Raw genomic sequence first — 57,671 nt, 5'->3', positions numbered from 1 at the left:
GCTGTTGCAAAGGAAATTGTAGAATTGCATAACGGTTCTATTCTAGTAACAAGCCAATTAGGAGCGGGAACAAACTTCATAATCAAGCTACCTTTTGAATAATATGCGTGTGAAAACACCAGTAGTAGTAAACACTACTGGTGTTATTTTGTTCATAAAAACAGCTCATATAAGCTAAGCTTTTGAAATTATTCTTATTTCAATATAAAATAAAGGTACATTTGCAAAGATTTGGAGGGTGATATAATTGGATATCCATGTATTAACAAAAGACGAAGCAGAAATTTACTTAGAACTTCGCGTAGAAGGATTAAAGCAAAACCCTGAAGCATTCAGCTCTTCTTATGAAGATATTATTAATAAAGAGTGTGCGATTGAATATAAAGCACAAAAATTAGCACAAGATGAAAACTATACGCTAGGTGCATTTAAAGATGGAAAATTAATCGGGGTTGCAACACTGGAAACGAAACCATATGTAAAACAAGAACATAAAGCTAAAATCGGTTCTGTATATGTATCTCCAAAAGCACGCGGACTTGGAGCAGGAAAAGCACTTATTAAAGAATGTCTTGAGCTTGCTAAATCTTTAGAAGTAGAACAAGTTATGCTTGATGTTGTTGTTGGCAACGATGGAGCGAAAAAACTTTATGAATCATTAGGTTTTAAAACATTCGGTGTACAAGAACGTTCATTAAAATATAACGGACAATATTGGGACGAAGAGCATATGGTCTTATTCTTAGATGAAAATAAATAATAAAAAACATCCTCATGTTTGGAGGATGTTTTTTACTTTCTTGTAAACCATGCCGTTTGTAATAATTGAATCGCTTTCGCAATCTCTTCCTCTGATAATATCGCAAACCCAAGTAAAACTACACTCTCAGGCGCCGTACCGTCTTTATAGTACGTAGACACAGGATATATTTTAATACTATATTTCGCAGCTTCTTGAATTAATTCTTCTTCCCGCATTCCATTATGCACTTTTAATAAAATGTGTAGTCCGGAATCTTCTCCTATCACTTCAACACGATTAGAGAAATACTTCTCTATTTCAAAAACAAGTCTATCTCTCTTCTTTCGGTAGACAACACGCATTTTATGAATATGTTTTTCCCAATATCCTTCATTTAAAAATCTTCTAATCACTTCTTGATCTATTCTTGAAACACTTTGTGTATAAAATAAATATTGCTGTTGATACTTTTTAATTAATTTCTTCGGCAACACCATATAGCTCATCCGTAGCGATGGCAATAATGCTTTAGATAGCGTCCCCATATAAATAACTTTCCCCTCTGTATCTAACCCTTGCAGCGCCGGTATAGGCTTTCCAGAATAACGAAATTCACTATCGTAATCATCTTCAATAATATACCTGCTCTCTTCTTTCTTTGCCCATTGTAAAAGCTGCATCCTTCTCGTAATAGGCATAATCATTCCAGATGGAAACTGATGGGAAGGTGTAACAAATACAACATTCGCATTGCTATTTTCTAAATCTGCAATACAAATTCCATCTCTATCTAAAGATAACATTTTGACTCTTGCTTCTCCCTGTTCAAAAACAACCATCTTCCTATGATACCCTGGGTTTTCAACTGCATAATTGCTTTCCTTTAACAATTGAAACAATAGTTTCACTAATATTTGTGTTCCCGCTCCTAATACAATTTGACTAGCTGAACAACGCACACCTCTAGATTCATACAAATAATTCGTAATCTCTTCTCTTAAGCTTGCTTCCCCTTGAGGGTGTCCTAGAAAGAGAAGTTCGTTATTATGCGGTTGCCATACTTCATTTACAATTTTCCGATACATATTAAATGGAAAAGCATTTGTATCAATTCCTGTTTGTGTAAAGTCAAATTTATAACTCTTCTCCTGAAACGGTACTTCTTCTATTCTATCTCCGCTATCCTCTATATGAACCATTTGCTCAATCTTGCATACAAAATAACCTTTTCTCGATATCGACTCAATATAACCTTCTGCAAGTAATTGTTCGTACGCTGCCTCTACTGTATTTTTACTTACTTGTAAATGTATCGCTAACTTTCGCTTAGCCGGTAATTTCGTAAAAGGGACAATCGATCCATCTTTAATTTCTTTTTTTATATACTCATACAATTGCACATACAATGCCTTTTTACTATTCATATTTAAATTAGGCGTTAATTCTAACATAATATCTGACCCCTTAATAAAACTAAAATCTGATACTTTTTACAGTACCAGAAGTTATATATAATTCCTTTTATCATGTCACACATCAAAAATCAAATACCGGAGAGGAGAAACATGATAATGAACAATGGTAGACGTATCGGACTCATTATGATTATTACAGGGGCTACATTATGGGGATTATCTGGTCCAATGATTCAGTGGCTATTTCAGCATACTAATGTATCCTCAATTGATTTTTTAACAATTCGATTGTTACTTGCAGGAATATTTATTTTGTCTTTCTTACTTATAAAGAAACAAAACATATTTCAAATTTGGAAACACTCTAGATATTCTATACAACTTATTATTTTCTCTATTCTCGGCATGCTTGGTGCGCAATACGCCTTTATCGAAACGGTTCATATTAGTAACGCGGTCACAGCAACGCTATTTCAATTTCTAGGTCCTGTTCTTATTACCATGTATGTTGCATTTGAACAAAGAAAATTCCCTGCTTCCATGCAACTATTCGCAATTATAGCCGCGCTAATAGGAACATACTTTATTATTACAAATGGCTCAATTGAAAATGTTGTTTTATCTAAAGAAGCTATTATTTTTGGACTATTAACAGCAATTGGATTTGCATTTTATACCCTTCATCCGGCTTCTCTCATTAAAGAATGCGGGACAACTGTAGTAATTGGTTGGGGGATGTTAATCGGAGGAATTGCACTACTTATTTATAATCGTTCATTCGGGTGGAATCACTTTTCACAAACCCTTACACTAAAAACTTTTTCTATGCTTATTCTTATCATTATTAGTGGTACCCTTTCTTTCCTTCTATATATCGGTAGTCTTAAATATTTAGCAGCAACAGAAACAAGCATTTTATCTAGCATTGAACCCCTTGTAGCTGCCATCGTCTCAATTACTTGGCTAAATGAATCTTTTGGAACATATCAATTATTAGGCGGCGTATGTATCGTTCTGTCCGTTATTTTTTTGACGATGCCTCAAAAAGAAACCGAACCAACCTATACAACGGAACAAATATAAAGTGAAACTTTAATTAGTGGGGCTATCTCCCACTGATTATTAACCTACACCAATCGGGCTTTTACGGGATAAAAAATGTCAAAAGAGGTCGTACAAAACTTACGACCTCTTTTTATACTTTAAAGGAATTGTCCCGCCTTCTAGCAAATACAATTACACTAACAATAAAAACTAGGAGTGTGGCACCATGAAAAAAATCGGAACTATGCTACTTCTCTCCTTCCTCATCACTGGATGCACACCAGCACAACCTGATTCAAAAGCATCTAAAACTGAAGCTGTCGCAACGTCATCCAATCAAGTGAACGCACCTTCCTTCTTTCATCTTAGTGTTTTAAAAGATGTAAATTGGGAAGAAGCCCCCTCATTCATAGACGGAAAAATACCTTTAAAAGGCATCGAAGGAAAAATCGCAATGGCTGATAGTCCTATTATCGCGAATGAACAAAATGAAATAATGTGGTACTTTCTAGATTCTGAAATACCAACTGGAAAATTGTCTATTATTGCGCTAAAACAAGGATCTGTAACTCCGACACCAGTACTCTTTCAAAAAGAAACTTCCAAACAAACTTGGACCACTTCAAATACAATCGATTCTACTGCAAACGAACTCCCTCTCACTATGTCACTACCTTCATCTGGATTATGGTTATTAAATATATATGTGAATGAAAAATATTATGATCAGTTTGTAATCACCGCTGAGTAAAGTGACAAAAATAAACCACTTTCTTACAACAATGTAATTTCTACGGCATGTACTTCGATAGTTGAATTATCTCTCTTCTCTTATACTTAAAGTAAGAAATGAAACGAGGAGAGATGAGAGATGAAAAAAATGATAGAAGTAATCGTAGCAGTAACTGAGGTTTTAGTGAATGGTAAACAAGTTGCAATGGAATTAAATAAATAGTGAAGAAACATAAATAATTCTACACTTCTTCATTATTTTGATTTCTTATCTCAAAAAAGCAGTGCCTTTTAGGCACTGCTTTTAGCTATTAATAACGTGGTATTTTCGTAATTTGTGCCACGCCTGAATCAATAGCTGCTTTCGCTACTGCTTCCGCAACACTTGGAACAACTCTTTTATCTAATGGATTCGGGATTACATAATTCGCATTACGTTCTTCATCAGTAATGATGTTAGCGATCCCATATGCTGCCGCTAATTTCATCTCTTCTGTAATATCAGTTGCGCGCACATCTAACGCACCGCGGAATATTCCAGGAAACGCCAATACATTATTTACTTGATTCGCATAATCCGAGCGCCCAGTTCCTACTACAGCTGCCCCAGACTCTAATGCATCCTCAGGGAAGATTTCTGGAATTGGATTCGCCATTGCAAACACAATTGCTTTCTCATTCATCGTCTGTACAAGTTCTTTCGTTAATACGTTAGGAGCAGATACGCCAATAAAAATATCAGCTTGGTTAATCGCTTCTTTTAACGTTCCACGCACATGTTCACGATTTGTCTTTTTTGAAACTTCAATTTGTGCTTCGTTCATCCATGTTTCACCTTCACAAACAATACCTTCTAGGCTAACTAGCGTAATGTGCTTTGCACCAGCCTTTAATAATAATTTTCCAATTGCAATTCCTGCCGAACCCGCACCGTTAATAACGATTTTCACATTATCCATTTGTTTGCTAACAACTTTTAATGCATTAATAACAGCTGCTAAAACGACAATAGCTGTTCCATGTTGATCATCATGGAATACAGGAATATTCGTTTCTTCTTTTAATCGTTTTTCAATTTCAAAACAACGCGGTGCTGCAATATCTTCTAAATTAATCCCTGCAAATGTAGGCTCTAAATTTTTCACAAGGGTAACGATTTCATCTACATCCGTTGTGCCTAAACATAATGGGAAAGCATCTACATTCGCAAACTTCTTAAACAAAATACTTTTTCCTTCCATAACAGGCATAGCCGCTTTCGGTCCAATGTTTCCTAAACCGAGTACCGCTGTTCCATCTGAGACAACTGCCACCATATTACCACGTGCTGTATAGTCATACACCGTTTCTTCATTTGCCGCAATTGCTTTGCAAGACTCCGCTACACCTGGTGTATACGTCAGGCTTAAATCATCCGCTGAATTTACTTCTACTTTACTTGTAATTTCAATTTTCCCTACTAATTCTTTATGCAATAACAATGATCTTTCATTAATTTGATTTGCTAACATACTTATAATCTCCCCTTAATTTGACAAGCTAGCTATATGAATATAGCTAGCTTGTTTGATCATGAAAACATCTTTAATAATATTGTCGCCGTTACAACCATTGCCGCCCCGCCTAAACGAGTCGAAATTTGCGCGAACGGCATTAATTCCATACGATTTGAAGCCGATAAAATAGCAACATCTCCAGTTCCACCTAAACCGCTATGACATCCAGTTACAATCGCCGATTCAACTGGATACATCTTCATCACTTTCCCTACAAGAAAACCTGATGCTACCATTGTAAGAACAACCGATGCGCACACAACAACATATCCTACTGAAAGAACTGCTGCTACGTCTTTTAACGGAATATATAGCAATCCTAATCCAACCATTAAAGGCCAAGTTAAATTCTTCGAAATAAATTTATATAAATGGAATGCTCCTTGCTCCATTTTTGCTGGCATTAATTTAAAGTATTTCACAAGCGCTGCTGAGAAAATCATAATGATTGCCCCAGGAATACCGATGAACTTAGAAGCAAATCCTCCGAAGATGAAGAACGTACACGCAATTAATAAACCTGCTCCCATTAATGAGAAGTCAATTGGCTTCTCTGTATTTTGTTCTTTTAATAATTCTGCTTGATTGTCTGTTTTCACTAATACACCGTTACCACTAAGCTCCGGTTTCTTCTCACCTAAACGCTTCATATACCCTGCACTTACAATTGCGAACATATTTCCAATAATAGCTGCTGGAATAAGCTGTGATACAAACGTTGCTGATGATTCATTTAAAATATCACTATAAGCTAGCGACAATGGTAAAATCCCTTCCCCGATACCACCACTCACAATTGGTACGATGATAAAGAAGAATGTGTGCTTCATTTCAAATCCAAATAATGAACCCACCAATAATCCTACTGCTACAGAAGCTAACGTCCCTACTACTAAAGGAATAAACATGCGAACGAAACCTTGTACTAACACTTTACGGTTCATTCCTAAAATACTTCCGACTACTAAACAAGAAATATATAAATATAAAAAGTTCGATTTTTTCATTAACATAGTCGCAGCTTCCATTGAAGCTGGATTCATCCAGTTAAAAAATACAAGTAATGATGGAATAAATAACGAAAGTATTGCTGGACCGCCGATATTTTTTAAAATTGGAATTCTCATCCCAATATCGCCTAAGAAAATCCCCATGATCATAATAACTGCAAATCCACCAATCATATCTGCTGGCAATTTATTATATACAGATGCCCCATAAATAATAGCAGCCAATACTACATATAATGGTAAAGGTATAACACCGATTTTTACATTCATAATTTTAGAAGCGAAAGATTCTCTTTGTACTTCATTTCCTTCAGAAAATGATACCGCTTCCACATTCTTTTGAATTCCCATATGGCACCCCCTCGTTTTCTTAATAACAATATTAAAACGCTTTCAATAGTAAAAATAGTTTTTGTAAGTTTTGTAATTGATTTTGTAATTAAAAAAAGTATAAGCGACTTATATTAAGTCGCTTATACGTAAAACTCTATTTTCTTTTGATCAACACATCTTAATTTACTTACAGGTCTTCCCACATGTTGGTACATCATTTCGTTTTCTAACACCCCAATGTCAGTCAGAAACATTACATATTTTCGAATAGAAACTCTTGAAATTCCAACTAATTGTGCCATTTCATCTGTTGTAAATACTCTTCCATTCAGAGACTCAATCTTCTGCCAAATTAATTGCAATGTTTGCTTCGTTAAACCTTTCGGAAGCTCTTTAGTGACAGTAGGCTCTCTTTTTTCTTTTTGTAAAATTAACGAATCTAATTCCGATTGACTAATTTTTTGTTGTTCTTTCATGAAAGTAAATTTTTCTCGATATATAGTTAATGCCTCTTTAAATCGTTCAAATGTAAATGGTTTAATTAAATAATCTACAACTCCATATTGTAATGCTTTTTTAATACTCCCCATATCATGTACAGCTGAAATCATCATTATATCGATTTCTTTTTCTTGGTTCCGGATATACATTAAAAGCTCAAACCCAGTCTCTTCAGGCATAAAAATATCAAGTAATACTAAATCTACTCGTGATTTCTCTAATACTTCTATCGCTGACTTTACTGAGTTAACTGCTTGAACAAGTTCAAACCCTCCTACTTGTTCTAAATAATGCGTATTTAACATTGCTACCATCGGGTCATCTTCTACAATTAAAACTTTAATCATATTTGCCTCTCATCCCTACCTTTAGGTATTTCAATTGTTATCGTTGTTCCCTTTCCTACTAATGAATGCATATGAATTTCCCCATTTATTCGCTGTATACTTTCTTTTACAAGATACAAACCATAACCGCGGTTATCTCCCTTTGTGGAATAACCTTTCGTAAATAATTCCTCTATTTCTTTTTCTTGTATACCTTTTCCCGTATCTTGTACTGTAATAGTTAGTATATCCCCATGTTGTATCTCAACTTCAACTTGCTTCTTTTCACAATTCGTCACTGCTTCTAATGCATTATCAATTAAATTTCCGACAATCGTAATAAGTTCATGAGTAATACTTTCATCATCTATTTCCGGCATATAAGAATCTTCACTTATAATTAATTTTATATTTTTCTCTCTAGCATAGCTGAGCTTACCTAGTAAAAAACCAGCAAATACTGGACTTTTTATTCTTTTCATAACTCCACCAATTTCATATTGATGCTCTGATACCATGCCGCTTATATACTTCTGTAATTCTTCATACTGTTTCATATGTGTAAGCCCTAATACGACATGCATCTTATTCATAAACTCATGAGATTGTGCCCGTAATGCTTCTGCATATAGTCTAATACCAGTTAGTTCCTCTGCTAGTTTTCTAATCTCTGTTTTATCACGAAATGTTGCAATTGCACCAACTATTTCTCCTTTTACATATAAAGGAACTCGATTCGTCACAATCGTAATTCCATAAATATTTTGTTCTTCGTTTAATTGTACTTCTCCCGTTTGCAATACTTCTTTTATACGTGAATTTGGCATATACAACTCAACATCTTTACCGATAAAATCTTCTTCAAGTCCGCTTTTTTTAAATAGACGTTTCGCTTCATTATTAATTAACGTTACTCTAGCCTCTTTATCTACAGCAATAATACCTTCCTTTACAGATTGTAGCATCGTATTTCTTTCTTCAAGAATTTTTGCTATCCTGTGCGGCTCAAGACCGAATAAACTTTTCTTTATATGTCTAGCTAGCAATATTGCTCCTATAATTCCGACTAATACACCCACTCCGACACCAATATAAATGATATGTCTACTTTCCTTAACTCTCTCTTTTACATTATCTGCTGAAATACCAACAGCCACTGCTCCAAGTTGTTCACCTGTTTCAGAAAATATTGGTACAAACACTCGCATGGAAATACCTAAAGTTCCTTCTGCTAACGATACATGTTCTTTTCCTTTCAATGCAGGCCCTTCATCTCCCCCAATAAAATGATGCCCTATTTTTTGAGGATTTGGATGTGACTTTCTTATTCCATTCATGTCCATAACTACAATAAATTGAACACCTGTGTTTTGTAATATTCTATTTGTATACGTTTGGATTGCAGAGGTATCTGCTTTCCCAACCAAACCATCGATTACAATCGAATCATTCGCCACAATGTGTGCAATTGTTTTTGCTTTCTCTGCTTGGCTATCCTCCGTCGTCCGTTCTACATTATGACTAATTAATATATCTGTCACAAGTAAAGAAAAAATTACAACTGTACAAACTAACAATGTAATCGTTTTCCATAAATTCCATAGTCTTTTTCTTTTTTTCATCCTGTTAATGACTCCCCTAATTGCTGAATAGAAAAATAAGTAAGGTGATATTATTTTCACCTTACTTATCTGCTGTTATTATACTTTAAATTTACTAGTCATCGCTTGTAGTTCTTCTGCCATCTCAGCTAAGTTTTGCGAAGCTGAACTAATTTCCTCCATGGAATTAACCTGTTCTTCTGTTGAAGCTGCAACACTTTGCATACTAGCTGTATTTTCTTCTGCAGCAGCTGCAATTTCATCAATAGCATTTGTCACTTCATTTGCATCTCCAGCAATTCTCTTCGTTGTTTCTACCATTTGATTAACTTGAGAAACAATATGTGTAGTAGAACTTAAAATTTCCGTAAAACTTACTTTCGTTTTTGTTACAACATCAAGGCCTTGTTGAACTTCTCCATTCACATTATCCATCGCCTTAACAGTATGTTCAATATCCGCCTTAATTTCTGCAATTAAATTTGCAATCTCTCCAGATGACTCTCCTGATTGCTCTGCTAATTTTCTAACCTCATCTGCTACAATAGCAAATCCTCGTCCCTGTTCACCTGCTCTTGCTGCTTCAATAGCCGCATTTAAAGCTAATAAGTTTGTTTGAGTTGCAATGTTTTGAATTGCTTCAGAAATAGTTCCTACTTGCTTTGATTTCTCATCAAGAAGTTTAATAATAGCATCTGACTCGGATACCGACCTAGAAATAGACTGCATTTGTTTTGCGGTTTGTTCAACTAAATCTTCTCCCTCTTCAGCTCTTTCACGGGCATGTAATGAGGAAATAGAAATTGACTCTGCGCTTCCGGTTACATCTTGAATTGCTGTATTTACTTGTTGTAATGTAGCAGCACCTTCTTCAACACCTTGACTTTGTGACTCAGCCCCACCTGATACTTGTTCCATCGCAATTGTAATTTGATCTGTCGCATCATTTGCTTGCTGTACGCTCGCTGTTAACTCTTCAGCCGATGCTGCAACATGTTCTGCTGAAAAGCTAATTTGGGTAATAACATCTTGTAAAGACGTAGACATTTCATTAAATAAATTCCCTAATTTCCCTATGTCATCCTTGGAATGGATTGTAATTTTCTCTGTTAAATCTCCCTTACTAATTTTATATGCCGATTCAGCTATTTTTCGTAATGGCCCTGTAATAGACTTTGTAATGAAATAAATTAATATACTACCAAATGCAATAGCAATAGCAATAACAATAAAAGTCTTATAAAATACTGGATTCGCAGCTTGGTTAATTTCTTCATCAAACATAACTCCAACTACTTTCCAGCCCGTTTTCTCATTTGTTGCAAAGATTAAATTCTTTTTATCATCTTGTTCTGTATAAGAGACATTTCCTTGTTTTTCTTCATAAATCGGTTTAATCCAAGGATCAGTAACTTTTGCACCTGGTTTTCTAGATGGATGACTAACAATTTGCTTATTTTGATCTAAAATAACTGCATAACCTTTTTCACCAATGTTAATCATTTTGGAAATTTTCAAGATGTTATCTAAATTTAAGTTAATTCCTATAACACCTTTACCATCTTTTACTTCTTTTGCAATTGTTACTACCATATTTTTTGTAGATGCTGATTGATATGGTGCAGTAACAATTACTTTCCCTTTATTTTCATGTGCTTCTTTATACCAAGATCTATCTGTTGGATTATACTCATCATCCATTTTGATAAATGGTTCTCTTATAAACTTTCCTGTCTGCGTTCCAATATAAATACCTTCTACTTCTGGATGAAGTTTTATATATTGCGCTAACTTTGTTCTTACTATTTCTTCTTGTCCGTTTGGATATGTATCCTCTGTTAAGATGTCTGCAAAGTATGCTGCATCAACAAATTTCTCTTCTATATTTTGAGAAATAACAGTATTTAAAATCGAAATGTTTTCCTTTGCTTTACCTGTGATTTGTTGTTCAAAATTTGTTTTGGCAGTTTGATATGAAACACCACCGATAATAAGTCCTGGTATAGTTAAAATTAGAAAAAATGAAATGATTAATTTTTTCTTGATACTCATACATTTAACCCAGTTAAATATTTTTTGCATAATAAGCCTCCTTTATGTAATGTGAATACTTGTGTAATTTTATACAAGTAACATATATAAAACAATATATAATGATAACATGTAATTTTTTTGTCAATTATGCATTTTTACATATTTACTACTTCTAAAGATTTAAGCATAAAAAATAAGAGAACTTCAGCTTATATAATAAGTTCAAGTTCTCTTATTTCGTAACAAAAAGCCCCCACAAAAACTCCTCTTACAATTCCTTACATCTCTTTCCTTACTCATTCATTTAGGGCTTTTCACATAACTAATCGCCTGACTCCCCATTTGCATCCATGCCTTTTCAAAACTTTCTCTCGGTACTTTTACATCTAAACTTTCATTAAGAGGATCTCGAATATATACAAATTCCTTATCATATCCAATAAGCACTACACAATGTTCATTATACGTAATAGAAACATCTCCACTATTTGTTTCCCATGTAGTAAATTCATCTTCATCTAATGGCGCAAATGTTGCATTTGTGATCATGACTACCGGTTGTTCTGCTTTTACACTCTTATAAATTTCTTCTATATTCTTCCCTGTTAAGTCTACAGCTTTATTAGGTAAATATTTTTCCGCTAACTGAAAAAGTGGCCCATGATATACACCGTATCCTGATTCAGAAAATGTATAAATATTACCTACAAATCCTTCATTTGGATTCCCGCGCACACCATCATCTATAAAATCAACTTTTTTTATTTCATTTGCTAATGTCATCTTATCCACTGAAACACCAGCGTATTGTAACATCATCGCTAAGCTTGTCACTTCACAGCCTCGATCTAGCTCTGGTAGTTGCTGAATTAATGGTACACTTGATAAAATGACCTTTTCATCATTATTACTAAATTCCGGTTCTTTTCCGTTTTGTATATTGAAGAATGTCAACTTCTCCACATACTTTGTAACTCCATTTGTATATACACTCCATACCGCTATAGCTAGTAATGCTATACATATATACCACTTAAACCTCCGTATCACTCTCACGCCCTTTTTAGTTCGTTAAATAAGAATAAAATGCGTCAGCATCCGTTCGAATCACTGGTACAAAATTTAGTTCTTTTTCTCTCTCAGGTTGATCTTTTTTTATTTTTTCTGTTAGCTCTTGAATATTCATGTTCGCTTTGTCCATATTAAGCTCATCTGCCAATTGTAGCACCTTTTGTTCATTAATTTCTCTTAATACTTGATATATATCTTTCCCATACAAATCAATATGATATTTTTTTGCTTCTTCCTGCACTTTTTGTTCGTACACCTCTTGTGCTAATTCTTCAATTTCTTTTCCCTTTTGAGAAATGTCTAACTTCCCTGCTTCTTCTCTTACTTTCTTTCCATAGATTTCTTCTGCAATGTCCTCTATTTCTTTTCCATTTGTCGAAATACCTAATTTATCTGCTTCATCATTAATTTTAATCATATTAATTTGATTAATTAAATTTACAATTGATGTATTTTCTATAGATATGCCTAGTTTTAACGCTTCTTGCTTCACTTTTGTTTCATAGATTTCTTCTGACAACGTCCCAACATCTTTTCCTTCAATCGATATGCCTAACTGCTCTGCTTCCCTTCCTACTTCTGTTTCATGAATTTCTTTTTCTAGTGTAATTTGTTCTTTTCCTTCCGTTTCAATACCTAGTTTCTCTGCTTTTTCTTCTGTATGCACTGCATGTATCTTACCATTATTTAATTGTTCTTTACTGCGCTGCGTGTAATCAGTCTTTCCTTTTTGTGTTTCAGAAGGAGAGGCACCCCCTAATATACTTAAGCTCATTACTCCAATAGTGAATACCGTCATCATTTTCTTTTTCAAAATTAATTCCTCCCTCTTATACTTTCTTTCCCATCATTCCCCTAGTTTTTTTAATACTATACATACATCTCATCGCTGCTTGAGATAACATTATGATTGATAAACCCCACTCACATACACCTAGTCTCTTCTTCATGTAACGAACTTTCTTTATGCCATACATAATATAAATAGTTTCTTAACTTTACCTTAAAAAAAGACGACCTTGTGTAAAAACAAGGTCGTCTTTTTACTTATATTTTTTGGTTTTTAGGGAAAATCACTTCAAAACAAGTGCCATCTCCCCATTTGCTCTCTACTGATATTTTTCCGTAATGCTTTTCTACAATCCAATTTGCGATTGAAAGACCTAATCCAGCTCCTTCTGACGTACTTCTTGCTTTATCCCCTTGATAAAAACGATCAAATAATTTTGGAATATCTTCTTCTTTCACTCCTATCCCGTCATCTTTCACCTGTATACGAATTGAACTACTCGTTTGCGTGCAATCAATTTGAATATGCCCACCTTCATTTGTATACTTCATCGCATTATCCAACAGTATGACCATCATTTGATGAATCCGCTCTCTATCCCCCATAAAAGATACACCACGTTCTACTTTTAGCATCATTTCTTTTTCTTGATAAGAAGCAATCTCCTTATATGGAGCTACTATTTCTTCTAACAATTTATCAAGTTCAAATATTTTCTTATCCATCTCAATTTGATTAGAATCAGAACGTGCTAGCAATAATAAATTACTAACGAGTTTCGATAACCGCCTACATTCTTTTGAAATTGTAGAAATATCCATCGCTTTTTCTTCTATCGTAGCGGATGGTGACTGAAATAAAACATCCGTTTTTGATTGAATAACTGCAAGTGGTGTCCTGAGTTCATGTGATGCATCAGAAACGAATTGCTGCTGTTTCTCCCATGAATTTTGAATAGGTACGAGTGCTCTGCCAGCTAGGAAAAAGCCGATACCTATCGCACAGAGGCTTCCTATGCTACAACCTATAACGAGGATTAAAAATAAAGTATTTAACATTCCTTCTTCCGCTGTTATATCTCGCACGATTTGAACTATTTCTCCATCTTTTTGAAGCGAAAATGCTCTAAAATATCGTCCTTGTACTTTGATATCTTGTAACTCCCCTATTTTTTCCGGAGAAAACTTTTCCAAATTCTCTTCAAAAATAGAACGGAATTTACGGTTATCGCCCTCTATTTTCACTATTTTCCCATTCCAAGTTATTCTAGTTACTCGCGGATCTCCAATTTGGATATTCTCCATACGTTTTCTTGGTGGTATTTTAACATCTAATTTTTCTCTATACTGAGCCATCATTTTTATAGATTGATCCACTTCATTATAAATACGCTTATATGTGTATGAATAAATAATACTACCTAATATACCTATTAATAGGATAAATACTAATGAATTCACTATAGTCAAACGAATGCGTGTCTTTTGAAACATACTTCCCTTTTTCATTGTTCTTTTAATATATATCCAATACCTCGAACAGTTTGAATATCTTTCTGATAACCGAATGGTTCTAATTTTTTACGCAAATGATGCACATACACTTCCACAATGGCTACTGTCGTATCTGAATCAAATCCCCAAACACGATCAAAAATTTGTTCACGCATTAAAATCTTCCCGCTATTTTGAATGAGATACTCTAGCAGCTCATATTGTTTCAATGTCAACTTAATACTTTGTCCATCTACTTGAACGTCTTTATCTTTTCCGAACAATTCAATCCCTTTATAACGAATCGTTTGCTGCGTTGTTAAACTACCACTTCTGCGTAGTAAAGCGCGAATTCTCGCTTTTAATTCAGGGGCCTGGAATGGCTTAACGATATAGTCATCTCCACCAAAATCCAATCCCTTCACCCGATCTTCTAAAGAATCTCTCGCTGTCAAAAACAGGACTGGTGTTTCAATCTTTTCATCACGTATTTTTTGAATTACTTCAAATCCGTCCATCCCTGGCATCATCACATCCAGTAAAATTGCATCATATATATTTTGAAGAGCTAAAAACAATCCATCTTCTCCATTTATTGCCGTATCTACTTCAAATTCATCACGCAAAATTTGTACGATAGACTCTAATAACGAGGCATTATCTTCTACTACAAGTAAGCGCATGCTCTCACCTTCCATCAAATAGTTCAATTCTATTTATTATTACATTTCTTCTCTTCATAACAAAAGAATGTAGTTACATTACGTTTCATTTTTAACTATTTCCTTCTAAAATTTTGAAGTTTTATTATAAAAACTTTGTCTTAAATTTAGCTTAATAAAAAATTGAAAGAAATAAGATTCCTCTTATCTCTTTCAATTTTTTATTACATATACCTTTTTACTCGGCAATTCCAAACAATTTAGCTGACCACCGTACACAGCCCCGCCATCAATTCCAATAATACGATTACTACCAAAATACACTCCGCAATCCTCACTACCATGAAGCGTTTTTGTTTCCGTATGCCCAAATACAACAACCTTTTCACCGCTATATCCATTATGAAATTCATTACGGATCCACATTAACGTATATGGTTCAGATTCAGAAACTCGTTTCATCGGTTCAACCCCAGCATGTACAAATATATACTCTTCTGTTTCAATGTAATGATCTAATTCTTGAATAAACTTTATATGTTCCTCTAATACATGAGAGTGTAAAATCGGTTTTTGGAAGTCTTTGTCATTAACCGCAATATCCTCTTCTACAAATCCATAGCTATATAATGTCTTATCTCCACCATTTCTTTTTACCCAATGGTTCCATGAACGTTCCTCATTTGTCGTTAACGCCTTAATCATCATATCTTCATGATTTCCCTTTAAAATGAGTGCTCCCTCTTCTTTCAATTCTCTTACCTTTTCAATTACAGCACGCGCATTTGGACCACGATCTACATAATCTCCCAGTAAGATTAATTGATCCTGTTTCGCATCATATTGTGCTTCTTCCAATAACTGTTCGAACTTTTCTATCTCTCCATGAATATCACTAATAACAAGAATTCTTTTCATATTATCCCCCCTCTTTCTAATTATAGTTCAAAACAACAGAAACTTCCGAATCTTAATCTTAAATCAAATTTATCCCGCATTAACGGGCAGTAAGCCCCCCACTGATTACAGTTTCACTTTATTACAAACTAAACTATTATCCTTACAACAATGTAAGTCTCTTGTCATCCAATTCGATAGTTGTAATTACTGTATTTCCTTATACTGAGAGTAAGAAATGAAACAAAAAATAAGGAGAGATGAGCGATGAAAAAAGTAATGGAAGTTGTAGTAGCGGTAGTAGAGGTTTTCGTAAATGGTAAACAAGTGGCAATGGAGTTAAATAAATAATGAAAAGGACAACATTCACTCTAGACCCTTTACTCATATAAAAGAGATAAGACTTCATCATTTCTTTGATCCCTTATCTCCCTATAAAGAAAGCCGTATCCCTTTTAAGGATACGGCTTTCTCTTATTTTTGACTCGTACGAGCTGAAATGCTAATTGCTCTATCTGTTGCTTTGGCAGCTTCATCTAACGCTTCTTTACTATTCTTCCCGTCATACATCGCTTCTAATGCTTTTACAACTGCATCTCTTGATTCTGGAAATACACTAATTAAAGCACCTTGTGTTGCTGGAGATTGCTTCGTTGCTTGCAGTTGATCTACTGTTACTTTCAACTGTGGGTATTTTTCATATTGCTCTTTTACTAATGGCTCATTATATGCATCTGGATTAATTGAGAAATAGCCTGTTGCAGTATGCCATTTTGCTTGTACGTCTGGCTTCGTTAAATATTTCATAAAGTCCCAAGCACCTTGTTGCGTTTCTTCTGAAACCATATTCGTCATCCATAATGATGCTCCACCAATAACAACACCATTTTGTTTCGAATCCTCTGGATACGGAATATATGAAACACCTACATTAAACTTAGATGCATCAATTAAATCACGAACACCTGCTGAAGAATCTAAATACATAGCAACTTGTCCAGACTGGAACGCGGCACGAATATCATCCCAACTTGCTCCATACTTTCCAAGTGCGCCAGCTTTATTTAAATCATCTAACATTCCAAATACTTTCTGTCCTTCTTTACCGTTAAATACCGCCTTCTTTGCAGCATCCTTACGGCCGTTTTCGTTATCTACATATAAAGCACCTTGTGTCGCTAACAATTCTTCAAAGAACCAACCATAGTTAAGCATGGAGAATCCATATTGTTTTACATTTCCGCCTTCTTTAATCGTTAACTTTTTCGCTGCTTCTTGTAATTCCGCATATGTTTTCGGAGCTTTCTCTGGATCTAAGCCCGCCTTTGCGAAAGCATCTTTATTATAAATTAATACTGGTGTAGATGAATTAAATGGCATAGAATACATTTTTCCATCAACTGAATAATAATTTGTAATTGCTTTTTCTAATTTTGACGTATCGTACTTATCTTTTTTTATCCAGCTATCAATTGGTGTGATTTTTTTACTATCAATCATATATTTCGTTGTAATTTCACTCGATTGAACAAGAGCTGGCGCTTCTTTCGTTGCAGACATCGTTCTAAATTTCGTTAAAGACTCTTCATATGTTCCTTGGAACTCTGCCTTTATCTCATATTTATTTTGCGACTTATTATAGTCTGCAACAAGACCATCTAGTACTCCTTGTGTTTTTCCACCCATCGCATGCCAGAAGCGAATTACAGTTTTATCACCATTTTTTTCAACTGGTGCTACTTTTGCCTGTGCTTCAGGTTTTCCTTCTGTTTTACTATTTGAACAAGCGGCACTAGATAATGCCATTGTTGCTACCATTAATAGCGCAGCACCTTTTTTAACTAGACTCATTTAAATCTCACCTTCTCTTAGTTATTTAATTGCACCTTTTGTTAATCCTTGTTGTAATTGCTTTTGCCCTAAAAATAGTAAAATCAATGTTGGAATAACGATAACCGTAACACCGGCCATTACGCTTCCCCAATCAGTTGCAACTTCTTGAGACTGAAGCTGCTTCACACCGATTTGCACTGTTCTTACTTTTTCATCAGTGGTCACTAAAAGTGGCCATAAATACATATTCCATGTTGTTAAAAAGCTATATACTCCAAGCGTAATAAAACTCGTTTTACAATACGGAATTACAACGCTGAATAAAAATCTTATATTTCCAATCCCTTCAATAAACGCAGCTTCTTTCAGTTCATTCGGAAGTGTCATAAAATGTTGACGTAACAAGAAAATACCGAAAGCTGTTGCAAAAAACGGCACTGTCATCCCAGCAAAACTATTGATCCAACCAAAGTTTTGAATCGTTAAAAAGTTAGGCACCATCGTTGCTTCCCACGGAATCAGCATCGTTGAAATAAACAGGAAGAAAATTAAGTTTCTCCCTTTAAACTGAAGAAAAACAAAAGCATAAGCTGCTAAACTTGATACGATAAGTTGTCCAATCATAACGACTGTCGATACAATTAAACTGTTATATAAGTATGTAAAAAGCGGTACCTTTTGAAAAATATTAATAAAATTATCAAAAGTAAATTGAGTCGGAAATAACCTTCTCATTTGAATATCGTCTGGTGTCATAAAGCTTATTAAAAATGCATACAGTACAGGAAAAAATACCATTACTGCACTAATAATGAGCAGCATGTATAATAGGAAATTTTGTTTCCACTGTTTAACAATCATTTATAATGCACCTTTCTCTCAGCAAACTTAAATTGAAGTAATGTAGCAATGAAAATGAAAACAAATAATACCATTGCTTGTGCACTTGCTGTTCCAAATTGATGATTCACAAACGCCTCTTTGTAAATCGAGTACACAATCAAATTCGTTGCATCATTTGGTCCACCGTGCGTTAAAATATCAATTTGCCCAAAGCTTTGGAACGCACTAATTAATGTTACTGTTACAATAAAGAATAAAGTTGGTGATAGCATCGGTAATGTAACACGGCGAAGTTTATATAAATAACTAGCACCATCTATAGATGCACTCTCATATAACGACGTATCGATATTTTGTAAACCACCTAATATAACTAAAAATGCAAAACCTGTATTCACCCAAACTGTTGTAACTGATACAGAGAATAGTGCCCAGTCCGGACTCGTTAACCATGCGATTGCAGGAAGGTTCATAGAGGCTAATATATTATTAAATAATCCTACACTTGGATGAAATAAAAATAGCCAAATCACTGCACTAGCGGCTACTGATATTCCCATCGTTGAAGAAAACAGAACTCGGAATAACCCAATACCTCTTACTTTTCCATTTGCAATCAATGCAAGAAACAAAGCAAATATAATACTCGTAGGCACTGTATATAAAACAAATAATAAAGTTGATTTTATACTTTTGTAGAAGGCTGGATCAGAGAATAAGTATTGATAATTTTCTAAGCCAACGAAAAGATTAGCTTCCCCATGTATATCGGTTAAATAAAAGCTATAGTAAATCGTCCTAAACAATGGATAGAACAAAAAAATCGAAAATAACAAAATAGATGGCGCCAAAAACAATAATCCTATTCTTAAATCTTTCGTTCTCCCCCATAATTTTTTCTTTTTTGACACCTTTGTTTGAACTGGTAACTTACTTACCCCAATCATTATTTCGCCACCACTTTCAACTCTTCTTCAGCTACCACTTTTAAGCGTTCATTCGTGTTTTCATTAAAGAAGCATAACTTTTCTTGCGAGAATAATAATTTTACTTTGTCACCTTTGTTCAAGATTAACTGTCCGATGACTTTCGCACTCCAAGTTGTTCCATTTACCGCAAAGTTCAATATAGATTCATTCCCTAATACTTCTACAGATTGCAACGTCACTTCTTGTCCCTCCTCAGACAGTGCAATATGCTCAGGGCGCATGCCTATGCGAATTGTTCCTTCTGGTAATTGCTTTAACTGTCTAATAGATAATGGAATTTGCAATTGCCCTATATGTAATACACCTTTTTCTTTATTTACTTCCCCATCATTTATATTCATAGAAGGAGAACCTATAAAGCTTGCAACAAATTCGTTTGCAGGTTCGTTATATATGTCAAGTGGTGTTCCAACTTGCTGTATACTTCCTTTATTTAAAACCATGATACGATCTCCCATAGTCATCGCTTCTATTTGATCGTGGGTAACGTAAATCATCGTAATTCCTAATCGCTGCTGAATTTCTCTAATTTCAATTCTCATTTGCGCACGTAATTTCGCATCCAAATTCGAAAGTGGTTCATCCATTAAACAGATTGTTGCTTGACTCACAATTGCCCTGGCAAGTGCAACACGCTGTCTTTGTCCGCCTGATAATTGGCCTGGTTTCATTTTCACATACTCTTTCAGTCCTACCATTTCAATAGCTTCCATTAATCGCTTTTGTCGCTCTTCTTTTTGTACTTTTCTTACCTTAAGTCCAAATAAAATATTTTCTTCTACAGATAAGTGTGGATATAATGCATAATTTTGAAATACCATTGATAGATTACGGTCTTTCGGCTCTAGATCATTTGCAACACGTTCATTAATAATTAAATCTCCTGAAGAAATCTCTTCTAAGCCAGCGATCATTCGTAATAATGTGCTTTTCCCGCATCCCGAAGGTCCAACTAAAACAAAAAATTCACCCTTCTTAATATGAACCGATACGCCTTTAACCGCTGTCTCTTCTGCATTTTTATATACCTTTGAAACATTTTTCAATTCAATCACAAGGTTGCACTCCTTTTTTCTTCTTGTATCCATACTTCATAATGACTTGTTGAAATCGCACTTGCTCCTGCACGAATTGCAATTTCCGCATCTTCTCGCGTTTGAATCAACCCTCCTGCAATAATAGGAAACTCTATTTCCTCTACTAGCTGTTTAATAATAGAAGGCATAATCCCCGGCATAATCTCTACTGCATTTGGTTTAGTCGTTTTACAATTTTCAATTGATTTAGTAAGAGATAAAGTATCTACAATAAAAATACGTTGAATTGTTTTCAATCCAATTTTATTAGCATTTCGAATTGTTGAACCCTTTGTTGAAATAATACCTTGTGCCCCGATAACATCTTGAATATACAAAAGCGCTTCCTCTGTATTCGTATTTAAGCCTTGTATAAAATCACAATGAAGAAATACATCATGTCCATGTTTCTGCAATTCATATACACGCTCTGGTAATTCCAGCATTGAACCAGTCATAAGAAAAACTGTTTTCGGCAATTTTTTGTATGCTTTGTATCCTTTCCAATCCTTTATCATCGCAATATAAGGTTCTTTAAACATTTTTTCCACCTAACTGTTCTATTTTTATCCAAACTAAAAACACCTACTTACATAGAACGCCTTTCTCCTTATTTGAACTCTAGGGAATAGAGCACACCTAAGAAAGTGGCACATTATATGTAAGTGGGTGTTCTCAAATGTTCTCTACCCTATTTATTTTGTTACCTTTACTATATTACGCATTTATTAAGTCAGTTTTGATAGATTGTTAATTAGGTGTTAATCGAATGTTAATATTCACCATATTTTCTTAATATTAATCTAGATATACAAATAAATCCCAACGGCAAACAACTATCTTTAAAATTTAAGTGATATGCAAATTCATTCCATAGTTAATTAGTTTTAGTTTTCTCGCAACGGCTTGTGAAGCATAATTATTCCAAGAAGTACTATAAAGTGGAATGCTTTTTTCTTCTTGTATTGATATCGCCCAGGCTGTAACACCATCAGTACCATATCCGTTCCCTTGAAACTCCGCTAAAGTTTCCACACTTGCCTCAGCAGCTACGGGCGTACTTCTGGCACTGAAACAAACAGAAACTACCTTTTCATTTTTTACAATTGCCAAATAAGGTTGCCTCCTTATTTACTCCATTTACCATCCATTCATAATTTATTTTTCATGTTCAAAATAAAAATCCCATTCAAATACACATTACTGAATCCATCATACTAACTGATTTCTTCATTCTGTCTATCTAAATGGGATTATTTTTCGTTTTTTACTCTACTGGCTGTTGTGGCTGTACTACTTCATTCGCTCCAGCTACCCTCAACATATTTACAATATCTTTAAAACCTCTTTTTTCAGCGTATTGCAGTGGCGTCAGATGTTCCTTGTTAGCCATATTTACATCTGCACCGTGATCAATAAGCAATTGAATTACTTTCTTATGGTTTTCACTACCATTTCCTAATACAATTGCTTCTAATAGCGCTGTTCCACCACGTTCATTTTTATAATTCACATCAATATCTGTATGCTCTAATAATTCTTTAACAACCTCTACATGGCCACGCTCAGATGCAGAAATAAGTGCTGTCCCACCTGACCTAGTCGTTTCTTTCGTATTAACTCCTGCATTAATTAATACTTTTACAATATCCGTATATCCTTCTCTACTTGCATAAAGAAGTGGATTACTTTTTTTCTCATCTTTAATTTCAATATTAGCACCTGCACCAATTAATGCTTTAACTGTCTCTACATGATTTTGGTACGTCGCTGCAAGGACAGGCGTTTCTCCGTTGTCACCTTCTACGTTTATATTCGCTCCATCCTGAATCAACTTCATAGCTGTCTCTGTGTCTCCAAGGGTAGCTGAAAGTAACAACTGTTTGTCCATTAAATTTATACTTTTCTCTTCTTTAGATTCTTCCTGTTCTTTATGCTTCTCTTTTTTCTTTTCATTTTTCACATGAACCGGTTTCGATTCTGGTTCTTCTTGCTTATCGCAAGCCACTACCGTCATTAAAAGTCCTAATAAAATACATAATAAAATTTTTTGTTTTCTCACAACTACAGCTCCTATGAAAGATAATGTTTTCTTAACCATTCCTCCATCACATACAATAACTCTTCTTGAGTACATTTATCCATAAGCCCTTTAGATTCCTTCTTTAATCGGATTATCTTAAGCTTATACTATGTTTCTCAACCTATTGAAATGATACGCCTGATGGCCCCATCATTAACATTATGAAGCAATTAGTTTAGCACGTTTTTACCGCATTTGTATACATTTCTAAAAAGTACATAAAGTGAAACTTTAATTAGTGGGGGTTTTGTTCATCCACCACTAATTATTAGCCCACACCAATCGGGCTTTTACGGGCAGCCCGACTCCACCTAACTTCTTTGCTTTCACTAAATTTTGAGGTGGGGATCTTACTGCCCGTTAATGCGGGATAAATGATTGCTTTAGGTTACTATATTCCATTGTAACCGTTCTTCTAAAAATTTTACACCTTTTCTATATTTGCACCTGAGTAATAATAGAAAAAGACAACTACATAGTTGTCTTTTTCTATTAATGATGTCCACCATGATTTCCTGCTTTCGGTTTCCCCATCATCTCTTTATTCATTTCCCATTTATGCTCTGCTAGCTCTTTATACGAAAGAACTTTACCCTTATAGTTAGATACAAAGCTCTCTGCATCTTTTTTATTTTTAAATGAAATGACATTATAAGCCATCGGTGTCGTTATTGTTTTATCATATACGTAAGTAGCCTCTTCTAACGAAATCCAATCTTTCGAATCATAATCTCGAACAAATTTCTCTTTCGTCTTTTCACCTGAGTTGATCTCCATCCATTTATACATACAACCGATATCATCAAACTTTAACGCTTTTCCATTTTCTAAAATAATTTCTGTTGCAAATTGATTATCTGTTACCCCAATTTGGCAAATATCACATTTATCATGTTTCTCATCAATGGCAACAGCTGCTGTTTCCTTTTTCCCACACCCGACTACCGTAAATACGAAACATAAACATATAGCAAGTACGACATATTTTACTTTCATCAATATTCCTCCCTAGAAACCGTATACTCCACGAAAAGAATACCAAAAGGTTGTGTGAAATTTGTGAAAAAACAATGTGCTTTTTGTAATATAGGAAACAAACAAAGATGTGTAGTTATTTCTACACATCTCTCATCACTCGCAACCTGTAATTAACAAATCATCTTCTAACTTAACTAATAATGTATCCTCACTAATTTCCTGTCCAACTTCTACATTTACCAATCTTATATTTCCACTAATCCCGACTGCAATTTTTTTAAGCTCACCGTCATTTTTTCGGATCATCAGTAATTTCTCCCATTCATATACGTAAGAAGATTCATTAATAAAAATCTCCTCTACTTTTCCTTCATAAGAGCTATAAATCTCTTCAATTCTCGTTTTCATATAACATCTACTCCCTATTTCACACTTCACTATTTTCATCTTATTCTACCATTCTTACGAGGAGCAGCTTACTTTTTAAAAATTCAAATTAACTACCGTGAACAAAATGAACAAAATAAAAATTATGCTTCTAATGATGTTATTTTTCAAATTATTTACCATTTGAATAGATGCTTTTATTATAAATAAAAAACCTTTTTCTGAATTTTTATTCTATTTTGAAAGCGCAATCATTCTTTTGAGGGGGAAATCACATGTTAGCACTACTTGGATTTGCGATGGTATTTGTCTTTATGTTTTTAATTATGACGAAACGTATGTCAGCGCTAGTAGCATTAATATTAATTCCGAGTGTTTTTGCATTAATTGGCGGATTCTATGCCAATATGGGGCCTATGATGTTAGAGGGAATTCAAAAATTAGCACCTACTGGTATTATGCTTATGTTCGCTATTTTATATTTTGGGATTATGATTGATAGCGGTTTATTCGATCCTGTCATTAGTAAGATTTTAAAATTTGTAAAAGGAGATCCTTTAAAAATCGTTATCGGAACGGCTATATTGACTATTATCGTTTCTCTAGATGGTGACGGTACAACAACATACATGATTACAGTTTCCGCAATGTATCCACTATATAAGCGCCTTGGAATGAACCCCCTCATATTAGCTGGAGTTGTTATGTTAGGGGCGGGGGTAACAAATCTTACACCTTGGGGTGGACCCACAGCTCGTGTTATGAGCGCACTTGGACTTGAGGCTTCCGAATTATTTACACCTCTTATTCCAGGAATGATTGCTGGTGCAATTTGGGTTGTTTTCGTTGCTTACTATCTTGGAAAAAAAGAAAGAAAACGTTTAGGAATTATGGATGTACAGTATTTAAAACAAATGCAAACAATGGATGAGCAAGCTGCAACTGTCGAAGCCGCAGTGCATAAACGTCCTAAACTTCTATGGATTAACTTTTTATTAACCGCTACATTACTTGTCTGTCTCATACTAGAAGTTATGCCGTTACCTGTTTTATTTACAGTCGCTTTTGCTATCGCTGTTATGATTAACTATCCAAACTTAGAGCAACAGAAAGAACGTATTGCTTCTCATGCAGGGAATGTATTAGCAGTTGTTTCTCTCGTATTTGCTGCCGGTATTTTCACTGGTATTTTATCTGGAACAAAAATGGTAGATGCCATGGCTAACAGTGTAGTAACTCTTATACCAGATGCACTTGGACCACAATTGCCAATTATTACAGCTCTTCTTAGTATGCCATTCACATTTTTCATGTCCAATGATGCATTTTACTTTGGGGTATTACCTATTTTAACTAAGGCTGCTGCTACTTACGGAATTAGTGCAGCTGAAATGGGACGTGCTTCCTTACTTGGGCAACCCGTTCACTTATTAAGTCCTCTTGTTGCATCCACTTATTTATTAGTTGGGATGGCAAAAGTTGATTTTGGTGAACATCAACGTTTTACTTTATTGTGGGCAGTTGGAACGACAATGGTGATGTTGATTACTGGCATTGTAATTGGGATTATTCCAATATAAGACGCAAAAAACAGTAGAAGAAATAAATCCTCTACTGTTTTTTATTATGAAGAAACAAGAAAATACCGTCTCTCCGGTCTCCCCACACTCCCATATATTAGCTCTGCGTGGACTTTCTTCCCAGATATTAAATACTCTAAATAGCGCCTTGCAGTTGATCGACTTACGCCTACCATTGAACTTAGTACCTCTGCTGTAATCCCTTCTTCATTAACTGTTAACATATGTTTTTTTATTTTTGCTAAAGTTAAGGGGTCTATCCCTTTCGGGGCATATTCCATTTCATTTCCCTTTACGCCTCTTTGAGACCATAAATGTTCTATTTGTTCTGTAGATAATTGATTATTTTTCTTCAGCTGCACAATCTTTTTTTGATAACTTTCCAAACTCGCCTTAAATCGATCAAACATTAGTGGCTTTACAATATAATCTGTTACTCCGCCCCGCAGGGCGTGCCTCACTACATCTGTTTCCGATGCCGCTGTAATCATAATAATATCTGTATCGTGCAAATGATGCCTAATATATGTGACAAGTTCCGTTCCTTGCATATCAGGTAAGTACACATCTAATAACACAAGCTGTGGCTTCACAAGCTCTAGCCATTCTTTCGCTTGTTCTCCAGTCGTTGCCGTTCCAATTACTTTAAATCCCTCAATTTTTTCAGTAAAACGACGATGAATGTCAGCAATCCGAATATCATCTTCTACAATTAATACTTCAATCTCCTCACCCATTACTATTCGCCTCTCTCTTTCGGTAGTGCAATAATAAATAACGCACCACCTAAATCCCCTTTTTCGATTGCAATACTTCCATTTAAATCTTCTACTAACTCTTTCACTTTTGCTAATCCATATCCTCGCTCTCCTCCTTCTTTCGTCGAAAAGCCTTTATAGAATATGCTAGTAATTATTTCATCATGAATCCCTTGCCCTGAATCTTCCACTTCAATTAATATTTCTTCTCCAATATCAGTTACAAACATCCTTACTCTCTTATCATTCTCTTCATTTTTTTCAATTGCTTCAAATGCATTCGTAATTAAATTTCCTAAAATAGAAACGACATAATTACTCTCAATATGTGGACTTAATTTGTCTAAACCACTTTCTCTATCTAGCATAAAATCAATCTTCAACTCTCGTGCTCTATTATAAAATCCAATTAAAATTCCACCTAGCCATGGATTTTGAATCCGCTTCATAATAAATTGAACAAAATCTTGATATACCGCTGTTTCCTTATGAATAAGCTCTAAAGCATCTTCGTATGATTCTAATTGGATAAGACCTGAAAGCGTATACAATAAATTGTTATATTCGTGCGCTTGCGCTCGTAATGCCTCTGTATATTGCTTCGTCTGAGATAATTCTGCTGTTAACTGATCCATTTCAGATTTCAAACGTAAGCTCGATACAACGCCAGTTACTTTATTCTTTACTTTAATAGGTAGACGGTTCGCAATAACAGCCTGTCCTTTTATATTTAATTGGCGATCAAACTGTTCTTCACCAGTTTGAAGTACATCTAGTATCGTTGAATTAGGAATTACATTTAAAATAAATTCCCCAATAATATTTTGTTGTTTATCTAGCGAAAGAATATCATAAGCTGCTTGATTGACTAAACTAATCATGCCATTTTTATCGATTACAATAATCCCTTCACGTACAGATTGAATCACTGTACTATGCTCTTCATATAAAGATGAAATTTCTTCTGGTTCCATACCGAACATCATTCTTTTTATACTTGCCGCTAAATATATAGAGCCGATTACTCCAATTAATAGCCCTATTATTGTAATCCAAAATACACGCTTTCCATACACCTCTACCGCTCCATGAATATCATCCATTGAAAATCCAACAGACACCACACCAATGATTTCATTTTCCTGATTACGGATTGGAACTTTTCCACGTAATGAAGGGCCTAATGATCCAGTTGCTTTCGAAACATATGATTTTCCTTCTAATAAAACGCCTTTGTTATCTCCACCAATCATCGCTTCTCCTATTTTATCTCGCTCAGGATGTGCATATCGAATCCCCTCTTTATTTCCAACTACAATGAAGTCAGCCTCTGTATCCATTCGAATTCTTTCTGCAATCGGCTGAATAATAGAAGCTGGGTTTTCTTTTTGAAAAGCTTCCTTTATTTCAGGTATAGCAGCAACTGTTTTCGCAACATGCAAAGCCCTTTTGCCAATTTGCTCTTCTACCGTTTCAGATAATATGTAATAAAATAAATAACTCGTTAGCATAAGTACAACTAAAATAAGTGTACTAATAGTTAATGTAATTCTCGGTTGGAGTTTTAATTTTTTTAATTTCAAAACCATTCCCCTAACATGATTAAAGATAGAATTTAAAGAATATACAGTCTCTTTAATTATACTTAATCATAACACGGTTACTCTATATTTCTTTCTTTTTCTCTTCATAAAAAAAGAAACGAAGTAAAATTACTACCTCGTTTCTTAACATTCGTTATTACACTTTAAACTTACTAATCATCTCTTGTAATTCTTCTGCCATTTGTGATAAATGGACTGCTGCTGCATTTATTTCATCTACTGAAGCTAATTGTTCCTCAGAGGAACCAGCAATATTTTGAACGCTTGCTGCATTTTCTTCAATTGTAGCTGCAATTTCATTAATAGATGCACTTACTTGTTTTGCATCTACCGTCATTTGTTTTGCTACATCTACCATGTTATCAATTTGTACAACTGTATCATCCGTAGATTTCAATATTTCAGCAAAGCTTTGCTTCGTTTCATTTGCAACTACAAGTCCTGATTGTACTTCTACTCCAACTTGATTCATAGAGCTTACTGTTTCTTTTATATCAAATTGAATCTCTTTCACTAGTTTCCCAATTTCCGTAGAAGACTGTCCTGATTGTTCTGCTAGCTTTCGCACTTCATCTGCTACAATTGCAAATCCTCTTCCTTGCTCTCCAGCTCTCGCAGCCTCAATTGCCGCATTTAACGCTAATAAATTTGTCTGTTCAGCAATATGTTGAATCACTTCAAGGATTGCTCCAATTTGTTTCGACTTATCGTCTAACAAACCAATGATTTTGTCTGACTGCGAAACAGACTCATGAATTAATTGCATTTGATTCACAGTTTGTTCAACTAACTTCCCACCATTTTCAGCTTTTTTCTTCGTATACATAGAGGCTGTAGATACTAATGAAGAACTATCTGCAACACGCTGAATTCCTTCTGTAACTTCTTCTAACAATGTTGCTCCTTCTTCAACTTCTTTCGTTTGTATTTCTGCACCACTTGATACTTGCTCTATCGCCTGTGTAATTTGTTCCGTTGCTTCGCTTGTCTGCTTCATACTAGCTGTTAATTCTTCTGAAGATGCCGCTACATGACTTGCTGAAGTGTTTATATTGGAAATGACACTTTGTAACGATGCAGCCATCTCGTTAAAACTTTCTCCTAGCTGCCCAATTTCATCTTTAGAATGAACTGTAATTGACTCTGTTAAATCGCCTTCACTAATCTTTTTCGATGATATAACAAGTTGTTTTAACGGACTAATAATAGAAGCAATTATGAAGCAAATTAAAATCCCACCAATTACTAATGAAATACCAATAACAGTTATTGTTTTATAGAAAATAGGGTTAGCTGCTTCGATAATTTCTTTTGAAGGCATAATTCCTGCTATTTTCCATCCAGTTTTCTTATTCGTTTTAAAAGTGATATTGCGATCTTCACCATCTAATGAATAATAAAAATCTCCAGCTTCCTGTTTATACAATTCTTTACTAAGTTTCTCTTCTAATTTCTCTCCTGGCTTCATTTTCGGGTGCGCTACTACATTTTTATCTTGATCAAATATCGCTACATATCCTTCCTTACCGATATTAACCATCTTGGAAGTAGTAACAATATTATTAATGATTAAGTCAATCCCAAGAACTCCACTTTTATCCTCGTTTTGTTTTGCTAGTGTAATAACAATATTCCCTGTCGTTTTGGACTTATATGGAGCAGTTACAATTACCTCTCCACTTTTCTTCACGGCCTCTTTATACCAATCTCTTTCTGTAGGATTATATCCATCTGGCATCTGAATAGCTGGTGATTGAATGAACTGTCCATTACTAGATCCTGTATAGATTGCTTCCATTTCTGGATGCAGTTTATTGTATTCTTCTAGTTTATTTTGTATGTTTTGAATTTGATCTGCTTGGTAACTTGATTGTGTGAATAATTTCGTAAAATAAGTTGCATCTACTTTTTTACTATCCAATTCTTTATTAATTACATTATCCAAAATTTTTATATTATCTTTCGCCGAGTTTAAAATCGTTTCATTAAAATTCGTCTTCGCCTGTTGATAAGACGTCCAACCAATTACAATACTTGGAAGAATTAAAATAATAATAAATGATACAAGTAACTTTGTTTTTAAACTACTACTCCTTAATTTCCCTTGAAACATACTTCTACCCCTCCATACCGTTTTAAATGTAATTAATTAACATTTAATCTTTCTATAAAAATAATACGATTTAAATGTATCGATGAGACTCTCTATCTTTTTCTACATCATAAAGAATTGATACATATATTTTTCATTCTATATAAATTAAATAATTAAAACAATGTATAAAAATGTATATTATTCGAAATATTATAATTCACAGAAGAACCTCTAGTATTTCACTTACTAGAGGTTCTTTCCACCTTACTATTCTTTATCTTTTTCTACTTCTTTTTTCTCATCTTCTACTGCAGATACAACAGGTTTATCACTTGATAATTTTTGTACCGCTCCTTTTCCTGCAAATCCTTCTAATAGCTCTTTTAAGTCAATTCCAGAAGAAGCTTTTAACGTTTCTTGCATCGTTGCCATTAAATCAGTCGCATAACCTGCAACTTTTCCGGCGCCGCTATTTTTACCACCGCCACCTGTATCGACAACTGTAATTTTATCAATATTGCTAAGTGGGCTTGCAATTTCTTTCGCATAACTTGGAAGCATTTTAAGAACCATATCCATAATTGCCGCTTGGCCATATAACTCGAATGCCTCTGCAATTTTTTGTTTCGCTTCTGCTTCTGCTAAACCTTTTAATCTAATAACATCTGCTTCCGCCGTACCTTGTGCTTTTTGTACTTCTGCTTTTGCTTGACCTTGCGCTTTTTCAATTTCCGCCTTCGCTAAACCTTCTACACGTACTTCTTCTGCACGAGCTCTCGCTTCAGCTTCAATCTTATATTGATCCGCATCTGCCTTTTTAATTTGTTTCACTTTTTCTGCTTCCGCTGATTGCTCAACAGCATAGCGATCTGCATCTGCTTTTTTCTTAACTTCTGCATCGTATTGCTTTTCACGACGCGCAATCTCTTTTTCTTCTAACTCGATTTGCTTTTCACGCTCAATGATTTTAACGCGCATTTGCTCTTCTGTAACACCTTGTTGTGCTTTCGCTTGTTGTAATTCGTAAGAAAGATCCGCGTCTGCTCGAGCTTGTTCTTGCTCTCTCTTATAAGATTGTACTTTTAATTCTTTATGTTTTTCAGCTTCAGCGATTTGAGCATCACGTTGATATTCTGCTTCTTTTGCCTCTTTTTCAGCACGTGCTTTTTCAATACGTGCTTCTTTTTCACGCTCTGCGTTCGCAATTGTTGCATCACGCTTCACTGTCGCAATTTGCGGCTGACCAAGTGCATCTAAGTAACCATTCTTATCCATAATTTCTTTAATTGTAAAGGAAACGATGCGAAGACCCATTTTCTTTAAATCAGTAGAAGCTACTTCATGTACTTTTTGAGCAAATTGCTCTCTATTACTATACGCATCTTCTACTGTCATAGAAGATAAAATCGCACGTAAATGACCTTCTAAAACTTCTTTTGCTTCTACTTTTAACTCTTCTGTTTCTTTTCCTAAATATTGCTCAGCTGCTGTAGATACTTCTTCAATCGTAGAACCTACTTTAATAATAGAAACACCATTTACTGTAACTGGAACACCTTGCTTCGTATACGTATCACGTGTACCCACTTCTAACTTATAGTTTAATAGGCTTAAAGGCTCTGCTCGTTGCATAATTGGAACTACGAATGTACCGCCACCGCGAATAATCTTAATCTTCTTTCCATCATCAGTGGTAACTACATTTTTTCCGCCACCAAGCCAGTTCCCTGTAACAATTAACGCTTCATCTGGTCCAACTGTTCGATACTTCGTAATAAATACTAAAATGAGTAGAATTAAAATTGCGAGTAACACTCCACCAATAATTAATGGAATCGTCATGTGAATTCCCCCTTATAATTTTGGTTTTTTTAAAGAATAAGCGATGTTTTGTACAAGTAAAACACCATCTTGGACTCCCTCAATAATAACCTCAGTTCCTTGTGAAATATCTTTTTTCCCAATTGTTTTAGCTGGAATTGCATTACTTCCAAATTGAGAGGAGATTAGTACTTCTCCAAATCCTTCTGTAGGAATTGTTGTAATGACTTCCCCCTTGCAACCTATGAACTCATCCATACGTTGCACAGTATTTTGTTCTGCTTCTGCAATCGGCTTTAAAATTAGTATTTTCATTATGAATACACCAATAAAGGATATAGCACATGCAGCCCCGAAAATAAGAATGCTATTAAAGGAAAATAAATATTCTCCTATATAACTAAGTCCACATAACATGGCGAAAAAACTAAGTAATAAAGTAACAACGGATACCGATCCGCCTCCAAAACTAAATATGGATTCAAATATATCTCCAAAAAAGATATAAATCACAGTGAGTATAGTAGCAATAATAAATCCGTATAAATAAATTGTTTCAAGTGGATAACCAAACAAAACCATTTCTTATCCCCCTCTCTTAAACAATCCCTTTTTTGTTATGTGTATGCCCCACCTCTTTCAAAGATTATTGTTCTTAATTTTCAGTTATTTACTTTTTAAAGAAAAGCCTGTAAGACAGGCCCCCTAAAAAAGAACAGGAGAAGCCTATTGTGACAGGCTCCTCCTAGTAAATAACCGATATATTATATATCTATATAATATACTATTTTCCACAAAAAGTAAAGTTAAACATACATTGGAAAAGCACTTATTTTATTGATAATTTGTACGTTCCATCGCCATTATCATATTTATATACATACAAATAATACTTACCTGGTTTTGCATTCATTTTTGCCTCTATATGATTTCCATTAGCTTGACCGTAAGCTGCATAATTTTGCATATCTGATTCATGGTGAAGCACCCATGTCATCCCGATCCCATACTCATTTAAAACGGAAATATCGATATCTTTCGCTGATGCTACATTAAATGTATAAACATCAGTATGATCTCCGCCGATAAGGCTACCTTTTATAGTAGTGTTTAGCCCAATATAATTCGCTTCTTCTGGAAGATTATTTGGTTCTGATTCTGTTAAACTTCCATCTTTAATCGTAACCGTTGTTTCGCTTCTGCTCTCTCCCCCTTTATCATCTTTTACTAGTAACGCAACTTTGTAAGTTCCTTCTCTTTCATATGCATGTACTGGATTAGCCTCTGCACTTGTGCTTCCATCTCCAAAGTCCCATAAATAAGAAACGATTTTTCCATCTTCATCTTTTGAGCCATCACTTTTAAATTGAATACCTTCTTTTACACGTCCATTATAAGGACCATTTATATGAACCGTTGGAGCTTTATTTTCTCCGTCATCTTTTGCGATACCGTGGAAAACTACATCATATTCAAATTCATTTGAGCTATTCACACGATAATTGACGAAGTATGCTGTAACAGTTTTGTAGCCACTCCATTCTTTTTGCGCCAATTGTTCTAAAGATTCATTTACTCTTTTACTCATTGCTTTCCAATCTTCTGATTCACCTTTTGTGACACTACCTGTATACGTACCTTCTAATGTAAATGTATTAAAGAATTGAGAATTATGTTTTGTCATTTTTGTATCTTTCATAGGCAACGTATCACTAATTTCTTTCTTCACCGCTGCTAACGACTTCGTTGCATGTTCAGCTAAATAATCATCTGCTACTTCCGGTACATTATATTTATCTTGATTATCGATTAGCTGCTGCATATACTCTTGATACTCTTTATTTAGTTTTAAGTCTTTACTTAAATTCTCACGATAAGCATCATAATTTTTCACGTCATTCGCTCGAATTAAATCTTGAATTTTATCAAACGTTTCAAATTGATGTGTATATAAATAAGATTGCAATGCGAACGAGTAATTATAGAAATCCCAAGAACCGTATTTAGCAAATAGTGTACGCTCTGCTGTATAACGGCTTGCAGGATCAGATGATAATCCGCTAATTATACTCTTTCTTGGTACAACGTTATTCGTACGAGTAGATCCTGCGAAAAACTCTGCATTTCCTTCTTGGAACCAAGTTAGCCTTTCATTTTGATACATATCTCCTCTTCCAAATAAACCAGGAACTTCATATCTCCCTTGCAGATAATGAGTAAATTCATGACGGAATAACTCTTCTAAACTATAAATACTTTGCTCTGGTGTACGCTCATATGTAAAGAATGTACCTGTCTCTTCAATATAAATTCCACCGTTGTTTGTTTCATATCCATACAATTGTCTATTTAACTGATATTCATCTGGACTATTATAAATTACGATCGTTAATACATCATCCGCATTTCCTGGCTCTAACGCTTTGTCATTTCCAATTACACGGTGATACTGTGCCTTTACTTCCTTCGCAGCCCAATATAGTCTCTTAATTTTTTCTTCTGATACTTTATCTCCTGTTTTGAACACAATTGATCCATCGTCGAATGTATACGTTTTTGGTAAGTATTGCTCTTTTCCTTCTTTACGTATTTTCTCTAAATCTACTGTATTCCCGCTATAATCTTTACCATTATAATTTGTTGTAATTTGTTCTACCGCAACAAAATACGGTTCACTTAAGCGCGGGTACATATGCATTGCTTGTGTAACAACCTCTAATCCTTTAATTGGATTACTATGAAACTTCCCTAAACGGCTAGCAAAATAAATGCCATTATTAACGAGCCATTTATTTTCTGGCGTTACTTCATTTAGAAGAGCAATACGATTTATTTCATTAATAAACCCATCTACTTTTCCATACCACATCGTTTCATTCGCTTCTTTACGAGCCACAGTTAAGTACGAATGTATATCATAGTCAATACCTTGCATAATATCGTATATTGCTTGTCCCTTCATTCGATCATTTACATAAGTAGTATAATTATCATTGTATTGCTTTAAAATATTCGATGCGTATTGAACCGTTTCAACATCACTTGAAGCATTACTAATTAATTTACCGTATGCAGATACGACTGTATCTTGTTCAACTGTACCAAGCTTAAAATTCGGATTTTTTGCGATTGCTTTTAAAGCAGGTAAACATTTGTCCTGGAAGCTTCTTTCATTTAAGTCGCTTAATTCACTATTATAAAATGCAAGATAAAAAGCTGAACGCAGCACTTCAGTAAACGTTTGAATTCCTTTTGAATCATCTTTCGTAAATGTACTACCTCTATGAGCTAATTCATCTATAATGACTTGCATTTTTCCTTTATCTTTATAAAAAGCCTTTGCATCTTCATTAAACTGGAATAAGTCTGTAATTTGGTGCCACTTAATACTGCCTAACGTTTCAACTAATTCTTGATCATTCATTTTGTTTAAATCAGCCATTGAATAGCTTTCTTTAACTTGCTTTACTGCAGTTTTCTTCGTAATAGATGCTGGTCGCTGTGAAAAATCTCCTACTTTTAAACGTTCTTGAAATGATAAAGTTTCATCAACTTTTGAAATATGTCCAACTTCATCTACCGACTTTTCAATTCCAACCGGTTTCGTTTTCAACACGTTATACGGTACTTTTTCTTCCGCTGCTGCATGAGTTTGAAGTGCGCCTAACGATAAAGCCATTGTACTAATGCTAAGCATCACTTTATTGATCTTTGATTTCTTGTTCATATCCTTGCCCCCTATTTTAATATTCCATTCAAGAATTTAACATAAAATCTGGATGTAACAATATAAAATGCAATATTTCATATTATTTCTTCCTATAATTTGTACATATCGTGAACACATTGCTCTTTACCTCCCTAAAACCAATTGCATCCTTTCACATTATAAAAAGGGAATTTTTTGACAATTAAAAACTTAATTGTTATGATTATTATAATTGTTAACTTTATTAAATAAGGGTGGGATTCTATGATAAAAAAAGAAAACAGTGTATTTTATATCTCCTTCTTGCTAACAACATTATTCATTATATGGGGAATTACCCCAGCAAGTTGGATACAAGGCTACGATTTACAAAGTGTTACATCTTCTTTAAACTCATTTATCCTCAATAAATTTGGGTGGTTTTACTCTCTACTTATGACTACAATGATTATTTTGGCTGCTTATTTAGCATTTTCTAAGTACGGTTCTATTCGTCTTGGTAAAGATGGAGAAAAGCCAAAATATAATTATCCATCTTGGCTATCCATGTTGTTTGGAGCAGGAATGGGGATTGGACTCCTCTTTTATGGAATCGCTGAACCGATTTCACATTTTACAGATCCATTAACAGGAAAAGCGGGGACAGAGGAAAGTGCCAAACTCGCTATGCAATATTCATTTTTCCACTGGGGTCTCTTTCCGTGGTCACTATACGCAATGGTTGCTTTAACAATTGCATATTTCACATTCCGCAAACAAAAAGGTAGCACTATCGGGGCTACAGTTACTCCATTATTTAATCGATCGAAAAATTCTCGTATCGGAAAAACAGTCGATATTTTAGCTGTTTTAGCCACAGTATTTGGCATTGTACCATCTGTTGGGATTGGTGCTCAACAAATTGCTGGAGGATTAAGCTATTTATTCCCTTCTATTCATAACACTTTACTTACACAGCTCGTACTTATCGCCATCTTCGCCGTTTTATATTTAACGAGTGCACAAACTGGCTTAGATCGTGGGATTAAATATTTGAGTAACTTAAATTTCTCTCTTGCAGGTATTTTACTCGTCTCCTTTTTATTTTTAGGGCCAACCGTATTTATTATGAAATATTTCACATCTACACTCGGTTCTTATATTGGAGCTTTGCCTAGTATGGGATTAAATTTAGGAGCATTTAATGAAAAATCTTCTTCTTGGATTGAAAACTGGACTATTTTCTATTGGGGATGGTGGATTTCTTGGTCTCCATTCGTCGGTACATTCATCGCTCGTATTTCTAAAGGGCGCACAATAAAAGAATTTATTTTTGGAGTTGTATTAGTCCCGACTCTTATCTGTACATTTTGGTTTGCAGTATTTGGTGGTACCGCAATCCATATGGAAATGTTCCAATCGCTTGGAATAGCTGATGAAATTGCAAAAAATGGTACAGAGATTGGATTATTTGCTGTTATTTCACACCTACCATTCTCTACATTTTTAACGATTATCGGGTTAATTTTAGTAGCCACATTTTTCGTTACTTCTGCCGATTCAGCAACATTTGTTGTTTCCATGCAAACGAGTAACGGAAGTTTATCACCGAAAAATAGTTTAAAACTTATATGGGGATTAACAATCGCGATAATTGCCGCTATTTTATTACAAGCTGGAGGATTAAATGCACTACAAATCGCAGCTATAATTGCTGCGCTACCATTTTCTATTGTAGTCGTTCTTATGGTTACTTCACTCTTTAAAGAGCTACGAAAAGAAGATGTTAATTTGCAAACGAAAGAAGTGCCGAAAAAAATAAAAAAGGTTATGTAACGATTGGCGCCTCAAATCACTTCTAAATCCGTAATAAAACCCATTCATATGAATGGGTTTTTCACTCTATTATATAGTGTTGTAAACATGCTTTTTCCTCAAAACCTACTTTCTTGTACAATTTCATCGCACGATCATTATTCGTATTCAAACATAGTACTATCTCTCTCATCCCTTGGAAAGAGAAAATATACTGAATTGCCCCTTGCAATATCCGCTCTCCGACACCTTTTCTTCTACTATTTTCAGCGGTTGCAATAAATTCAATATTCGCTTCATGAAACTCCGGATTTACTTCAACATATACATAACCTTCTAACTTACCATTCTTCATACTTACAAATAATTTATTCGTATCACTTAAACGTTCAATGATTTCATTTCCTTCATAATATGTATTAGGAAAAATATTATTATGTAAAACAATAAACTGCTCAAATACTTGTTGAGATGCTTCCTCTACTTGATTTATTGTACATTGCTCCACATTAGTTTTCTTTAAAATTAAAACGCTATGTTTCTCTTGTTTTTTAGCTTGTAAATATTTCATAAAGTCGATACCATTACTATTTTTCACGTGATAAAATCCATGAAACTTTTGAATATGAAGTGGAATTTTCTCGATAAGTTTCTTCCACATACTTAAAGCAATCTCTCCCCAATTCGAAGCTATAATAAAAGGCCCCCAAATCTCCGCACTTTCGCTTATCTCATCTATATCAAATCCTAATACACCTACAATTTCATTATTATCATTATAAGAAACGACAAAAGACTTCTCCCACCCTATATCAGAAAAACCATGAAGAATAGCGTCCAATATTTCTTCATGATTTTCCCCGCATAACCAACATGCTGCGTAATATCTTTATTCATCATCGAAATAAATTCTGCAGCTTCTTCGATCTTTGAAATAGAATTAATATGCATAACTTCCCCTCCTTTTCTAATACACTTAGACAATCACTAGTAATATCCTTCTCTAGTAAAAAAAGACATCATCATATGCATGTTTCTAATAAAACCGCCATGATAATGTCTTCTCAAAAAAGTAAAAATTAATTATATATAATAATAAGATTAAACGTTATTTATTTCTTAAATAATCTCTTTCTAAATACGAACATACTTAGTGCGGAAAGAACAAGTGTTATGCCAGAAAGTAAAGTCGAAGTGCTAGCTTCACCGCCTGTTGATGGTAAAAATTTCTTGCCTTCCTCTGGCTTATTAGTATGTTGTTTATTTAAAGTGTCTGCTTTTCTTCCCTCGTTTTCAACAACTTGATTATTCCCTTTTGGCTCTTGATCCAATCCTGTTGCTGATTCTTTTACTTCTTTCTTTGGTTCTTTCGCTTCTTCAACTTCTTTTGTTCCTTCAACTTCTTTTACCGGTTCTTTCACTTCTTCTTTTGGTATTAATTTTTCTACTATATTCTGCATTACAATGCCACTATATAATATGCCAGTCTCATAATGATCTGCATCTAAATCAAATTCATATATTTTTTCTCCTAAAGTACGCCAAATGATTCCCTCATCAGTAAGCGTTCCACCTTCACTCTTTAGTGTAATTTTTTCAATTGGCTCTCCCTCTAAATCATATACAGAAATTTTCACTTCTTTATTTATTTCTACATCATCCAAAATGACCTTTTGCCTTCTAACATCAATTGTTATCCACTGACCTAATTGTATTAATGGCCTTACATCACGAATCTCATTTTCAGCTAATTTTAAACTAAGTAAGTCTAGCATTGATCCAAGAACCGTTACATCTTTAATACGATTATCTGTAAGATTTAACCACTGTAAATTTTCCAATGAAGATAGTGGTGTTATATCTTCAATTTGATTATGAGATACATTCACATTATTCAATTGTTTCAAGTTTGAGATGAACTCAATATTTTTCAGGCCTACTCCTTCTAAAGTGAGTTTTTCTAAGTTCTTCATATACTCTAAACCTGTTATATTTTTTATCTCATTTCCATTTTCTTTAAGTATCTCTAATTTTTTAATCTGTAATAAATCTTCTTTTGTAATAGGAGCGTTTAAATTCTCTCTACCTAAATTCTCTTTATTAATATGTTGTTGTAAAGTTTTATCGAGAATTACATTTTCCTTTTGTTCATTATCCTCTTTTATTGTTTCCTTGATTTCGTCTAATCTTTCAACAACATTTTGAATTACTGTTCCATTAAACTTAATACGGTTCTCTTCTGGCTTTATATCCAACGTAAATTCGTATGTTTTTTCACCAGTAGTCCCCCATTTAACAGAACCATTATTAACTATCCCATCTTCACTCTTCAATTGAATAGTATCAAGTGGCTCTCCTAGTAAATTATAAATAGGTATTTTAACTTCCTTATCTTTTTCTACATTATCTAAAAAGATTTTTTGTCTTTGAATATCGATATATATTCTTTTTCCTAGCTCTTGAACAGGTCTAACATCACGAATTTCATTTGAACCTAGCTTTAAATCATATAAGTCTGTTAAGTGACTAAGTGGCGTTATATCTGAAATATAGTTTTCTTCTAAATTAAGTGATTGTACAGTAGATAATCTTGATAAAGGTTCGATGTTTTCTAATTCATTTTTAGCAAGATCTAACTCTACTAATTTTTTCATTGATGTAATATGTTCAATATTCGTAAGTCCATTGTTACTTAAAGATAAGTTTTTTACATTTTTCAATTGCTCAATTCCAGCAAGGTTATCATTACTAATTTGATTATTTGCCACAGTCAAAGTCTTTAAAGATTTCACTGTAAATAATGGTTTAATATCTTTTATATAATTACTATTTAAATCTAGCATTTTAATCTTCTTCATTTGGCTTAATGGGCTTAAATCTGAGATTTTATTGTTTCTCAAAGTTAAAAACTCAATATGCTCTAACTCAGCCAAAGGTCCAATATCTTCAAGTTCACCATAGGTTATACTTAATGATTTTAATTGTCTCAATTCCGAGATAAATTTTATATTTTTTAACTTAACTTCTTCCAAAGTTAAGTTTTCTAAGTTCGTCATATATTCTAGACCGCTTACGTCTTGTATTCCTTTATTTTTAGCTTCAACGACTATTAAAGATTTAACTTTTAATAAATCTTCCTTAGTTATTGGGGTATCTAGATTTTCTCTATTCAAATTATATTTATTAATATGCCTTTGTAGTTGCTTATCTACTATTACATTTCCAATTCCATCTTGTTGATCCACTTTATCCTCTTTATTTTCCTTTTGTTTTTCTGGAACATTGTTCTCTAAATTCAATGTATTTACTTCAAACTGTACTTGGTACTTATTATCATAGGTCATTGTTGGAATATAAATATGCATTCGCATATTATACCTTTTTCCTAATTCCCCTACTTCAAACTGAATCACTTTCGTTCCATTTTTCTTTTTATCTTCTGATATTACTTTCACATCATGAAACACACCTGGAGTATGAATATCCTCTGTTTTCAAGTATTGAAAGAAATCACTATCACTTAATGTTGCTGTTACAATTTTCTTTCCATTCTCAATTGTTAATTTCGGATCCTTTATATAAACAGCTGCCATAGACTCTTCATTCGTTTTATCTTTATACGCTTTAATAACAGCTTCATATGTACCATCTTCTAAACCTTGTCCAGTTTTATTCGCCTCAATTGCTACTGCCGCTAAAGCAGGTGTTGAATAAACAGCAAACGGAAGTGATAACGCTGCCGCTATAATCATTGCATTTATACGTTTTCTTTTATTTTGTTTCAACTTTACATCTCCTCCGAAATATATAATTCGAAATGTAATCATTTCTCGAATAAATGATAATGATTTTCATTATCATTGTCAACTAGAAAAATAAAAAGTTTACAAAAAAAGAACCTCTTTAAAAGAGGTTATGCCATTTTCTCACCTGATTCTTCTCTAAAAAAGCTTTTCATCGCATGAAATACGTCTGCTTTTTGCTTTAAAATATAGTATCTAAAGTTTTCATCTTTAATATTTTTATAGGCTGACATGAGTGTACTATGGCGGTTGTACTGATTCACTTCCCCATACCCAAACATATTACACTTCTTCATTAGCTCTTCAACAAGTTTTACACATCTAGCATTATCTGATGTTAAATTATCACCATCTGAAAAATGGAATGGATAAATATTATAGCGGTCTGGTGAATATTTATTATCGATAAGTTCGAGTGCTTTTTTGTATACAGAAGAACAAATCGTTCCGCCACTTTCTCCTTTTGAGAAAAACTCTTCCTCTGGAACTACTTTTGCCTCCGTATGATGGGCAATAAATTCAATATCTACTGTTTCATACTTTGTGCGTAAAAATCTTGTCATCCAGAAAAAGAAGCTACGTGCCATATATTTCTCCCATATTCCCATCGATCCACTCGTATCCATCATCGCTAATACAACAGCTTTTGAATCTGGCTTTAATACTTCATTCCAAGTGCGGAACTTTAAGTCTTCTTGGTGAATTGGATGAAAAGATGCTTTACCACTCATTGCATTTCGTTTATATGCGGATATCATTGTTCTTTTCTTATCGATATTTCCCCATAATCCTGTTTTTCTAATGTCATTAAATTCAACATGTTCAATCCGGTTTTCATCCATTTCTTTTCTCTTTAAATTAGGCAGTTCTAACTCTCTGAAAAACGCTTGCTCTAATTCTAAAATAGAGACTTCAGCTTCATAGTAATCTTCCCCAGCTGCATCTCCTGCTCCTTGCCCTTTTCCTGGCCCTTTTTGTTTTTGACCACCTGATCCATCTCTCGCAACGACATCACCAACTTTGCTGTCACCGTTTCCTTGCCCAACATGTTTATTTTTATCATAATTGTATCTAATCTTATATTCATCTAGAGAACGAATTGGTATTTTTACAACATCCTTGCCATTAGACATAACTATACTTTCTTCTGTTACAAGATCGGGTAAATTATTCTTAATTGCCTCTTGTACTTTTTCTTGATGGCGCTGTTGGTCGTCATATCCTTTGCGATGGAGGGACCAGTTTTCCTGTGAAATCGTATAATTTGGTTGATTTTCTTCGCCCATTCCTTTCCCTCCTTACTGTAATTGTCTTCCTGTATGAACAGCAATCTATAAATTTTGTTCTGTAATGTCCAAGCTAGAATGTTTGAAAGGTAACTGCCCACAGAAAATCATCCCATAAACATTTATAACGTTTTTCATACAATACCCCGAGCATCCTAAACAAAATTTTGCCACTCACATAATAGAAAGAAATATTCAGCCACTGATAAGAAAGAAACACAATGCATTGTTGCACATATTTTTACTTTGCAACATATTGTATTGTGTTGGCTTTTTTCGTATGAATGGTTGGTTACTCTATCATATGCATATTGTAAAAATAATTGACAATAAATTCATAAAATTGCATCTTAATTTATTACATTTGGACAAGGTATGACACTTTATACACATATGAACGGATAATAAAACGCTGTCCCGCAAAATACAAGAGACAGCGTTTTGTTATCAAACTATCTGTTTAACAAGCTACCTACATAGCGTAGTAATTCATTTGCTGAAGAAGAATTATAGCCATGCTCATCAATTAAACGCGCAACAACATCATTGATTTTCTTAAGCTGATTTTCGTCCGGCGTTTTCGTTGACGTTGTAATTTTCACTATATCTTTTAAATCAGCAAATAGTTTTTTCTGAATCGCTTCACGAAGACGTTCATGTGAATTATAATCAAAGCGTTTTCCTTTACGGGCATAAGCAGAAATGCGAATTAAAATCTCTTCACGGAACGCTTTCTTAGCATTTTCTGAAATTCCAATTTGCTCTTCAATTGAGCGCATTAATTTTTCATCTGGACTCATTTCTTCTCCTGTTAACGGATCACGTAATTTCGATTTATTGCAGTACGCCTCGACGTTATCTAAGTAATTATCCATAAGCGTCTTAGCTGATTCTTCATATGAATAAACAAACGCTTTTTGTACTTCTTTCTTCGCGATTTCATCGTATTCTTTTCTCGCTAATGAGATGAAGTTCATGTAACGTTCACGGTCTTCATTACTAATGGATGGATGCTGATCTAGCCCATCTTTTAAAGATCTAAGTACATCTAACGCGTTAATAGATGGTACCTCTTTTCGAATGATTGTAGACGAAATTCGGTTAATGACATAACGAGGATCAATACCCTTCATACCTTCATCTTGATATTCGCGTTGTAATTCTTCTACATCAATCGCATTATAACCTTCTACCGTTTCTCCATCATACAAACGCATCTTTTTAATTAAATCAATATCCGGACGCTTCGGATCTTTTAAACGAGTTAAAATGGTGAACATTGCTGCAACGCGAAGTGTGTGTGGTGCAATGTGAACATTCGATACATCACTTTCACGAATCATTTTTTCATAAATATGTTCTTCTTCACTTACTCGTAAATTATAAGGAACTGGCATTACAATAATTCTTGAGTGCAATGCCTCATTTTTCTTATTTGCTATAAATGAGCGATACTCTGTTTCATTCGTATGCGCTACAATTAATTCATCTGCTGAAATAAGCGCAAATCTTCCCGCTTTGAAATTCCCTTCTTGCGTAAGTGATAATAAGTGCCATAAAAACTTCTCATCGCATTTTAACATCTCTTGGAACTCCATCATTCCTCGGTTTGCCTTATTTAATTCTCCATCAAATCGATACGCACGCGGATCTGATTCTGAACCATATTCTGCAATCGTAGAAAAATCCAGACTACCTGTTAAATCTGCAATATCTTGTGATTTTGGATCAGACGGGCTAAATGTACCAATCCCTGTACGGCGATCTTCAGAGAAGAAAATACGCTCTACAACTACATCCTCAATTCTTGATCCGTATTCTTGCTCTAAACGCATGACATTTAGTGGTGATAAATTCCCTTCAATTCTAACCCCATACTCATCAAAGAAATCATCTCGTAAATGATGTGGAATTAAATGCAGTGGATCCTCGTGCATTGGGCATCCTTTAATTGCAAAAATTGCTCCGCGATCTGTTCTTGAATATGTTTCTAATCCTCGTTTCAACATTGTAACTAACGTTGATTTCCCTCCACTAACAGGACCCATTAATAATAAAATTCTTTTTCTAACATCTAATCGTTTTGCAGATGGATGAAAATATTCCTCTACAAGACGTTCTAGAGCATCCTCTAATCCAAAGAGCTGATTACTAAAGAAGTTATACTTTCTTCTACCATCAACTTCTTCAATTCCAGCATCTTTTATCATATTGTAAATGCGAGAGTGTGCTGTTTGAGCCACCCATGGTCTTTCTTTCACAAGCTCCAAATACTCCGCAAACGTACCTTCCCATTGTAAACGTTCTTCTGCTGCTCGATGCTGTTCAATCTTTTTTAGAATATCCATTATAGCTCCTCCCCCATCTCCTTGTTCAATCGGATTATTATAAAAGGTATGCTAGGATGTCCTTAAACATTCTTTAAATCAAAACGAAATATATAATAGCACACTAAAATTCTCTCCAAAATTCAAAGAAAATTCTGTATAATATAGGTATTAACATTTTTACACTGCTATTCATTATAAATAAATTCTTTTCTTCTAAGAACCTTACATACATTTTGGGTAATAAATAAAACTCATGAACCGAAAAAAGTAAGGAGGATATTAGTATGAAATTATTATTAATTTTAGGTGTATCACTCACATTTCTTACAGCTATTTTTACATCCGGTTACAATGACAAACCAGGTACACATAAAAAATGATGTGCTTTTAGCACATCATTTTTTATTTATAATACATATTTTCCATATCATATTTGGATAGTGGTCGGCTATAATAATAGCCTTGTACAAGCTTCACATTCTTTTCTTTCAAAAACTGTATTTGCTCCTTTTTTTCTACTCCTTCTGCAATTACATTTAATTCTAAAGTATGAGCTAAATGAATAATTGCAGCTGTAATATTCGTATCACGTTCATCTATATGTATACCTTCCATAAAAGAACGATCAATTTTTAAAGTATCAATTGGATATGTTTTTAAATAACTTAAAGATGAATAGCCTGTTCCAAAATCATCTAAATGAATCTTTAAATTTTTCTCTTTTAATTGTAGTAACACTCTCTTCGATATATCTTTATGTATAAGAGCTCCTTCTGTAACCTCTATCGCTAATAAATGAGTTGGTACATTGTACTTATTTAAAGCCCGTGTAATCATCTCTATTAATGTAATAGAACGAAAGTGTCTAGCTGAAATATTAACTGCAATTGGGACCACATCATACCCTTTATTTAACCATTCGCGCAATTGCTGACACACTTGATTTACTACCCATTCATCCAGCTTAATAATAAATCCTGTTCTTTCTGCCAACGGAATAAATTGGTTTGGAGAAACAAATCCTAATTCCTTATTCTCCCACCTTATTAAAGCTTCCATACTAGCTATTTTTTTCGTTTCAATATTAATTTGTGGCTGATAATATAAGAAAAATTCATTTTTTTCTATAGCACGGTGCAACTGGTTTTCTATTATAAACCTTTGTTCACGCTCACAGTCTAATCCACTACAATAAAAATGATAGTGTCCTTTTCCTTTTTCTTTTGCTTTTTCTAAAGCAGCATCGACTCTCTGAAATAGTATTTTTTCATCTTCTCCATCTGCTGGAGCCATTACAATTCCAATTGACGCACTTAAATATACATCTTCTTCTTCGATTACAAAATATTCACTAATATTTTTCAGTATGCTTTTTGCAATTTCCTCTACATATTCTTTCGTTATATTTTCTATCAACATAACAAATTGATCATCGTGTTCTCTAAATAAGTGCATATCTTCTATTTTTAGATTGCTTAAACATTCTGTAACTTTTTGTAATACTTTATCTCCCTCTTTATGACCAAATGTATCATTAATACGATGAAACTCATCTAAATCTATAAATACAAGTGCAAAATTTACACTCTCATTTAAAAAAGTATTTAACTTATTTGTACATGAAATTCTATTCATTAATCCCGTTAACTGGTCATAGTAAGCTAAATATTCTGTTCGCATTTCGTTTAATACTTGCCTTGTAACATCTCTCGTAACAATATAAATCCCAACAATTTCACCGTTCACAATAATCGGGATAGTTCTCAAAGAAATATATAGCTCGTACCCTTCTTTATGAACATATTTCTTTGAAACAATTTGTTTTGCTTTTCCTTGCATCGATCCCTTAAATATAATTTGAAAATCTTTTTCATATTCTTTATTAATGAATTCAAAAATAAATTTATTATTTAATTCCTCATACCGGTATCCAAATATTTCATACGTTGCCGGATTTGCATATGTAACTCTCCCTATAGAATCTATAGATATAATTGAGTCATTATTATATTCCAGTAACGACTTAAATAACATTTGTTTTTCCTCTATCTCTGTCTTCTCCTCAATTTGAGCTGTAATATCTCTTGTAATACAAATAACAAATTGACATATTCCTTCTTCGTCGCAGACAGGATTAAGTGAAGATTCATAGTGTATCTCACCTTTTGGTAAATTGACTACATCACAAAAGGTGTGTGCTTTCGCTTCTCTCACTACTTTTGCATATTGCCTTTGCAATATCCCCGCTATATCTTTTGGTAATACTTCTGCAAAGGTTTTTCCATAGCACTCTTCGCTTAACCTAGCATAATCCATTCCTATTTTATTCACATACATATATTGAAACGTTTCATTATCAATAACTTTCAATATGAATACTAAATCTTGAATAGCATGTAATAATCCTTGTCTAATTAAATCCATATCTATCATACTTAAAAAGGTATTTTGATTACTATATTCTTCCTTCATATTTATCTCAACCCGTCTTATCTATTTTTAATCATATATCCCATTCTATATGATTATGTCCTCTCTTTTAAATGTATGATTATATATTATTTTTATTTTATAAAAAAAAGTCGCCATATGGCGACTTTTAATAAACGATTTCTAAATCTAATCCAGGGTAATTTTGTTGACGGAACGCTTCATAAATTAAAATTGCTGCTGTATTAGATAAATTTAATGAACGTACTTTATCTGTCATTGGAATACGTAAACAATGATCAAAGTTTTCTTCGATTACATTAGCTGGTAAGCCGTTTGTTTCTCTTCCAAATACAAAATAGTAATCCTTCTCGCGCTTGCTATAGTCAAACGCTGTATGAGCTTTCTCGCCATACTTTGTTAAATAGAAGAATTCACCGTCTTTATTTTTTTCATAAAATTCTTCAATTGAATCATAGTACGTAATTTTTACGTGCTGCCAATAATCTAATCCTGCACGCTTTAACATTTTATCATCCGTTGAAAATCCAAGCGGTCTAATCAAATGTAATTCTGTTCCAGTTGCTGCACAAGTACGAGCAATATTCCCTGTATTTGCTGGAATTTCTGGCTGATATAAAACAACATGTACTCCCACGCGATATTCACCTCTGTTTTTTGTCTACTACGTATTATACCACTTGAGCGAAAAATCTCTACCCATTAATAATATGAAAAAATTTATATTTCATTTGTGGTGTATATTTACTAGAGTCTTCATAGTTCCAATAACGTCGACGACTATTCGCTGAATGTGCATTTACAAGCGGCATACCATCTGCATCTTTTGCTACTACAATCGTCGTATGATTCCATCTTCCGTCATCCTCGAAATCATAAGCAATGACATCTCCAAGAATAAGTTCTTCTGGCCTCTCTACCGCCTCTGCTCGAAGTCCTGTTGTAGCACCTGACAAATACCAATAAAAAGAATGTGCAACAGCCCAGCTCCAGCTCCACTGATTCTCCCTTTGCCACCATCCTTTACGAATATTAGGATATCCGCTCATAGGTACTTCTCCAGTATGAAGACATTGAGAAATGAAATTCGTACAATTATCAGGGAAATTACGATACATAGGATTTCGGTCATCCCACCAACGCTCTGCATATTTCACTGCCTCTAAACGATTATACTGATAAGAACCGTACTTCTCTTTCGTAATTTCCCTTTCTAATGTCTCACCCATTCTAATTTCTTCTGACACTTCAATAGCATAATCGCCTATAATCCGACTATTATTTAAACAAACTCTTCGTTTTAATTGTTCCTCTTCAATATAAAATAATTCTTTATGCTTAATTAAATATTTAAAATGTATTTGATAATCAATTTCTTGATGGTCATTACTATTTAATTGTCTAATGAAAGAAACATCCGCAGTTGCTTTCACTATATGTGCACTACGTCTTTGAAACAATTGTTTCTTTCTCATTGCCATTTGTAGTAAATCCTCAGCAATACCATCCACATTCGTTCTTTTCTCCGTTATATATGCTAAAAATTGTTGTACTTGGTTTTCAATCTTCGTTTTTACAACCATTCTGTCTCCCTCCCATATTACAATATGAAAAAGGGAAATATTATCTACTCTTTTTTCTGTGCTAACAATTCAAGCCCGCGATTCATTTCATGAAGCACTTCTTCATCTTTCTCACGTTCCATCGCTTTCTCAATCGCTTCGCCTACTCCATCTCCGCCAATTTTCCCAAGTGCCCATGCTGCCGTTCCGCGTAGTACTGGTCTTGGGTCATCTTTCATAACACCAATTAAATCAGGAATTGCCGATGTTTCTTTAAAATGTGCTAATGCTAAAATCGCATTTCTTTGCAGTGGTTTTTTCCCTCTCCATGACCCTGACATAATCCCATATTTCTCTTTAAAATCACGATTACTAATTGTTAAAAGTGGCGTTAATAATGGTTTAACTAGCTCAGGATCCGGCTCCATCTCAGGATGATTATGAAAATCCATTCCTTTGTTTTTCGGGCAAACAGTCTGACACGTATCACATCCATATATACGATTTCCTATTTTATCGCGATATTCTTCAGGTAGGAACCCTTTCGTCTGTGTTAAAAACGCAATGCACTTCTTCGAATCTAACTGTCCCCCCTGTATTAAAGCACCGGTAGGACAAATATCGATACATTTCGTACAGCCCCCGCATTGATCTTCTATCGGCTTATCTGGCGGGAATGGAACATTTGTAATCATTTCCCCTAAGTATACGTACGAACCAAATTCAGGTGTAATAATAGAGCAGTTTTTACCGCTCCATCCAATGCCTGCACGCTCTGATACAGCTCGATCACTTAATTCACCTGTATCAACCATGGACTTCACTTCTATATCCGGAAGTTTTTCAATTAAATATGCTTCTACTTTTTGCAAACGATCTCGTAAAACAAGATGATAATCTTGTCCCCAAGAAGCACGACAAAAAATCCCACGGCGTTCTCCACGCTTACTTAATGGTGCATTTTTTAATTTTGAAGGATATGCTAAAGCAATCGCAATAATTGATTTAGCACCCGGTAATAACAGTTGCGGATTCGTTCTCTTCTCTATATCAGGCTCTTCAAATCCAGATTGATAATTTAATTGTTGTTGCTGGATTAAGCGCTGCTTTAATTCCTCAAAAGGAGAAGCACTCGCAAAGCCTATTTTATCTATGCCAATTGTTTTACTATACGCAATTACATCTTGCTTTAATTGTTCAAAATCCACTCTTAATCGCCTCCTCAGATGAATCCATCCCTTATGTAACGACTCTATTGGTTAGTAATTCACTTTTGGAATACTATTATTTACTTCTATTTTCGCATGTAATTAGGTTTTTCAAACATTAAAAAACGCAATGCCTCGTTTATCTCGGAAACGAAACACTGCGTTGATCACAATTTATAGAAAAACATTTAATAAAATTTGGAGCGGGTGAAGAGAATCGAACTCTCGACCAGAGCTTGGAAGGCTCTTGTTTTACCACTAAACTACACCCGCAAATATGAATTACATATAAGATATTAGAATAACTTATGTAAAGTAGTATAGCATGTAAAAAAAGTAGAGGCAAGAATTTTATCGAAAAAAGTCGAAAAAGTGATGAGAGACCTCATCACTTTTTCAATTCTTTATCAATTGCCTTCTTCATACTATCGAAATCAGGGTTTGCAAGATTTCCGTTTACATATACAGAAGGAGCACCTTGAACTTTTAATTTTTGAGCACGATCTGAATCTTTACGTACTTTTTCTTTAATGTCTTTACTGTGTAAATCTTTCTTAAATTGCTCTACATCAACTTTTGGAAGTTTCTCTTTCACAATGCTAAGAAGCAAATCTTCTGTAATCCATTCTTCCGTATCTTTCTTTTGATTTTGATAAATCTCATCATAGAAAATCCAGAATGAATCTTTATCTTGTTTATAAATTGCTTCACCAGCTGCTGCACCTAAATCCGAGTCTTTTCCGATAAATGGGAAGTTAATAAAATATAACTGCACTTTGCCTTTATCAATATACTCTTCTTTTAATCGAGGTAATACTGTTACATCCCAAGTACGACAAGCAGGACATTTAAAGTCTCCAAATTCAACTACCTTAACTGGAGCATCATCTTTCCCTAAAGATTGTTGCGTAGAATAAGCAAACATCTCATTCCCTTTATCTTTTTTGTCATTTATGATGCTATACGCAATTGTTCCAATTACAATCAATACTGCGATAGAAAAAACTATACCAAGAGCCATGAGTTTATTTGATTTCATATACATTCCTCTTTAAATTCATATTCTGTATACAGCATTGTACACAATACACATAATATCAACACTTATATACGTCACGCAATGAACACGCTCACATAAATTACAAAAACACAATAATTGTGACGATATTGTGTCACAATTTGTCACAATTTATTCAAAAAAAGAAGCTCCTCTGTAGGAACTTCTCTTAACTTACTGCTTTTTTACGCGCGCTATTTAACATCGACTGCTCTATTTTTATATCATGACGAATTACTAATTTCTCACTAACTGCTTGAACATACTCATCATGGCTTATATAGCCTTCTTTCTCCATTAGTCTCAAAACGACATTTCGTCTCTCTACTGCTTTATCATAGTTTTGGGCAGGTGAGTAATAAGCAGGTGCTTTTACTACAGCAGCCATCATTGCACTTTCAGCCAACGTTAATTGGTTCACCTTTTTACCGAAGTAAAGGTTTGCTGCTTTTTCAATTCCCCACGCTCCTTCTCCATAATAAATATTACTTACATATAATTTTAAAATTTCATCCTTCGTAAATGTGCGTTCAATTTTTTTCGTATAAAAAATCTCTTTCCACTTACGAGAAAATGTACGTTCATTTGTTAAAAAGGCATTTTTAGATAGCTGTTGTGTAATCGTGCTTCCTCCTTGTACGACACCACCAGCCTTTATATTCTCAACTGAGGCCCTAATAATTGCTATATAATCTAAACCGTTATGATGATAAAATCTTTTATCTTCTGTCGCAATAAATGCATGTGTTAATGATTCTGGCACCTCTAACTTAGCCGGTACATGTAATTTACTAATATCACTTTTCTCAATCATTACATTTCCAATGAATAATAACGTACAACTTAACAATAATAATAATATAATGGCTTTATAAAAAAGTTTAGTCATTGGATTTAATGCAACTTTTTGATGATAGTTCACCCTAGATAATACTCGTTCTTTCATCTTGAACACCTCTTTTCCACACAGCATATAACTCTTACTTTAAGAATACATTGTTGTAAAAAAATATCCCATCGATTTCTCTTACACGTACCTTACATCATTGTAAGGTATAAAGTGAAACTTTAATGAGCCCTCATCAATCAGGCTTACTGCCCAGCAAATAGTGGGATAAAAAAGTATTGTATCACAGTATTTTTTTATCTACTATTCATCTGAAATATTGAATATAGGTTATGTTAAAGCACGAATAACCAATAAAAGAGAAACCCTTAAGACTATTATATTTTCACTTTACACTTTAATTATATCATCTACAAATATATATACTTTTGACTATCTAGTAATCTAAATGTATATAACATATAGATTTATTATACAGAACAAACGTTCTACAAATCAATACTAGTGCTATTATTATTTTGACCTTTTTCTTAAACAGTATACAAAAAAGAGTAGTGATTCGAATGTATCTCAAATCGGCTACTCTTTTCTTTACAATCTTCCTATTAAATTATACGGCTGTACTTCCCACGTTTCATACGGAATAAAATGTGTTGCTCTCATTGCATCAAGCGTTCTGGATTTCATATGAGGACGCGTTATATACTCATCTATGTTCTCTTCATTTAAATCAACAAATTTAGCCTCTTGTATCTCTTCAGGTTGAGTTTTTATTTCACCACTTATATATGCTACTTTAAAAACAACAGCTAGAATATGCATAGAGGTATTATAATAAACCCCTGTAATTCCGATAGGCTTCACCGTTAACCCTGTTTCCTCTTTTATTTCCCTACAGACAGCTTGATCGAGCGCTTCGCCCTCTTCTACCTGTCCTCCTGGCAACTCCCACGTATCAGCTCGCCAGTGCACTTTTGTTAATAACACTTCATTTTTTTCATTTGTTAAATAACCTGCTACAGCAACTATATGCTTTGGTGTCTTATGTTCCATATTAAGCCTCCTAGAGATAATGAATATTATATATCCCTATAATCATATTCACTACCTACAACAAAATACCTTTAATACTTCATCACCTTAATTAACTTCATAAAAAAAGACCCTATCCGCTAAGCGAAAAGGGTCATCTATCGTATTACTCTCCTAAGTCTACGTTGTGATAAACTTGTTGAACATCTTCCAAATCTTCTAATGCATCAACCATTTTCTCAAATTGTGCTTGAGCATCTTCAGGAAGTGTTACATCACTTTGTGCAAGCATTGTTAATTCTGCAACTGTAAACTCCTCAACGCCAGCACCTTTAAGTGCAGATTGTACTGCATGGAATTGATCTGGTTCAGCATACACGATAACAGAATCTTCTTCTTCTAGAATATCACGTGCATCTACATCTGCTTCCATTAAAATTTCAAGAACTTCATCTGATGTTTTACCTTCAAGGCCGATAACAGCTGTCGCATCAAACATGTAAGCTACAGAACCGTTCACACCCATATTACCACTGTTTTTGCTAAATGCAGCTCGTACATCTGCTGCAGTACGGTTTACGTTATTTGTAAGTGTATCTACAATAACCATAGCTCCATTTGGTCCGAATCCTTCATAACGAAGCTCGTCATAATTTTCTTCTGAACCGCCTTTTGCTTTTTCAACTGCACGATCAATAATTGTTCTTGGAACATTGTATGTTTTCGCACGCTCTAATACAACTCTTAGCGCTTGGTTTGATTCTGGATCTGGCTCGCCTTGTTTTGCTGCCACATAAATTTCACGCCCAAATTTCGCGTATATACGGCTTGTATTTGCATCTTTTGATGCTTTTTTGTCTTTAATATTGTTCCATTTACGGCCCATACTTTCCACTCTCTTTCCCGTTTTAAATCTACATAAAAATATTAATATGAAATATAATGTGTGTTCAACACATTTTTAAAAGAAATATAAAAAGTTCATTTTTGATTCATATTACAGACATAATATAAATCACTATCATTTTGTTCTTTCGACAAGTTATATTATACATGAATTCCTACGTTTATTACGAATTTTAGAAGCACATAGTATAATTTAACAAAAAGACTCTAACATTTCTGTTAGAGTCTTTTATATTGCTGACACCTATTTCCATAATATTCCCATAATTACTTTCTATTGTTGTATAATAAAAATAGGGAAAAATTTGAAGAAAAGAGAGAGGGAGAATTATGACACATTCAAATGAGAAAAAAGCACATAGTCTTAAAGGGATAGAAGAAAAGTTAAACCCAACTATCTATCAAGTGAGATTCATGAAATTAGATGAACCAATTCAATTTGAGTCGTTCCCTAAATTAAAAGATTTAGGGGACTGGTTAAGTACTTCAACGCATATGTGGGCATACCACTCAACTATGTATAAGTACAACAGAGAAGGGTTTGAAAAGAAGTTTTTAGAGGTTACAAACTTAACCGTTGATAATGTACTAATATCTACTGGTGGTATCGGATTTAACTTCATGTCACCGGGGTGGAGAAATTCTCTCTAGAGTACTCGAAAAAAATATTGTATATACAATATTTTTTCTGCTTATTTTGTCATGTAATGAAAAGAAAACAAAAAAGCTCTATACTAATCGTATAGAGCTTTTTTACGCCGTTCATGATACCGATGGTCGGGGTCGAACCGACACTCCCGAAGGAACACGATTTTGAGTCGTGCGCGTCTGCCAATTCCGCCACATCGGCACAAAAGAAAAGGCGGCAACCGGATTTGAACCGGTGATAAAGGTTTTGCAGACCTCTGCCTTACCACTTGGCTATGCCGCCATATAAAATTTATTGGAGCGGAAGACGGGATTCGAACCCGCGACCCCAACCTTGGCAAGGTTGTATTCTACCACTGAACTACTTCCGCAAAAATGGCTGGGCTAGCTGGATTCGAACCAGCGCATGACGGAGTCAAAGTCCGTTGCCTTACCGCTTGGCTATAGCCCATCGAATTCTTACTTAATTATATGTAAGTATCCATTAGATTATTTGTAATTTTTAAAATAAAAATGGGGCGACTGATGGGAATCGAACCCACGAATGCCGGAGCCACAATCCGGTGCGTTAACCACTTCGCCACAACCGCCATGTTGTGTAAATATATTTTGGCAGGGGCAGTAGGAATCGAACCCACACTGGAGGTTTTGGAGACCTCAGTTCTACCTTTAAACTATGCCCCTATGTAAATGGTGGAGGGGGGCAGATTCGAACTGCCGAACCCGAAGGAGCGGATTTACAGTCCGCCGCGTTTAGCCACTTCGCTACCCCTCCGAAACTTACATGGTGCCGGCTAGAGGACTTGAACCCCCAACCTACTGATTACAAGTCAGTTGCTCTACCAATTGAGCTAAGCCGGCGTATTTTATTAAAATAAATGGTGGCTCGGGACGGAATCGAACCGCCGACACGAGGATTTTCAGTCCTCTGCTCTACCGACTGAGCTACCGAGCCTTATTAAAATGGCGGTCCCGACCGGGGTCGAACCGGCGATCTCCTGCGTGACAGGCAGGCATGTTAACCACTACACCACGGGACCATTTGGTTGCGGGGACAGGATTTGAACCTGCGACCTTCGGGTTATGAGCCCGACGAGCTACCGTGCTGCTCCACCCCGCGATAATACTATTCATATAAAATTTATATGGTGGAGGATGACGGGATCGAACCGCCGACCCCCTGCTTGTAAGGCAGGTGCTCTCCCAGCTGAGCTAATCCTCCAAAGTGGTGACCCGTACGGGATTCGAACCCGTGTTACCGCCGTGAAAGGGCGGTGTCTTAACCACTTGACCAACGGGCCAAATATTATAAATCCTATGGCGGAGAGCAAGGGATTCGAACCCTTGATACGCTTGTGACGTATACACGATTTCCAATCGTGCTCCTTCGGCCAACTCGGACAGCTCTCCAATGGCTCCGCAGGTAGGAATCGAACCTACGACCGATCGGTTAACAGCCGATAGCTCTACCGCTGAGCTACTGCGGAATAATATTGCCTGGCAACGTCCTACTCTCACAGGGACAAGGTCCCAACTACCATCGGCGCTAGAGAGCTTAACTTCCGTGTTCGGTATGGGAACGGGTGTGACCTCTCTGCCATCATTACCAGACATTATTCTTTTGAGACAATCATTATTATAACTTATTTACTTTAAAAGTCAACAAGTTTTTTATGTTCTCTCAAAACTAGATAACATTGCTACATATTATATGGTTAAGTCCTCGATCTATTAGTATTCGTCAGCTCCACATGTCACCATGCTTCCACCTCGAACCTATCAACCTGATCATCTTTCAGGGATCTTACTAGCTTACGCTATGGGAAATCTCATCTTGAGGGGGGCTTCATGCTTAGATGCTTTCAGCACTTATCCCTTCCGCACATAGCTACCCAGCTATGCCCTTGGCAGAACAACTGGTACACCAGCGGTGCGTCCATCCCGGTCCTCTCGTACTAAGGACAGCTCCTCTCAAATTTCCTACGCCCACGACGGATAGGGACCGAACTGTCTCACGACGTTCTGAACCCAGCTCGCGTACCGCTTTAATGGGCGAACAGCCCAACCCTTGGGACCGACTACAGCCCCAGGATGCGATGAGCCGACATCGAGGTGCCAAACCTCCCCGTCGATGTGGACTCTTGGGGGAGATAAGCCTGTTATCCCCGGGGTAGCTTTTATCCGTTGAGCGATGGCCCTTCCATGCGGAACCACCGGATCACTAAGCCCGACTTTCGTCCCTGCTCGACTTGTAGGTCTCGCAGTCAAGCTCCCTTATGCCTTTGCACTCTACGAATGATTTCCAACCATTCTGAGGGAACCTTTGGGCGCCTCCGTTACACTTTAGGAGGCGACCGCCCCAGTCAAACTGCCCACCTGACACTGTCTCCCGGGTCGATAAGACCCGTAGGTTAGAATTTCAATACAGTCAGGGCGGTATCCCACCAGCGCCTCCACCGAAGCTAGCGCTCCGGTTTCAATGGCTCCCGCCTATCCTGTACAAACTGTACCAAAATTCAATATCAGGCTACAGTAAAGCTCCACGGGGTCTTTCCGTCCTGTCGCGGGTAACCTGCATCTTCACAGGTACTATAATTTCACCGAGTCTCTGGTTGAGACAGTGCCCAAATCGTTACACCTTTCGTGCGGGTCGGAACTTACCCGACAAGGAATTTCGCTACCTTAGGACCGTTATAGTTACGGCCGCCGTTTACTGGGGCTTCAGTTCAGAGCTTCGCTTACGCTAACCCCTCTCCTTAACCTTCCAGCACCGGGCAGGTGTCA

General features: G+C 34.9%; 43 protein-coding genes, 16 tRNA genes, 2 rRNA genes and 4 pseudogenes (2 of these 65 only partly in view). 7 read left to right on the top strand and 58 right to left on the bottom strand.

The features are described from left to right. Both NST27_RS02955 and NST27_RS02950 read left to right on the top strand, forming a co-directional pair. On the top strand, window positions 1-102 hold the 3' end of the coding sequence (locus NST27_RS02955; RefSeq protein ID WP_000041027.1) for a HAMP domain-containing sensor histidine kinase. It extends 1,353 nt beyond the left edge of the window; 102 of the gene's 1,455 nt are visible here — the last part of the coding sequence; the start codon falls outside the window, past its left edge; the stop codon is at window positions 100-102. Between the two features lie 145 nt (window positions 103-247). Further along, window positions 248-760, top strand: a complete 513-nt coding sequence (locus tag NST27_RS02950; RefSeq protein WP_000351212.1) for a GNAT family N-acetyltransferase — start codon at window positions 248-250, stop codon at window positions 758-760. A 32-nt stretch (window positions 761-792) separates the two neighbouring features. Here the strand turns inward: NST27_RS02950 and pdxR are convergent, their stop codons facing one another. Further along, complete coding sequence (gene pdxR, locus NST27_RS02945) at window positions 793-2,193, bottom strand: MocR-like pyridoxine biosynthesis transcription factor PdxR (protein ID WP_047385591.1); 1,401 nt, start codon at window positions 2,191-2,193, stop codon at window positions 793-795. Between the two features lie 120 nt (window positions 2,194-2,313). Between pdxR and NST27_RS02940 the strand changes: the two genes are divergently transcribed. Continuing rightward, window positions 2,314-3,240: a DMT family transporter gene (locus NST27_RS02940; RefSeq protein ID WP_047385589.1), complete on the top strand. Its 927-nt coding sequence runs from the start codon at window positions 2,314-2,316 to the stop codon at window positions 3,238-3,240. Between the two features lie 187 nt (window positions 3,241-3,427). After that, window positions 3,428-3,952, top strand: coding sequence for a DUF4871 domain-containing protein (locus NST27_RS02935; protein ID WP_000719680.1), 525 nt, complete (start codon window positions 3,428-3,430; stop codon window positions 3,950-3,952). Window positions 3,953-4,244: 292 nt separating this feature from the next. On the opposite strand, the gene NST27_RS02930 is transcribed toward NST27_RS02935, so the two are convergent. The 20 genes and pseudogenes from NST27_RS02930 to NST27_RS02840 form a co-directional block, all read right to left on the bottom strand. Beyond that, window positions 4,245-5,444, bottom strand: coding sequence for an NAD(P)-dependent malic enzyme (locus tag NST27_RS02930; protein WP_047385587.1), 1,200 nt, complete (start codon window positions 5,442-5,444; stop codon window positions 4,245-4,247). Between the two features lie 59 nt (window positions 5,445-5,503). After that, entirely contained in the window at window positions 5,504-6,850 is a 1,347-nt protein-coding gene (locus NST27_RS02925) for a 2-hydroxycarboxylate transporter family protein (protein WP_000512722.1), read from the bottom strand. Between the two features lie 122 nt (window positions 6,851-6,972). After that, window positions 6,973-7,680, bottom strand: coding sequence for a response regulator (locus NST27_RS02920; protein WP_000598689.1), 708 nt, complete (start codon window positions 7,678-7,680; stop codon window positions 6,973-6,975). Next, a complete protein-coding gene (locus NST27_RS02915) occupies window positions 7,677-9,281 on the bottom strand; it encodes a sensor histidine kinase (RefSeq protein WP_000746420.1) in 1,605 nt (534 codons plus the stop codon). The genes NST27_RS02920 and NST27_RS02915 overlap by 4 nt, the downstream gene beginning before the upstream one ends. Window positions 9,282-9,359: 78 nt before the next feature. Beyond that, window positions 9,360-10,178, bottom strand: a complete 819-nt coding sequence (locus NST27_RS29500; protein WP_438285074.1) for a methyl-accepting chemotaxis protein — start codon at window positions 10,176-10,178, stop codon at window positions 9,360-9,362. A 120-nt stretch (window positions 10,179-10,298) separates the two neighbouring features. Beyond that, window positions 10,299-11,312: pseudogene (locus tag NST27_RS29495) on the bottom strand (HAMP domain-containing protein); the annotation flags it as partial. 282 nt (window positions 11,313-11,594) lie between these two features. Next, entirely contained in the window at window positions 11,595-12,344 is a 750-nt protein-coding gene (locus NST27_RS02905) for a C39 family peptidase (RefSeq protein ID WP_002098846.1), read from the bottom strand. 13 nt (window positions 12,345-12,357) lie between these two features. Further along, window positions 12,358-13,179 carry a hypothetical protein gene (locus NST27_RS02900; RefSeq protein ID WP_000728589.1) on the bottom strand — a complete coding sequence of 274 codons (822 nt, stop codon included), beginning with the start codon at window positions 13,177-13,179 and terminating at the stop codon, window positions 12,358-12,360. Between the two features lie 233 nt (window positions 13,180-13,412). Beyond that, the gene (locus NST27_RS02895; RefSeq protein ID WP_000715829.1) at window positions 13,413-14,663 is read right to left on the bottom strand and encodes a sensor histidine kinase; all 1,251 of its coding nucleotides are present in this window, start codon (window positions 14,661-14,663) and stop codon (window positions 13,413-13,415) included. Then, window positions 14,660-15,331 carry a response regulator transcription factor gene (locus NST27_RS02890; protein WP_001238623.1) on the bottom strand — a complete coding sequence of 224 codons (672 nt, stop codon included), beginning with the start codon at window positions 15,329-15,331 and terminating at the stop codon, window positions 14,660-14,662. Before NST27_RS02890 ends, NST27_RS02895 begins: the two co-directional genes overlap by 4 nt. 192 nt (window positions 15,332-15,523) lie before the next feature. Beyond that, a complete protein-coding gene (locus tag NST27_RS02885; protein WP_047385582.1) occupies window positions 15,524-16,228 on the bottom strand; it encodes a metallophosphoesterase family protein in 705 nt (234 codons plus the stop codon). 453 nt (window positions 16,229-16,681) lie between these two features. Further along, entirely contained in the window at window positions 16,682-18,058 is a 1,377-nt protein-coding gene (locus NST27_RS02880; protein ID WP_000060602.1) for an ABC transporter substrate-binding protein, read from the bottom strand. Between the two features lie 21 nt (window positions 18,059-18,079). Continuing rightward, entirely contained in the window at window positions 18,080-18,901 is an 822-nt protein-coding gene (locus NST27_RS02875; RefSeq protein WP_000635946.1) for a carbohydrate ABC transporter permease, read from the bottom strand. After that, window positions 18,898-19,830 (bottom strand): carbohydrate ABC transporter permease, encoded by a 933-nt coding sequence (locus NST27_RS02870; protein WP_000580652.1) that lies wholly within the window; start codon window positions 19,828-19,830, stop codon window positions 18,898-18,900. Before NST27_RS02870 ends, NST27_RS02875 begins: the two co-directional genes overlap by 4 nt. After that, window positions 19,830-20,927, bottom strand: a complete 1,098-nt coding sequence (locus NST27_RS02865; protein WP_047385580.1) for an ABC transporter ATP-binding protein — start codon at window positions 20,925-20,927, stop codon at window positions 19,830-19,832. The genes NST27_RS02870 and NST27_RS02865 overlap by 1 nt, the downstream gene beginning before the upstream one ends. Continuing rightward, window positions 20,924-21,490 (bottom strand): glycerol-3-phosphate responsive antiterminator, encoded by a 567-nt coding sequence (locus NST27_RS02860; protein WP_000472003.1) that lies wholly within the window; start codon window positions 21,488-21,490, stop codon window positions 20,924-20,926. The genes NST27_RS02865 and NST27_RS02860 overlap by 4 nt, the downstream gene beginning before the upstream one ends. A gap of 307 nt (window positions 21,491-21,797) precedes the next feature. Further along, window positions 21,798-22,073, bottom strand: a pseudogene (locus tag NST27_RS02855) (GNAT family N-acetyltransferase); the annotation flags it as partial. Between the two features lie 142 nt (window positions 22,074-22,215). Beyond that, window positions 22,216-23,085 carry an ankyrin repeat domain-containing protein gene (locus NST27_RS02850; RefSeq protein WP_000287336.1) on the bottom strand — a complete coding sequence of 290 codons (870 nt, stop codon included), beginning with the start codon at window positions 23,083-23,085 and terminating at the stop codon, window positions 22,216-22,218. A 438-nt stretch (window positions 23,086-23,523) separates the two neighbouring features. Further along, window positions 23,524-24,027 (bottom strand): nitrous oxide reductase accessory protein NosL, encoded by a 504-nt coding sequence (locus NST27_RS02845; protein ID WP_000865667.1) that lies wholly within the window; start codon window positions 24,025-24,027, stop codon window positions 23,524-23,526. A gap of 135 nt (window positions 24,028-24,162) precedes the next feature. Continuing rightward, window positions 24,163-24,417, bottom strand: a complete 255-nt coding sequence (locus NST27_RS02840) for a hypothetical protein (RefSeq protein ID WP_000857377.1) — start codon at window positions 24,415-24,417, stop codon at window positions 24,163-24,165. Window positions 24,418-24,671: 254 nt separating this feature from the next. Here NST27_RS02840 and NST27_RS02835 point away from each other — a divergent pair, with 254 nt between their 5' ends. Next, a complete protein-coding gene (locus tag NST27_RS02835) occupies window positions 24,672-25,976 on the top strand; it encodes a CitMHS family transporter (protein WP_000880467.1) in 1,305 nt (434 codons plus the stop codon). A gap of 44 nt (window positions 25,977-26,020) precedes the next feature. On the opposite strand, the gene NST27_RS02830 is transcribed toward NST27_RS02835, so the two are convergent. The 7 genes and pseudogenes from NST27_RS02830 to colA form a co-directional block, all read right to left on the bottom strand. Then, a complete protein-coding gene (locus NST27_RS02830; RefSeq protein WP_000503463.1) occupies window positions 26,021-26,713 on the bottom strand; it encodes a response regulator in 693 nt (230 codons plus the stop codon). Window positions 26,714-26,715: 2 nt separating this feature from the next. Beyond that, on the bottom strand, window positions 26,716-28,323 hold the full coding sequence (locus NST27_RS02825) for an ATP-binding protein (protein WP_002060713.1): 1,608 nt from the start codon (window positions 28,321-28,323) through the stop codon (window positions 26,716-26,718). A 151-nt stretch (window positions 28,324-28,474) separates the two neighbouring features. After that, window positions 28,475-29,335, bottom strand: coding sequence for a methyl-accepting chemotaxis protein (locus NST27_RS29490; RefSeq protein WP_370941341.1), 861 nt, complete (start codon window positions 29,333-29,335; stop codon window positions 28,475-28,477). Between the two features lie 81 nt (window positions 29,336-29,416). Continuing rightward, window positions 29,417-30,451 (bottom strand): annotated as a pseudogene (locus NST27_RS29485) (HAMP domain-containing protein); the annotation flags it as partial. Between the two features lie 249 nt (window positions 30,452-30,700). Next, on the bottom strand, window positions 30,701-32,275 hold the full coding sequence (locus NST27_RS02815) for a flotillin family protein (protein ID WP_000155004.1): 1,575 nt from the start codon (window positions 32,273-32,275) through the stop codon (window positions 30,701-30,703). Between the two features lie 12 nt (window positions 32,276-32,287). Then, on the bottom strand, window positions 32,288-32,836 hold the full coding sequence (locus tag NST27_RS02810; protein WP_000242438.1) for an NfeD family protein: 549 nt from the start codon (window positions 32,834-32,836) through the stop codon (window positions 32,288-32,290). Between the two features lie 247 nt (window positions 32,837-33,083). After that, window positions 33,084-35,981 (bottom strand): collagenase ColA, encoded by a 2,898-nt coding sequence (colA, locus tag NST27_RS02805; protein ID WP_047385577.1) that lies wholly within the window; start codon window positions 35,979-35,981, stop codon window positions 33,084-33,086. A 246-nt stretch (window positions 35,982-36,227) separates the two neighbouring features. Between colA and opuD the strand changes: the two genes are divergently transcribed. Beyond that, the gene (gene opuD, locus NST27_RS02800; RefSeq protein WP_000591575.1) at window positions 36,228-37,778 is read left to right on the top strand and encodes a glycine betaine transporter OpuD; all 1,551 of its coding nucleotides are present in this window, start codon (window positions 36,228-36,230) and stop codon (window positions 37,776-37,778) included. A 61-nt stretch (window positions 37,779-37,839) separates the two neighbouring features. On the opposite strand, the pseudogene NST27_RS02795 reads toward opuD, so the two are convergent. The 13 genes and pseudogenes from NST27_RS02795 to NST27_RS02735 all read right to left on the bottom strand — a co-directional run bounded on the left by NST27_RS02795 (window position 37,840) and on the right by NST27_RS02735 (window position 54,219). Beyond that, window positions 37,840-38,708: pseudogene (locus tag NST27_RS02795) on the bottom strand (GNAT family N-acetyltransferase). Window positions 38,709-38,869: 161 nt separating this feature from the next. After that, window positions 38,870-41,542, bottom strand: a complete 2,673-nt coding sequence (locus NST27_RS02790) for an NEAT domain-containing protein (protein ID WP_047385575.1) — start codon at window positions 41,540-41,542, stop codon at window positions 38,870-38,872. A 128-nt stretch (window positions 41,543-41,670) separates the two neighbouring features. Then, complete coding sequence (yhbH, locus tag NST27_RS02785; RefSeq protein ID WP_000503518.1) at window positions 41,671-42,846, bottom strand: sporulation protein YhbH; 1,176 nt, start codon at window positions 42,844-42,846, stop codon at window positions 41,671-41,673. A gap of 452 nt (window positions 42,847-43,298) precedes the next feature. Further along, complete coding sequence (locus NST27_RS02780) at window positions 43,299-45,194, bottom strand: PrkA family serine protein kinase (RefSeq protein WP_000353273.1); 1,896 nt, start codon at window positions 45,192-45,194, stop codon at window positions 43,299-43,301. 384 nt (window positions 45,195-45,578) lie between these two features. Then, a complete protein-coding gene (locus NST27_RS02775; RefSeq protein ID WP_000657167.1) occupies window positions 45,579-47,648 on the bottom strand; it encodes a sensor domain-containing protein in 2,070 nt (689 codons plus the stop codon). A gap of 127 nt (window positions 47,649-47,775) precedes the next feature. Further along, window positions 47,776-48,264: a tRNA (uridine(34)/cytosine(34)/5-carboxymethylaminomethyluridine(34)-2'-O)-methyltransferase TrmL gene (trmL, locus tag NST27_RS02770; protein WP_000538147.1), complete on the bottom strand. Its 489-nt coding sequence runs from the start codon at window positions 48,262-48,264 to the stop codon at window positions 47,776-47,778. A gap of 58 nt (window positions 48,265-48,322) precedes the next feature. Then, window positions 48,323-49,210, bottom strand: a complete 888-nt coding sequence (locus NST27_RS02765) for an amidase domain-containing protein (RefSeq protein ID WP_000260594.1) — start codon at window positions 49,208-49,210, stop codon at window positions 48,323-48,325. Between the two features lie 44 nt (window positions 49,211-49,254). Further along, window positions 49,255-50,397: a tRNA epoxyqueuosine(34) reductase QueG gene (gene queG / locus NST27_RS02760; protein WP_047385573.1), complete on the bottom strand. Its 1,143-nt coding sequence runs from the start codon at window positions 50,395-50,397 to the stop codon at window positions 49,255-49,257. 199 nt (window positions 50,398-50,596) lie between these two features. Next, window positions 50,597-50,670, bottom strand: a tRNA-Gly gene (locus NST27_RS02755). 115 nt (window positions 50,671-50,785) lie between these two features. Beyond that, on the bottom strand, window positions 50,786-51,436 hold the full coding sequence (locus NST27_RS02750; RefSeq protein ID WP_000841306.1) for a DsbA family protein: 651 nt from the start codon (window positions 51,434-51,436) through the stop codon (window positions 50,786-50,788). Window positions 51,437-51,623: 187 nt separating this feature from the next. Further along, complete coding sequence (locus NST27_RS02745; RefSeq protein WP_000664715.1) at window positions 51,624-52,400, bottom strand: transglycosylase domain-containing protein; 777 nt, start codon at window positions 52,398-52,400, stop codon at window positions 51,624-51,626. A 492-nt stretch (window positions 52,401-52,892) separates the two neighbouring features. Then, window positions 52,893-53,354, bottom strand: a complete 462-nt coding sequence (locus NST27_RS02740; protein ID WP_000400456.1) for an NUDIX hydrolase — start codon at window positions 53,352-53,354, stop codon at window positions 52,893-52,895. A gap of 145 nt (window positions 53,355-53,499) precedes the next feature. Further along, on the bottom strand, window positions 53,500-54,219 hold the full coding sequence (locus NST27_RS02735; protein WP_000532952.1) for a YebC/PmpR family DNA-binding transcriptional regulator: 720 nt from the start codon (window positions 54,217-54,219) through the stop codon (window positions 53,500-53,502). A gap of 350 nt (window positions 54,220-54,569) precedes the next feature. Between NST27_RS02735 and NST27_RS02730 the strand changes: the two genes are divergently transcribed. Next, entirely contained in the window at window positions 54,570-54,890 is a 321-nt protein-coding gene (locus NST27_RS02730; protein WP_000149818.1) for a DUF3884 family protein, read from the top strand. 117 nt (window positions 54,891-55,007) lie between these two features. Here NST27_RS02730 and NST27_RS02725 read toward each other — a convergent pair. From NST27_RS02725 to NST27_RS02645, 17 genes are all read right to left on the bottom strand, one after another. Continuing rightward, a tRNA-Leu gene (locus NST27_RS02725) sits at window positions 55,008-55,089 on the bottom strand. A 10-nt stretch (window positions 55,090-55,099) separates the two neighbouring features. After that, window positions 55,100-55,170, bottom strand: a tRNA-Cys gene (locus NST27_RS02720). Between the two features lie 13 nt (window positions 55,171-55,183). Beyond that, window positions 55,184-55,258, bottom strand: a tRNA-Gly gene (locus tag NST27_RS02715). A 5-nt stretch (window positions 55,259-55,263) separates the two neighbouring features. Further along, a tRNA-Gln gene (locus NST27_RS02710) sits at window positions 55,264-55,338 on the bottom strand. Between the two features lie 63 nt (window positions 55,339-55,401). After that, window positions 55,402-55,477: transfer RNA gene (locus NST27_RS02705), tRNA-His, on the bottom strand. A gap of 20 nt (window positions 55,478-55,497) precedes the next feature. Beyond that, window positions 55,498-55,571: transfer RNA gene (locus NST27_RS02700), tRNA-Trp, on the bottom strand. A gap of 7 nt (window positions 55,572-55,578) precedes the next feature. Further along, window positions 55,579-55,662 (bottom strand) — tRNA-Tyr (locus NST27_RS02695). A gap of 10 nt (window positions 55,663-55,672) precedes the next feature. Further along, a tRNA-Thr gene (locus tag NST27_RS02690) sits at window positions 55,673-55,748 on the bottom strand. An 18-nt stretch (window positions 55,749-55,766) separates the two neighbouring features. After that, window positions 55,767-55,842 (bottom strand) — tRNA-Phe (locus tag NST27_RS02685). Between the two features lie 9 nt (window positions 55,843-55,851). Further along, window positions 55,852-55,927, bottom strand: a tRNA-Asp gene (locus tag NST27_RS02680). Between the two features lie 3 nt (window positions 55,928-55,930). Further along, window positions 55,931-56,007: transfer RNA gene (locus NST27_RS02675), tRNA-Met, on the bottom strand. A 26-nt stretch (window positions 56,008-56,033) separates the two neighbouring features. Beyond that, window positions 56,034-56,109 (bottom strand) — tRNA-Val (locus NST27_RS02670). A 4-nt stretch (window positions 56,110-56,113) separates the two neighbouring features. Beyond that, window positions 56,114-56,188: transfer RNA gene (locus NST27_RS02665), tRNA-Glu, on the bottom strand. A 17-nt stretch (window positions 56,189-56,205) separates the two neighbouring features. Further along, window positions 56,206-56,297: transfer RNA gene (locus NST27_RS02660), tRNA-Ser, on the bottom strand. 2 nt (window positions 56,298-56,299) lie between these two features. Beyond that, window positions 56,300-56,374 (bottom strand) — tRNA-Asn (locus NST27_RS02655). Between the two features lie 8 nt (window positions 56,375-56,382). Beyond that, a 5S ribosomal RNA gene (gene rrf / locus NST27_RS02650) occupies window positions 56,383-56,498 on the bottom strand. Window positions 56,499-56,598: 100 nt separating this feature from the next. Beyond that, window positions 56,599-57,671 (bottom strand): 23S ribosomal RNA (locus NST27_RS02645) (it continues 1,849 nt past the right edge of the window).

Origin of the sequence: Bacillus sp. FSL W8-0770, assembly GCF_038008705.1 — a bacterium.
GTDB classification, from domain to species: domain Bacteria; phylum Bacillota; class Bacilli; order Bacillales; family Bacillaceae_G; genus Bacillus_A; species Bacillus_A cereus.
Note: the sequence above shows the minus strand (reverse complement) of the source record. Positions and strands in the feature narration are given on the sequence as shown.

What these genes read in the sequence shown, in the direction of transcription:
- NST27_RS02850 (WP_000287336.1), bottom strand. Translation starts at nt 23,085, where the DNA reads ATGTACTCAAGAAGAGTTATTGTATGTGATGGAGGAATGGTTAAGAAA.
- NST27_RS02825 (WP_002060713.1), bottom strand. Translation starts at nt 28,323, where the DNA reads ATGGTTTTGAAATTAAAAAAATTAAAACTCCAACCGAGAATTACATTA.
- NST27_RS02890 (WP_001238623.1), bottom strand. Translation starts at nt 15,331, where the DNA reads ATGCGCTTACTTGTAGTAGAAGATAATGCCTCGTTATTAGAGTCTATC.
- NST27_RS29500 (WP_438285074.1), bottom strand. Translation starts at nt 10,178, where the DNA reads ATGGAACAAGTATCAGGTGGGGCTGAGTCACAAAGTCAAGGTGTTGAA.
- NST27_RS02780 (WP_000353273.1), bottom strand. Translation starts at nt 45,194, where the DNA reads ATGGATATTCTAAAAAAGATTGAACAGCATCGAGCAGCAGAAGAACGT.
- NST27_RS02815 (WP_000155004.1), bottom strand. Translation starts at nt 32,275, where the DNA reads ATGACGATTCCATTAATTATTGGTGGAGTGTTACTCGCAATTTTAATT.
- yhbH (WP_000503518.1), bottom strand. Translation starts at nt 42,846, where the DNA reads ATGGGCGAAGAAAATCAACCAAATTATACGATTTCACAGGAAAACTGG.
- NST27_RS29490 (WP_370941341.1), bottom strand. Translation starts at nt 29,335, where the DNA reads ATGAAGCAGACAAGCGAAGCAACGGAACAAATTACACAGGCGATAGAG.
- NST27_RS02845 (WP_000865667.1), bottom strand. Translation starts at nt 24,027, where the DNA reads ATGAAAGTAAAATATGTCGTACTTGCTATATGTTTATGTTTCGTATTT.
- NST27_RS02940 (WP_047385589.1), top strand. Translation starts at nt 2,314, where the DNA reads ATGAACAATGGTAGACGTATCGGACTCATTATGATTATTACAGGGGCT.
- NST27_RS02750 (WP_000841306.1), bottom strand. Translation starts at nt 51,436, where the DNA reads ATGAAATCAAATAAACTCATGGCTCTTGGTATAGTTTTTTCTATCGCA.
- NST27_RS02920 (WP_000598689.1), bottom strand. Translation starts at nt 7,680, where the DNA reads ATGATTAAAGTTTTAATTGTAGAAGATGACCCGATGGTAGCAATGTTA.
- NST27_RS02740 (WP_000400456.1), bottom strand. Translation starts at nt 53,354, where the DNA reads ATGGAACATAAGACACCAAAGCATATAGTTGCTGTAGCAGGTTATTTA.
- NST27_RS02880 (WP_000060602.1), bottom strand. Translation starts at nt 18,058, where the DNA reads ATGAGTCTAGTTAAAAAAGGTGCTGCGCTATTAATGGTAGCAACAATG.
- NST27_RS02870 (WP_000580652.1), bottom strand. Translation starts at nt 19,830, where the DNA reads ATGATTGGGGTAAGTAAGTTACCAGTTCAAACAAAGGTGTCAAAAAAG.
- colA (WP_047385577.1), bottom strand. Translation starts at nt 35,981, where the DNA reads ATGAACAAGAAATCAAAGATCAATAAAGTGATGCTTAGCATTAGTACA.
- NST27_RS02915 (WP_000746420.1), bottom strand. Translation starts at nt 9,281, where the DNA reads ATGAAAAAAAGAAAAAGACTATGGAATTTATGGAAAACGATTACATTG.
- NST27_RS02775 (WP_000657167.1), bottom strand. Translation starts at nt 47,648, where the DNA reads ATGAAGGAAGAATATAGTAATCAAAATACCTTTTTAAGTATGATAGAT.
- NST27_RS02735 (WP_000532952.1), bottom strand. Translation starts at nt 54,219, where the DNA reads ATGGGCCGTAAATGGAACAATATTAAAGACAAAAAAGCATCAAAAGAT.
- NST27_RS02835 (WP_000880467.1), top strand. Translation starts at nt 24,672, where the DNA reads ATGTTAGCACTACTTGGATTTGCGATGGTATTTGTCTTTATGTTTTTA.
- NST27_RS02930 (WP_047385587.1), bottom strand. Translation starts at nt 5,444, where the DNA reads ATGTTAGCAAATCAAATTAATGAAAGATCATTGTTATTGCATAAAGAA.
- NST27_RS02730 (WP_000149818.1), top strand. Translation starts at nt 54,570, where the DNA reads ATGACACATTCAAATGAGAAAAAAGCACATAGTCTTAAAGGGATAGAA.
- NST27_RS02765 (WP_000260594.1), bottom strand. Translation starts at nt 49,210, where the DNA reads ATGGTTGTAAAAACGAAGATTGAAAACCAAGTACAACAATTTTTAGCA.
- NST27_RS02840 (WP_000857377.1), bottom strand. Translation starts at nt 24,417, where the DNA reads ATGAAAACGAGAATTGAAGAGATTTATAGCTCTTATGAAGGAAAAGTA.
- NST27_RS02935 (WP_000719680.1), top strand. Translation starts at nt 3,428, where the DNA reads ATGAAAAAAATCGGAACTATGCTACTTCTCTCCTTCCTCATCACTGGA.
- NST27_RS02810 (WP_000242438.1), bottom strand. Translation starts at nt 32,836, where the DNA reads ATGGTTTTGTTTGGTTATCCACTTGAAACAATTTATTTATACGGATTT.
- NST27_RS02745 (WP_000664715.1), bottom strand. Translation starts at nt 52,400, where the DNA reads ATGAAAGAACGAGTATTATCTAGGGTGAACTATCATCAAAAAGTTGCA.
- NST27_RS02925 (WP_000512722.1), bottom strand. Translation starts at nt 6,850, where the DNA reads ATGGGAATTCAAAAGAATGTGGAAGCGGTATCATTTTCTGAAGGAAAT.
- NST27_RS02895 (WP_000715829.1), bottom strand. Translation starts at nt 14,663, where the DNA reads ATGAAAAAGGGAAGTATGTTTCAAAAGACACGCATTCGTTTGACTATA.
- pdxR (WP_047385591.1), bottom strand. Translation starts at nt 2,193, where the DNA reads ATGTTAGAATTAACGCCTAATTTAAATATGAATAGTAAAAAGGCATTG.
- NST27_RS02885 (WP_047385582.1), bottom strand. Translation starts at nt 16,228, where the DNA reads ATGAAAAGAATTCTTGTTATTAGTGATATTCATGGAGAGATAGAAAAG.
- NST27_RS02830 (WP_000503463.1), bottom strand. Translation starts at nt 26,713, where the DNA reads ATGGGTGAGGAGATTGAAGTATTAATTGTAGAAGATGATATTCGGATT.
- opuD (WP_000591575.1), top strand. Translation starts at nt 36,228, where the DNA reads ATGATAAAAAAAGAAAACAGTGTATTTTATATCTCCTTCTTGCTAACA.
- NST27_RS02875 (WP_000635946.1), bottom strand. Translation starts at nt 18,901, where the DNA reads ATGATTGTTAAACAGTGGAAACAAAATTTCCTATTATACATGCTGCTC.
- NST27_RS02860 (WP_000472003.1), bottom strand. Translation starts at nt 21,490, where the DNA reads ATGTTTAAAGAACCTTATATTGCGATGATAAAGGATTGGAAAGGATAC.